The 56,115-nt window shown below is 54.0% G+C and carries 55 protein-coding genes (2 of these 55 cut by a window edge); 33 read left to right on the top strand and 22 right to left on the bottom strand.

The window, feature by feature from the left end:
* From ABLU86_RS05610 to pcaH, 3 genes are all read right to left on the bottom strand, one after another.
* Positions 1-561 carry the 5' portion of a LysR substrate-binding domain-containing protein gene (locus ABLU86_RS05610; protein ID WP_015366376.1) on the bottom strand. The gene continues 363 nt to the left of window position 1, outside the view, so 561 of the gene's 924 nt are visible here — the first part of the coding sequence; its start codon is at positions 559-561; its stop codon lies beyond the left edge, outside the window.
* 176 nt (positions 562-737) lie between these two features.
* Complete coding sequence (gene pcaG, locus ABLU86_RS05615) at positions 738-1,358, bottom strand: protocatechuate 3,4-dioxygenase subunit alpha (RefSeq protein ID WP_015366377.1); 621 nt, start codon at positions 1,356-1,358, stop codon at positions 738-740.
* Complete coding sequence (gene pcaH, locus ABLU86_RS05620; protein ID WP_020078656.1) at positions 1,355-2,095, bottom strand: protocatechuate 3,4-dioxygenase subunit beta; 741 nt, start codon at positions 2,093-2,095, stop codon at positions 1,355-1,357. Before pcaH ends, pcaG begins: the two co-directional genes overlap by 4 nt.
* A 236-nt stretch (positions 2,096-2,331) precedes the next feature.
* On the opposite strand from pcaH, the gene ABLU86_RS05625 reads away from it, so the two are divergent.
* Positions 2,332-3,675 carry a VOC family protein gene (locus ABLU86_RS05625; RefSeq protein WP_015705582.1) on the top strand — a complete coding sequence of 448 codons (1,344 nt, stop codon included), beginning with the start codon at positions 2,332-2,334 and terminating at the stop codon, positions 3,673-3,675.
* Positions 3,676-3,717: 42 nt separating this feature from the next.
* Positions 3,718-5,226, top strand: coding sequence for a carboxylesterase/lipase family protein (locus ABLU86_RS05630; RefSeq protein ID WP_045366217.1), 1,509 nt, complete (start codon positions 3,718-3,720; stop codon positions 5,224-5,226).
* Here ABLU86_RS05630 and ABLU86_RS05635 read toward each other — a convergent pair.
* Positions 5,165-6,061, bottom strand: a complete 897-nt coding sequence (locus ABLU86_RS05635) for a LysR family transcriptional regulator (RefSeq protein ID WP_020078659.1) — start codon at positions 6,059-6,061, stop codon at positions 5,165-5,167. The two genes, ABLU86_RS05630 and ABLU86_RS05635, sit on opposite strands and share 62 nt — an antisense overlap.
* Positions 6,062-6,233: 172 nt before the next feature.
* Between ABLU86_RS05635 and ycaC the strand changes: the two genes are divergently transcribed.
* Positions 6,234-6,857 carry an isochorismate family cysteine hydrolase YcaC gene (gene ycaC, locus ABLU86_RS05640; protein ID WP_015366381.1) on the top strand — a complete coding sequence of 208 codons (624 nt, stop codon included), beginning with the start codon at positions 6,234-6,236 and terminating at the stop codon, positions 6,855-6,857.
* 50 nt (positions 6,858-6,907) lie between these two features.
* Here ycaC and ABLU86_RS05645 read toward each other — a convergent pair whose 3' ends face one another.
* Positions 6,908-8,254, bottom strand: coding sequence for an L-cystine transporter (locus tag ABLU86_RS05645; RefSeq protein WP_015366382.1), 1,347 nt, complete (start codon positions 8,252-8,254; stop codon positions 6,908-6,910).
* A gap of 288 nt (positions 8,255-8,542) precedes the next feature.
* Between ABLU86_RS05645 and ABLU86_RS05650 the strand changes: the two genes are divergently transcribed.
* Both ABLU86_RS05650 and ABLU86_RS05655 read left to right on the top strand, forming a co-directional pair.
* Complete coding sequence (locus tag ABLU86_RS05650; protein ID WP_047054822.1) at positions 8,543-9,712, top strand: pyridoxal phosphate-dependent aminotransferase; 1,170 nt, start codon at positions 8,543-8,545, stop codon at positions 9,710-9,712.
* 11 nt (positions 9,713-9,723) lie between these two features.
* Positions 9,724-10,497: an ABC transporter substrate-binding protein gene (locus tag ABLU86_RS05655; RefSeq protein WP_015366384.1), complete on the top strand. Its 774-nt coding sequence runs from the start codon at positions 9,724-9,726 to the stop codon at positions 10,495-10,497.
* A gap of 41 nt (positions 10,498-10,538) precedes the next feature.
* On the opposite strand, the gene ABLU86_RS05660 is transcribed toward ABLU86_RS05655, so the two are convergent.
* Entirely contained in the window at positions 10,539-11,627 is a 1,089-nt protein-coding gene (locus ABLU86_RS05660) for an NAD(P)-dependent alcohol dehydrogenase (protein ID WP_015366385.1), read from the bottom strand.
* A gap of 50 nt (positions 11,628-11,677) precedes the next feature.
* Here ABLU86_RS05660 and ABLU86_RS05665 point away from each other — a divergent pair, with 50 nt between their 5' ends.
* The 3 genes from ABLU86_RS05665 (at position 11,678) to rimL (ending at position 14,233) form a co-directional block, all read left to right on the top strand.
* A complete protein-coding gene (locus tag ABLU86_RS05665; protein ID WP_123907193.1) occupies positions 11,678-11,971 on the top strand; it encodes a hypothetical protein in 294 nt (97 codons plus the stop codon).
* Positions 11,949-13,604, top strand: a complete 1,656-nt coding sequence (locus ABLU86_RS05670; protein WP_015705576.1) for a glucan biosynthesis protein — start codon at positions 11,949-11,951, stop codon at positions 13,602-13,604. The genes ABLU86_RS05665 and ABLU86_RS05670 overlap by 23 nt, the downstream gene beginning before the upstream one ends.
* Before the next feature lie 68 nt (positions 13,605-13,672).
* The gene (gene rimL / locus ABLU86_RS05675; protein ID WP_015366387.1) at positions 13,673-14,233 is read left to right on the top strand and encodes a 50S ribosomal protein L7/L12-serine acetyltransferase; all 561 of its coding nucleotides are present in this window, start codon (positions 13,673-13,675) and stop codon (positions 14,231-14,233) included.
* 4 nt (positions 14,234-14,237) lie between these two features.
* On the opposite strand, the gene ydcK is transcribed toward rimL, so the two are convergent.
* Positions 14,238-15,218: a YdcK family protein gene (gene ydcK, locus ABLU86_RS05680; protein WP_348795980.1), complete on the bottom strand. Its 981-nt coding sequence runs from the start codon at positions 15,216-15,218 to the stop codon at positions 14,238-14,240.
* A gap of 111 nt (positions 15,219-15,329) precedes the next feature.
* Here ydcK and tehA point away from each other — a divergent pair, with 111 nt between their 5' ends.
* A complete protein-coding gene (gene tehA / locus ABLU86_RS05685) occupies positions 15,330-16,328 on the top strand; it encodes a dicarboxylate transporter/tellurite-resistance protein TehA (protein ID WP_126337852.1) in 999 nt (332 codons plus the stop codon).
* A gap of 2 nt (positions 16,329-16,330) precedes the next feature.
* Positions 16,331-16,927, top strand: coding sequence for a tellurite resistance methyltransferase TehB (tehB, locus tag ABLU86_RS05690; RefSeq protein WP_047049245.1), 597 nt, complete (start codon positions 16,331-16,333; stop codon positions 16,925-16,927).
* Here the strand turns inward: tehB and pepT are convergent.
* Positions 16,924-18,153: a peptidase T gene (gene pepT / locus ABLU86_RS05695; RefSeq protein WP_032711741.1), complete on the bottom strand. Its 1,230-nt coding sequence runs from the start codon at positions 18,151-18,153 to the stop codon at positions 16,924-16,926. The genes tehB and pepT overlap by 4 nt on opposite strands.
* 112 nt (positions 18,154-18,265) lie before the next feature.
* Here pepT and ABLU86_RS05700 point away from each other — a divergent pair, with 112 nt between their 5' ends.
* Complete coding sequence (locus tag ABLU86_RS05700) at positions 18,266-19,858, top strand: ABC transporter substrate-binding protein (RefSeq protein WP_172598229.1); 1,593 nt, start codon at positions 18,266-18,268, stop codon at positions 19,856-19,858.
* Positions 19,859-19,993: 135 nt separating this feature from the next.
* On the top strand, positions 19,994-20,662 hold the full coding sequence (locus ABLU86_RS05705; protein WP_348795981.1) for a DUF3313 domain-containing protein: 669 nt from the start codon (positions 19,994-19,996) through the stop codon (positions 20,660-20,662).
* A gap of 45 nt (positions 20,663-20,707) precedes the next feature.
* Here the strand turns inward: ABLU86_RS05705 and ABLU86_RS05710 are convergent, their stop codons facing one another.
* Positions 20,708-21,604: an EamA family transporter gene (locus ABLU86_RS05710; RefSeq protein ID WP_015366394.1), complete on the bottom strand. Its 897-nt coding sequence runs from the start codon at positions 21,602-21,604 to the stop codon at positions 20,708-20,710.
* Between the two features lie 183 nt (positions 21,605-21,787).
* Between ABLU86_RS05710 and ABLU86_RS05715 the strand changes: the two genes are divergently transcribed.
* Positions 21,788-22,657 carry an AraC family transcriptional regulator gene (locus ABLU86_RS05715; protein ID WP_032711739.1) on the top strand — a complete coding sequence of 290 codons (870 nt, stop codon included), beginning with the start codon at positions 21,788-21,790 and terminating at the stop codon, positions 22,655-22,657.
* On the opposite strand, the gene ABLU86_RS05720 is transcribed toward ABLU86_RS05715, so the two are convergent.
* Positions 22,634-23,806: a benzoate/H(+) symporter BenE family transporter gene (locus ABLU86_RS05720; RefSeq protein WP_257986724.1), complete on the bottom strand. Its 1,173-nt coding sequence runs from the start codon at positions 23,804-23,806 to the stop codon at positions 22,634-22,636. The genes ABLU86_RS05715 and ABLU86_RS05720 overlap by 24 nt on opposite strands.
* Positions 23,807-23,894: 88 nt before the next feature.
* On the opposite strand from ABLU86_RS05720, the gene ABLU86_RS05725 reads away from it, so the two are divergent.
* Both ABLU86_RS05725 and ABLU86_RS05730 read left to right on the top strand, forming a co-directional pair.
* A complete protein-coding gene (locus tag ABLU86_RS05725) occupies positions 23,895-24,440 on the top strand; it encodes an XRE family transcriptional regulator (RefSeq protein ID WP_032708175.1) in 546 nt (181 codons plus the stop codon).
* A gap of 233 nt (positions 24,441-24,673) precedes the next feature.
* Positions 24,674-26,635: a U32 family peptidase gene (locus ABLU86_RS05730; protein WP_047049235.1), complete on the top strand. Its 1,962-nt coding sequence runs from the start codon at positions 24,674-24,676 to the stop codon at positions 26,633-26,635.
* Positions 26,636-26,644: 9 nt separating this feature from the next.
* On the opposite strand, the gene ABLU86_RS05735 is transcribed toward ABLU86_RS05730, so the two are convergent.
* The 4 genes from ABLU86_RS05735 to ABLU86_RS05750 all read right to left on the bottom strand — a co-directional run bounded on the left by ABLU86_RS05735 (position 26,645) and on the right by ABLU86_RS05750 (position 29,573).
* On the bottom strand, positions 26,645-26,881 hold the full coding sequence (locus tag ABLU86_RS05735) for a DUF2554 family protein (protein ID WP_032708172.1): 237 nt from the start codon (positions 26,879-26,881) through the stop codon (positions 26,645-26,647).
* 159 nt (positions 26,882-27,040) lie between these two features.
* The gene (locus ABLU86_RS05740; protein ID WP_015705564.1) at positions 27,041-27,166 is read right to left on the bottom strand and encodes a DUF2474 domain-containing protein; all 126 of its coding nucleotides are present in this window, start codon (positions 27,164-27,166) and stop codon (positions 27,041-27,043) included.
* Positions 27,166-28,176, bottom strand: coding sequence for a cytochrome d ubiquinol oxidase subunit II (cydB, locus tag ABLU86_RS05745; RefSeq protein WP_015705563.1), 1,011 nt, complete (start codon positions 28,174-28,176; stop codon positions 27,166-27,168). Before cydB ends, ABLU86_RS05740 begins: the two co-directional genes overlap by 1 nt.
* Positions 28,176-29,573, bottom strand: a complete 1,398-nt coding sequence (locus ABLU86_RS05750) for a cytochrome ubiquinol oxidase subunit I (protein WP_015705562.1) — start codon at positions 29,571-29,573, stop codon at positions 28,176-28,178. The genes cydB and ABLU86_RS05750 overlap by 1 nt, the downstream gene beginning before the upstream one ends.
* A 969-nt stretch (positions 29,574-30,542) precedes the next feature.
* Between ABLU86_RS05750 and ABLU86_RS05755 the strand changes: the two genes are divergently transcribed.
* The 6 genes from ABLU86_RS05755 to patD all read left to right on the top strand — a co-directional run bounded on the left by ABLU86_RS05755 (position 30,543) and on the right by patD (position 37,623).
* Positions 30,543-31,955 (top strand): PLP-dependent aminotransferase family protein, encoded by a 1,413-nt coding sequence (locus tag ABLU86_RS05755; protein WP_348795982.1) that lies wholly within the window; start codon positions 30,543-30,545, stop codon positions 31,953-31,955.
* Between the two features lie 318 nt (positions 31,956-32,273).
* Positions 32,274-33,419, top strand: a complete 1,146-nt coding sequence (ydcS, locus tag ABLU86_RS05760; protein ID WP_015366405.1) for a putative ABC transporter substrate-binding protein YdcS — start codon at positions 32,274-32,276, stop codon at positions 33,417-33,419.
* A 17-nt stretch (positions 33,420-33,436) separates the two neighbouring features.
* Positions 33,437-34,450 (top strand): ABC transporter ATP-binding protein, encoded by a 1,014-nt coding sequence (locus ABLU86_RS05765; RefSeq protein ID WP_045361030.1) that lies wholly within the window; start codon positions 33,437-33,439, stop codon positions 34,448-34,450.
* A gap of 1 nt (position 34,451) precedes the next feature.
* Entirely contained in the window at positions 34,452-35,381 is a 930-nt protein-coding gene (locus ABLU86_RS05770) for an ABC transporter permease (RefSeq protein WP_015366407.1), read from the top strand.
* Positions 35,371-36,177 (top strand): ABC transporter permease, encoded by an 807-nt coding sequence (locus tag ABLU86_RS05775; RefSeq protein WP_015366408.1) that lies wholly within the window; start codon positions 35,371-35,373, stop codon positions 36,175-36,177. Before ABLU86_RS05770 ends, ABLU86_RS05775 begins: the two co-directional genes overlap by 11 nt.
* 21 nt (positions 36,178-36,198) lie before the next feature.
* On the top strand, positions 36,199-37,623 hold the full coding sequence (patD, locus tag ABLU86_RS05780) for an aminobutyraldehyde dehydrogenase (RefSeq protein ID WP_015366409.1): 1,425 nt from the start codon (positions 36,199-36,201) through the stop codon (positions 37,621-37,623).
* A gap of 240 nt (positions 37,624-37,863) precedes the next feature.
* On the opposite strand, the gene ABLU86_RS05785 is transcribed toward patD, so the two are convergent.
* The gene (locus tag ABLU86_RS05785) at positions 37,864-37,986 is read right to left on the bottom strand and encodes a small membrane protein (protein WP_015366410.1); all 123 of its coding nucleotides are present in this window, start codon (positions 37,984-37,986) and stop codon (positions 37,864-37,866) included.
* 787 nt (positions 37,987-38,773) lie between these two features.
* A complete protein-coding gene (yncL, locus tag ABLU86_RS05790; protein ID WP_015705556.1) occupies positions 38,774-38,866 on the bottom strand; it encodes a stress response membrane protein YncL in 93 nt (30 codons plus the stop codon).
* A gap of 190 nt (positions 38,867-39,056) precedes the next feature.
* Here yncL and ABLU86_RS05795 point away from each other — a divergent pair, with 190 nt between their 5' ends.
* Both ABLU86_RS05795 and ABLU86_RS05800 read left to right on the top strand, forming a co-directional pair.
* Positions 39,057-39,230 (top strand): GhoT/OrtT family toxin, encoded by a 174-nt coding sequence (locus tag ABLU86_RS05795; protein WP_015366412.1) that lies wholly within the window; start codon positions 39,057-39,059, stop codon positions 39,228-39,230.
* 75 nt (positions 39,231-39,305) lie between these two features.
* Entirely contained in the window at positions 39,306-40,055 is a 750-nt protein-coding gene (locus ABLU86_RS05800; RefSeq protein ID WP_348795983.1) for an alpha/beta hydrolase, read from the top strand.
* A 15-nt stretch (positions 40,056-40,070) separates the two neighbouring features.
* Here ABLU86_RS05800 and ABLU86_RS05805 read toward each other — a convergent pair whose 3' ends face one another.
* On the bottom strand, positions 40,071-41,504 hold the full coding sequence (locus tag ABLU86_RS05805; protein WP_348795984.1) for an aldehyde dehydrogenase: 1,434 nt from the start codon (positions 41,502-41,504) through the stop codon (positions 40,071-40,073).
* A 294-nt stretch (positions 41,505-41,798) separates the two neighbouring features.
* Between ABLU86_RS05805 and ABLU86_RS05810 the strand changes: the two genes are divergently transcribed.
* Complete coding sequence (locus tag ABLU86_RS05810) at positions 41,799-43,397, top strand: ABC transporter substrate-binding protein (protein WP_348795985.1); 1,599 nt, start codon at positions 41,799-41,801, stop codon at positions 43,395-43,397.
* A gap of 17 nt (positions 43,398-43,414) precedes the next feature.
* On the top strand, positions 43,415-43,648 hold the full coding sequence (locus ABLU86_RS05815) for a YdcY family protein (RefSeq protein WP_045366186.1): 234 nt from the start codon (positions 43,415-43,417) through the stop codon (positions 43,646-43,648).
* Between the two features lie 8 nt (positions 43,649-43,656).
* Here ABLU86_RS05815 and ABLU86_RS05820 read toward each other — a convergent pair whose 3' ends face one another.
* A complete protein-coding gene (locus ABLU86_RS05820; protein WP_032708166.1) occupies positions 43,657-44,106 on the bottom strand; it encodes a DMT family transporter in 450 nt (149 codons plus the stop codon).
* Positions 44,103-44,621 (bottom strand): GNAT family N-acetyltransferase, encoded by a 519-nt coding sequence (locus ABLU86_RS05825; protein ID WP_047049220.1) that lies wholly within the window; start codon positions 44,619-44,621, stop codon positions 44,103-44,105. The genes ABLU86_RS05820 and ABLU86_RS05825 overlap by 4 nt, the downstream gene beginning before the upstream one ends.
* 159 nt (positions 44,622-44,780) lie before the next feature.
* Between ABLU86_RS05825 and ABLU86_RS05830 the strand changes: the two genes are divergently transcribed.
* From ABLU86_RS05830 to ABLU86_RS05840, 3 genes are all read left to right on the top strand, one after another.
* On the top strand, positions 44,781-45,356 hold the full coding sequence (locus ABLU86_RS05830) for an XRE family transcriptional regulator (protein WP_048228791.1): 576 nt from the start codon (positions 44,781-44,783) through the stop codon (positions 45,354-45,356).
* 65 nt (positions 45,357-45,421) lie between these two features.
* Positions 45,422-46,459 (top strand): NADP-dependent oxidoreductase, encoded by a 1,038-nt coding sequence (locus ABLU86_RS05835; RefSeq protein ID WP_015705549.1) that lies wholly within the window; start codon positions 45,422-45,424, stop codon positions 46,457-46,459.
* 150 nt (positions 46,460-46,609) lie between these two features.
* Positions 46,610-46,903: a DUF406 domain-containing protein gene (locus tag ABLU86_RS05840; protein WP_015705548.1), complete on the top strand. Its 294-nt coding sequence runs from the start codon at positions 46,610-46,612 to the stop codon at positions 46,901-46,903.
* 72 nt (positions 46,904-46,975) lie between these two features.
* Here the strand turns inward: ABLU86_RS05840 and pqqU are convergent, their stop codons facing one another.
* Positions 46,976-49,087: a TonB-dependent receptor PqqU gene (gene pqqU / locus ABLU86_RS05845; protein WP_227393923.1), complete on the bottom strand. Its 2,112-nt coding sequence runs from the start codon at positions 49,085-49,087 to the stop codon at positions 46,976-46,978.
* Between the two features lie 264 nt (positions 49,088-49,351).
* Between pqqU and ABLU86_RS05850 the strand changes: the two genes are divergently transcribed.
* Positions 49,352-50,413 carry a YncE family protein gene (locus ABLU86_RS05850; RefSeq protein ID WP_015705546.1) on the top strand — a complete coding sequence of 354 codons (1,062 nt, stop codon included), beginning with the start codon at positions 49,352-49,354 and terminating at the stop codon, positions 50,411-50,413.
* Between the two features lie 140 nt (positions 50,414-50,553).
* Positions 50,554-50,775, top strand: coding sequence for a YgdI/YgdR family lipoprotein (locus ABLU86_RS05855; protein ID WP_015366425.1), 222 nt, complete (start codon positions 50,554-50,556; stop codon positions 50,773-50,775).
* 51 nt (positions 50,776-50,826) lie between these two features.
* Here the strand turns inward: ABLU86_RS05855 and ansP are convergent, their stop codons facing one another.
* Both ansP and ABLU86_RS05865 read right to left on the bottom strand, forming a co-directional pair.
* The gene (gene ansP, locus ABLU86_RS05860; protein ID WP_015366426.1) at positions 50,827-52,284 is read right to left on the bottom strand and encodes an L-asparagine permease; all 1,458 of its coding nucleotides are present in this window, start codon (positions 52,282-52,284) and stop codon (positions 50,827-50,829) included.
* A 187-nt stretch (positions 52,285-52,471) separates the two neighbouring features.
* Positions 52,472-53,359, bottom strand: a complete 888-nt coding sequence (locus ABLU86_RS05865; protein ID WP_348795986.1) for a LysR family transcriptional regulator — start codon at positions 53,357-53,359, stop codon at positions 52,472-52,474.
* 138 nt (positions 53,360-53,497) lie between these two features.
* Between ABLU86_RS05865 and ABLU86_RS05870 the strand changes: the two genes are divergently transcribed.
* The 3 genes from ABLU86_RS05870 to ABLU86_RS05880 form a co-directional block, all read left to right on the top strand.
* Positions 53,498-54,058 (top strand): adenylate kinase, encoded by a 561-nt coding sequence (locus tag ABLU86_RS05870; protein WP_015366428.1) that lies wholly within the window; start codon positions 53,498-53,500, stop codon positions 54,056-54,058.
* 91 nt (positions 54,059-54,149) lie between these two features.
* Positions 54,150-55,151, top strand: a complete 1,002-nt coding sequence (locus ABLU86_RS05875) for an MsnO8 family LLM class oxidoreductase (RefSeq protein ID WP_015366429.1) — start codon at positions 54,150-54,152, stop codon at positions 55,149-55,151.
* Positions 55,148-56,115: the 5' portion of an amidohydrolase gene (locus ABLU86_RS05880; protein WP_015366430.1), read on the top strand. It continues 154 nt past the right edge of the window; 968 of the gene's 1,122 nt are visible here — the first part of the coding sequence; the start codon lies at positions 55,148-55,150; the stop codon falls past the right edge of the window. Before ABLU86_RS05875 ends, ABLU86_RS05880 begins: the two co-directional genes overlap by 4 nt.

Here is a 56,115-nt window from a genome sequence, read left to right on the forward strand (position 1 = left end):
CAGCGGGTGGCCGGGGCGGACGACCAGCTTTAGCGATTCAAGAAACAGCAGTTCATAGTTGAGGCCGCTCATCAGTTCTGGATCAGACATGCGCCCGATACCAATATCGACATCGCCGGATTTTAGCCCCGCCAGCAGCATGGTGTTATTCATGGTGGCGACCTGTAAGGTGATGTCTTTTTGCTGTTTATGAAATTGACCAATCACCGTAGGTAAAATACCGAGCGCCGCGGTTGGCAGGGCGCCAATCCGCACCACATCGCTATTCATGCCTTCTTTACGATTGAGAGCCTGGCCTGCGGTATTGAGGGCATCCAGTACCTTAACCGCGTGGGTAAGAAACTGTTCGCCTACCAGCGTCAACTGCGCGCCAAGCCGCCCGCGCTCAAAGAGACGGGTACCGGTCAACTGCTCCAGCTCGTTGAGCGTTTTTGATAGCGCAGGTTGGCTAAGATTCAGGGTTTCTGCCGCCCGCCCCAGGGTTCCCTGCTGTGCGACGGCGACGAAAGTATGTAAATGGCGCAAGCGAATGCGCTGACTGAAGAGACCATTTTTTTCCATAATCGATGTTAAAAACAGAGCTGTCTCGGTAGCAAGCGAAGTTGTTTAATTTTGATAACTAGTTAGCAAAATATTATTAACATTTGATCTTATTGTCTTACAAGTCATTTCTGTCAGGCGCGATAAAAAGCCCCGCACTCGGCGGGGCTGGAAAAAAGGGATGTTTTGGTGGGAAATTAAATATCGAAGAACACGGTCTCTTTATCGCCCTGTAAATAAATATCAAAGCGGTAGACGACTTCATCTCCACGCACTTCACGTTGCGCGATAAGCGTCTGGCGGCGAACTTCCCATTCAATCAGATTCAATACCGGATCCTGTTCATTTGCCGCCTGCTCATCAGCAAAATACATCCGCGTATTCAGGCCGATGTTGATACCCCGCGCTACCACCCACAGATTGAGGTGCGGCGCCATCATGCGTCCGTCACGGCCGACGACCGCGCCGGGTTTGATGGTTTGAAAGCGCCAGACGCCGGATGCAAAGTCTGAACACGTGCGCCCCCAGCCGCGGAAGTTTGGGTCCAGAGTCTTACTCTGCTGACGGTCGTCGGGATGGTTATAACGCCCGTCGGCGTTAGCCTGCCAGAGTTCCAGCAGCACGTCGCGTACCGGCGTTCCGGAACCATCGAAAACCCGGCCTTCAATCGTAATACGTTGGCCTTTGGTTTCCGCGCTCACTAAGTTGGGGCCGAAGTTTTTTTCGAAAATATGAAACCCTGCAGCGTCCGGCGCCAGACCAATATGCACATAAGGCCCGGCAGTCTGCGAGGCGGTTTCAGCTAAATAGTCTTTCATTGGGCGGCCCCCTGAGTACGATTTTCGAACAGCGTGGCGCGATGGCCGCGCAGCACAAGATCAAAACGATAGGCCAGGCTGTCGAGCGGCACGGCGGCGTGGGTGTCCAGCTCGGCAATCAGGGTACGCACGGCATCATCGTTATTGATGGTTCTGACAATCGGACACTGTTTAATAAGCGGATCGCCTTCAAAGTACATTTGGGTAATCAGCCGCTGCGCCCAGGCATCGCCGGAGAGCGAAAAGTGAATATGCGCCGGGCGCCAGTCGCTAACCTGATTACGCCACGGATAGGGGCCGGGTTTGATTGTGCGAAAACAGTAATAACCGTTTTCATCGGTCAGCACCCGTCCACAGCCGCCGAAGTTGGGGTCAATCGGTGCCAGATACTGGTCTTTCTTATGACGGTAGCGGCCGCCGGCATTGGCCTGCCACACTTCCACCAGCGTATTTTTCATTGGTCGGCCAAAGCCGTCGCGCACGTAACCGTGAACAATAATTCGCTCGCCAATCGGCAGGCCGTCTTTGGCGTAGTTGAGGATGAGATCGTTATCCAGCGGGCCAAGGTCGTCGCTGCTGAACACCGGACCGGTAATTTCAGAAAGTGAATTTTGCAGGGAGATGAGGGCATTACGCGGCGAGCGCAGCACACTAGTTTTATATCCCGGCGCCAGCGCCGGCGGATGGCTATTGTAATCGCGATGTACAACCTCGCGCGGTGACCATTTATTATTCATAGGGTACTCCATCAATCGGAAGAGAGGCATGTTGTTGTAATGTCGCCAGAAACAGTCTCTGTAAATGCTTTGTTAATTTAAAGTGAAATTAAATCTAATCTTTCATAACCCTTGGTTATGATTTGTGCAGGCGAAACGCGGTAGCAGGTTATCCGCATCACAGTTTGTAAATTCTTCCCGCCACTCTTAACGCGCTTTCCTACACTCCAGGAAGTATTCACTGGAGGTAAGACATCATGGCGAACACCATCACGGCTGATGAGATTCGGGAGAACTTTTCACAGGCTATGTCGGCAATGTACCAGCAGGAAGTTCCGCAATATGGAACCCTCCTGGAGTTGGTGGCGGATGTGAATCTGGCGGTCCTGGAACATAACCCGAAATTACATGAACAATTGGCTAATGCCGACGAGCTGGCACGGCTGAACGTTGAGCGCCACGGCGCGATCCGCGTGGGAACGGCGGAAGAACTGGCGACCCTGCGTCGCATGTTTGCCATTATGGGGATGTATCCCGTTAGCTATTACGATCTGTCGCAGGCTGGGGTACCGGTTCACTCCACCGCATTTCGCCCGGTCGATGACGCGGCGCTGGCGCGTAACCCGTTTCGCGTTTTCACCTCATTGCTGCGCCTTGAACTGATCGGCAACGAGGCGCTGCGCCAGCGAGCGGCGGATATTCTCGCCCGTCGCGATATATTTACGCCTCGCTGCCGTGAACTCATTGCGTTACACGAAGATCGAGGAGAATTCACGGCTGCAGAAGCGCGTGAATTCGTCACCGAAGCGTTGGAAACTTTCCGTTGGCACCGTCATGCCACCGTTGACGAGCAAACCTATCACGCGCTGCATAATGAGCACCGGTTGATTGCCGATGTGGTCTGTTTCCCCGGTTGCCACATTAACCATCTGACGCCGCGCACTCTTGATATCGATCGAGTTCAGGCGCTAATGCCGCAATGTGGTATCGAACCGAAAGCGCTCATTGAGGGGCCGCCGCGCCGCGAGGTGCCGATTTTACTGCGGCAAACCAGTTTTAAAGCGCTGGAAGAACCGGTGATGTTTGCTGGTGAACATAAAGGCACACACAGCGCGCGCTTTGGCGAAATTGAGCAACGCGGCGTCGCGTTGACGCCGAAAGGACGAGCGCTCTATGACCGCTTACTGAATGAGGCCGGGGTCGGTAAAGACAACCTTAACCATCAGCGCCATTTGCAGGAGGTCTTTAGCGAATTTCCTGACAGCGAATTTCTGCTGCGTCAGCAGGGGCTGGCGTGGTTTCGCTATCGCCTGACGCCTGCGGGGGAAGCGCATCGCCATGCTTTTGGCCCCGGCGACGATCCGCAACCGCTGATCGAGCGTGGTTGGGTAGTCGCGCAGCCGATTGTTTATGAAGATTTTTTACCGGTGAGCGCGGCGGGGATCTTCCAATCGAATCTGGGCAACGAAACGCAGGCCCGCAGTCACGGTAACGCCAGCCGTGAAGCTTTTGAAGCGGCGTTAGGCTGCGAGGTCCTCGATGAGTTCGAGTTATACCAACAGGCGGAGGAGCGGAGTAAACGCCGTTGCGGTCTGCTCTAAAATCGGTACTCTGCATGGCATAACTTGCAAAAGGACGTTGTTATGCAGAATTCATCTACGCCGCTGGTAAAAACGCGGCAGGGCACGTTATCCGGCACCCGTGAACAGGGGATCCATATCTGGCGCGGTATTCCTTACGCGCAGCCGCCGGTGGGCGAGCTGCGTTGGCGTTCCCCGCAGCCTCCAGAGCGCTGGCAGGGCGTGCGTCAGGCCGATACCTTTTCCGCCGCCAGCTGGCAGGATATCGAATATTGTCGTGAACTGGGCGGCGGCGATCCTGGCCGTTTTTCCGAAGACTGTCTCTATCTCAACGTGTGGGCGCCCGCCGCCCGTTCGCAGCCGCTCCCGGTGATGGTCTGGCTGCACGGCGGCGGCTACACCATCGGCGCCGGCAGTCTGCCGCCCTACGACGGTAGCGCGTTGGCCAGCCGCGAGGTGGTGGTGGTCACCGTGAACTATCGTCTTGGACACCTCGGCTTTTTCGCCCATCCAGCGTTGGAAGGCGAAGAGGGCGAACGGTTGTATAATTTTGCACTGCTCGATCAGATAGCCGCGCTGCGCTGGGTGCAGGATAATATCCACGCCTTCGGCGGCGATGCCGCCAATGTCACCTTGTTCGGCGAATCCGCGGGGGCGCGCAGCGTCCTGTCGTTAATGGCGTCGCCGAAAGCGAAGGGATTGTTCCATAAAGCGATCGTGCAAAGCGGTTATACCTTACCGGATTTACCGCGGGAAAAGGCGCTGGCCAAGGGAAAGCTGCTGGCGGAACATTTTTCTCTTGCCGATGCCAGTGCGGAACAGCTGCGGGCAATCCCCGCTGATGCCTTTTGGGCGCTGACTGCGCCGCTGAATATCGGCCCGGCGCCGATTGTCGGCGATGCGGTGCTGCCGGAGCCCATGCTCGATACGTTCTTTAAGGGACGTCAGCATGCGATGCCGGTGATGATTGGCTCCAATAGCGATGAGGCCAGCGTGATGGCGGTATTTGGCGTCGATATTGCCGGTCAGATTCAAAAACTGCGTCGCGAACGCCGTTTTGGCCTTGGGCTGATTAAACTACTGTATCCCGGCGTTAAAGGCGATGAGGCGTTAGGGCGGGAAGTGTGTCGCGATATGGCGTTCACGACTTTGGGGTATGTTGTCATGCAGGCGCAGCAGCGTCTCGGGCAACCATGCTGGCGCTACTGGTTTGATTATGTGGCCGAAGCGGAACATGAAACTTATCTCCATGGCGCCTGGCATGGCAACGAAGTGGTTTACGTTTTTGACAACCTGACCCGCGCCGAGCCGGTATGTCAGTATGCCAGTGAGGCGGATCAAGCCTTCGCCGCGCAGGTCGCCGACTACTGGGCTAATTTTGCCCGCCAGGCGGGCAATCAGTGCAGTGAGTTAACCGGCCCGGTACGCTGGCCTGCCTGCCAGCGCGGACGGGACCGTTTATTGCGTATCGGCCTCAACAAGCGCGCGGGCTTTAAAGTCGAGAACCGCTTTATGCGCGCGCGGCTGGCGCTGTTTCGTCGGGTGATGAAGCATCATGTGACGCTGGATTAACCAGCGCGGCGCGAAAGCGCGCCAGCCCGTCGGCCTTGCTTTGCGAGCGGCGAACAACCAGCCGGTAGCTGGCGCCGGTTTTGACGCTAAGCGAGAAGGGGCGACATAGTCGCCCGGTTCGCAGATCCCCGGCAACCAGTGTTTCGTCCGCCATGGCCACGCCGAGCCCCTGCATCGCGGCGGTGATCGCCAGATCCATGGTGTCGAAATATTGGTTTTTATGCATTTTTAGCGCAGTTTCATGCGGGAAGTGCGCAAGCCACAGCAGCCAGTCGGTTTTATCGCGCGTCGGATGGAGAAATGTGACGCCTGATAGCTGGGGATCGCATGGCGTATCGGGACTGGTCACCGGCGTGAGGGCTTCTTCAAACAGCAGATCGCCGGCGCTCTGATGGGTGCCAAAGATAATCGCCGCATCGTAGGGTTCAGTCTTAAAGTTGACGTTATGCTCGGTGGTGGTGGTCAACGCCACCTGCAGTTCCGGATAACGTCGTTCTATCTCCAGTAGTTTCGGCACCAGCCAGCGGATCGCGCAGGTAGGCGCTTTCAGGCGCACGACAGTTTGCTGCTGGCGCGCCTGCTCGGCCACCGTTATCAGGCGGCCGAATGCCGACTGTAGCTCCGGATAAAGCGCGCTGCCCTGTGGTGACAGTCGCAGGCCCCGGGCGTGGCGTTCAAATAGCGGGAAGCCGAACCAGCTCTCCAGCGCGGCGATCTGCCGGCTGACCGCCCCCTGCGTCAGGCATAGCTCCTGTGCGGCATGGGTTAGGTTGAGATGCCTCGCGGTTATCAGAAACGTTTCTACGGTATGAAAAGGCAGGGCGCTACGCGACATGTTGGCTCCAGCTATGCATTTTGATCATGGGCAGTATGCCACGCCTCGTTGCGAAATTGGGACGATGCGTTCCGTTTTTGCCATCTAATCGTCATCCGCTGCTTACACTATTATTAATCTCGTTGATACAACGTTTCTCACCGATTAGTTGATGTGTATAAAAGGAGCCACCATGTCTAAACCTTACGTTCGTCTGGATAAAAATGATGCGGCAGTATTACTGGTTGACCATCAGACCGGCCTGCTCTCACTGGTTCGTGATATCGAGCCGGATAAATTCAAGAACAACGTCCTTGCCCTCAGCGATCTGGCTAAATACTTTAAACTACCGACTATTCTGACCACCAGTTTTGAGAATGGCCCTAACGGCCCGCTGGTGCCGGAACTAAAAGAACAGTTCCCCGACGCCCCTTATATCGCTCGTCCCGGCAATATTAACGCCTGGGATAACGAAGATTTCGTTAACGCGGTAAAAGCCACCGGTAAGAAACAGCTGATTATTGCCGGTGTCGTCACTGAAGTGTGCGTGGCCTTCCCGGCGCTGTCGGCGATTGAAGAGGGATTCGACGTCTTTGTGGTGACCGACGCGTCCGGTACCTTTAACCCGATCACTCGTGATGCGGCGTGGGATCGTATGTCGCAAGCGGGCGTGCAGTTAATGTCGTGGTTTGGCGTGGCCTGTGAGCTGCACCGCGACTGGCGCAACGATATTGAAGGATTGGGAACCCTGTTCTCCAACCATATTCCGGATTACCGTAACCTGATGACCAGTTTTAACCTGCTGAGCAAGAAATAAACAGCTGGCGGCCAGTTTTCAGGCCTGGCCGCCGTTTCAATCAGACGGGATTATTCACTTATCGAGGCGACATGGTGCGACTTGGCACTTTGATGTTTCAATAGCCGCGATGCCAGTACGCCCGACATCATCGACCCATTCACATTCAGCGCGGTACGCGCCATATCGACAATTGGCTCGATGGCGATAAAAATGCCGACCAGCGCCACCGGGAAGTTGAGCGTAGACAGGACAATCAACGCCGCAAATGTCCCACCGCCGCCGACGCCTGCGACGCCAATTGAGCCCAGCGCGATAGCAGGAAGTAAGCTGGCTAAAAACGAGAAGGACAGTGGGTCGATACCCAGCGTTGGCGCAATCATGGCCACCATGATAGCCGGATAGATCCCGGCGCAGCCGTTTTGCCCCATACTGGAACCAAAAGAGGCGGCGATATTGGCGATGGTATTCGGCACGCCGAATTTTTCCTGTGCGGTAATGGCTAATGGAATCGAAGCCGCGCTGCTGCGGGAAACAAAAGCGAAGGTAAGCACCGGCCACACCGTTTTAAAGTAGCGCAGAGGATTTTGACCGCTAATAGTCAGCAGAATCGCATGCACGATAAACATCATGGCGACCGCCAGATAACAGGCGGCGATAAAGCCAAGCAGGCTGGTGAATTGCGCTAGCTGATAGGTCGAAAAGACTTTTGCCATTAATGCGAGGACGCCGTATGGCGTCAGCGCTATCACGATACGCACCATCTTCATCACCCAAATTTGAATCGCGTTAATCCCACTACTTAATTTTTGACCTTCCTCCGGCGCCTCTTTTTTCACCTTCAATAATGCGACTCCGGCCAGCAGGGTGAAAATGACGATGCCGATAACCGATACGCTGCGCGCGCCGGTCAGGTCGAGAAAAATATTTGTCGGGATCAGCGAAGTGACCAATTGGGGTAACGAAACGGCTGCGGTTTTGCTGACGTCTTCGGCGGTCAGCGTCGATTGCATATGGCTAAAAGCGCTGGCGTTAAGGCCGAGTAAATCAGCGGTAAACAGTCCGACCCAGCCTGCCACCATCACCAGGCATAGCATGCAGGCAACAATGGTTAAGGACATTCGGCCAATACCGGCACTATTTTCGAGTTTATTAATCGCTGACAGAATTGAAATGAAAATCAGCGGAACCGCGACAAGTTTCAGCAAATTAACATAGCCGTTGCCGACGATACTGTACCAATCAATGACCGTTTTTCGCGGTTCGTTGGCAATGAAATGGAGTGATAATCCGAGAAGGGCGCCGAGAAAGATGGCGATAAAAACGCTTTTTGATAACGAGTGGCTTTTTTGCTCGAGTTTAAAAAGTCCCCATGATGCGATTAAAAATAACGCGATATACGCTGGCGTAATAAACATAAGATTTGCCTCTTGCCCCATTCAGCACCTGAAATGCCGGAAAGAGATATATTCTAAATTTCTCTAAGACGGTGAGTAGCCTTAGAACCGCTGGGGATTATAAAGAATTGAATAGCATAAGGCATACAAAAATTGTGGTTTATGTCCTGAGTGTTAGCCCTGTCATATTTCAGCAGGAGCCCTGGGAGCCATGATCGAAATGCATAGCTCTTATGATAACAATTCGCTTGTCGCCTGAAGGCGCTTTAGTTTGAATGGATATGCAAATAAAACGAGAAAGGATTAATCATGGCTCTTAGTGCTTCGGTCACCACCCGCTCGAAATTGCCGGATGTCGGCACCACGATTTTTACCGTTATCGGTCAGCTCTCCGCGCAGCATAACGCGATTAATCTTTCTCAGGGCGCGCCTAACTTTGCCTGCGACCCACAGCTGGTGGCCGGCGTGACGCAGGCGATGACCGCCGGACATAACCAATACGCGCCGATGACCGGCCTGCGGGCCTTAAAGGAGCGTATTGCTGATAAAATCGCCACGTTGTACGGCACGCAATATGATGTCGATAGTGAAGTGTTGGTCACCGCCAGCGCCAGCCAGGGGATCTATTCCGCCATTGGCGGGCTGGTACATGCTGGCGACGAGGTGATTTACTTTGAGCCATCGTTTGATAGCTATGCGCCGATCGTGCGTCTGCAAGGCGCGACCCCGGTGGCGATTAAGCTCACCGTGCCGGATTTCGCTATTAACTGGGACGAGGTACGCGCCGCGATTACCCCGCGGACGCGGATGATCATCATTAATACGCCACATAACCCAAGCGGCCAGGTATTATCCGCCGATGACCTTAATCAACTGGCGATGCTAACCCGCCATACCGATATCGTGGTTTTGTCCGACGAAGTCTACGAGCACGTAGTCTTCGACGGCGAAAAGCATCACGGCATGGCGACCCATCCGCAGTTGGCGGAACGCAGCGTGATTATCTCTTCCTTCGGCAAGACCTACCATGTGACCGGCTGGCGCGTTGGCTACTGCGTTGCACCAGCAGCGCTAATGGATGAGATCTGCAAGGTACATCAGTTCCTCATGTTTTCTGCCGATACGCCGATGCAGTACGCTTTTGCAGAGCATATGCAGAACCCGGCTTCATGGCTGTCGCTGGCCGCTTTTTATCAGCAAAAGCGTGATTTGCTCCAGCAACTGCTGCAAGACTCGCCGTTCCGCTTATTGCCGAGCGCCGGCTCTTTCTTCATGCTGGCGGACTATCGCCATTTCAGCGATGAGCATGACAGCGAGATGGTTAAGCGGCTGATTACCGAATACGGCGTCGCCACGATTCCGCTATCGGCATTTTATACCGATGGTACTGATAACAAACTGATTCGGCTCTCTTTTGCCAAAGATGAAGCCACATTGCGGGCTGGCGCGCAGGCGCTGTGCCGCGTTAAGCCGCGTTAAGGAGCCAGACGATGAAAATAAAAGCCCTAACTCTAGCTTTGGGAATGCTGTGTACCGTATCAAGCTTTGCCGCCAGCGAGTTGCGCTACGGCGTGGAAGCGGAATATCCGCCGTTCGAAAGCCGCAACCCGGCAGGTGAGCTGCAGGGTTTTGATATTGATCTCGGCAACGCGATTTGTCAGGCCGCGCAGTTGAAATGCAGCTGGGTCGAAACCTCCTTTGATGCGCTCATTCCGGGACTGGTGGCGAAGAAATTTGATGCGATTAACTCGGCGATGAACATTACCGAGCAACGTCGCAAGAGTATTGATTTCACCCAGCCGATCTACCGTATTCCTTCACAGCTGGTGGGCAAGGCCGACAGCGGTATGCAGGCGACGCCGGAAGGGCTGAAGGGCAAAACCATCGGCGTGCTACAGGGCTCGATTCAGGAGACCTTTGCCAAAGAACACTGGGAAAAACACGGCGTCACGGTAGTTTCCTACAAAGACCAGAACATGGCGTGGGCCGATCTGCTTAACGGCCGTATCGACGCCTCGCTGGTGATGTCTGCCGCCGGTCAGGCCGGATTCCTCAGTAAGCCGCAGGGTAAGGGATTCGGCTTTATCGGTAAGCCGGTGGCTGATGATACGATTCTGGGCAGCGGTATTGGCTACGGCTTGCGCAAGGGCGATGAGGCGACCAAAAAACAGCTCGACGCGGCAATTGATAAAGTGCGCGCTGACGGCACTATCACCCGTCTGGCGGCAAAGTACTTCCCCGGTATCGATGTCAGTGTGAAATAATCTTTATTTGCGGCTCTTTGCTGCGCAAAGAGCCGCCCGCATTACATCAGCACCACCGGTTTGATGACTTTACCGGAAGCTGAATCTGCGAAAGCCTGATTAATCTCTTCGAGCGGATAGAACTCGATAAGCTTATCAATGGGGAATTTCCCTTGTTTATAAAACTGTACCAGCTGTGGGATAAACAGCTGCGGTACGGCGTCGCCTTCAATTACCCCTATCAATGATTTACCTTCCGCCATCAGATCGTTTTGCACATTAAAGGTGATATCGCCGGTAAAGCCGACGACCGCCACCGTGCCTAACGGCTTAATCGCGTGGATCGCCTGCAGAACGATGGCGGCGACGCCGGTCGTTTCGATGGCGTAGTGCGCCCCTTTACCGGTCAGTTGGCGAATAACCGCAACGCTATCTTCCTGTTTGCCATTGATCACGTGGGTTGCGCCGAGTTCACGTGCCAGCTCAAGGCGGTTCGCATGAATATCGACGGCGATGATTTGGCTACAGCCGGTGAGCTTTGCAGCCATAATGGCGCTTAAACCAACCGCGCCGCAGCCGAATACCACTAACGATTCCCCGGCCACCGGTTTTAGTCGATTTAACACCGTGCCGCTCCCGGTTTGAATTCCGCAACCCAGCGGACCAAGAAGCGAAAGTTCGACATCACGGTCGACAACAATAGCATTCGTCGCTTTGGTGACCACATACTGACTAAACGAAGATTGGCCGAAGAAGACGGATAATTCTTGATCATCCAGACGATAAGGGGTGGTGCCATCGTCTAAGCGTCCACCAAAGTTTAAGTCATTGAAACTTTCGCACGCGGAAGGATGGTTGGTGAGGCAGTTTTCACAGTGATGGCAGGCGGCGTAGCTCAGTACCACATGATCGCCAATTTCGACCCCACGAACGGCATCACCGACGTTAACCACGATACCTGCGCCTTCGTGGCCCAGGATGGCGGGCATCGGCAGGATCCCGGCGTTATCGCGGATTACCGCGTCGGTATGACAAACGCCTGTAGCGACAATTTTTACCATCACTTCGTCTTTTTTAGGTGCGCTAACCTGAATATCTTTAATGCTAAATGGTTGTTGATAACCCAACGTCACGGCGGCTTTTACTTTCATTAGATACTCCTGACATTTTTCCCTGGAGAGTAGAGATTACACCTGGCGTGATGAAAATTTATCCTGTTCGTGCTGAAAATAAACAAAGCGGGGGTAAAAACGCTGAGGTCTCGGGTCGCGCCTGTTCGCCAAAACAGCTCAGCGATAGCGATCGCTGGGTGGTTATTCAGTCTGTTCCGGTGGACATCTTTTTTTTCATGCTTTTCGCCTGCCAACAATTGGATTATCAATCATTTTTGTCTAGAGTGAGCGGAATTCACGACGCAGATGTTTGCAACGTTGCGTATCCGTCGAACTCTCAAAAAGGACGCTTTTCCAGGCATGAACCGCAGACGTTTTCTTAAATCATCCATGGCTGTTGCCGCCGTATGCGGAACGTCAGGAGTCGCCTCGTTATTCACTAAAGCGGCTTTCGCCGCGGATTCTGCTATCGCCGATGGCCAGACGCGCCGCTTTGACTTTTCCGTCCTGCAGGCGATGGCTCATGACTTAGCCCGCCAGCCGTGGGGCGGCGCGCCGCGTGACCTGCCGCCGACGCTGGCGAATCTGACCCCTCAGGCCTATAACAGCATCCAGTATGATGCGGCGCATTCGCTGTGGAATAACGTTGAAGAGCGCAAGCTGGATATCCAGTTTTTCCATGTTGGTATGGGCTTCCGCCGCCGGGTGCGCATGTTCTCGCTGGACGCGCAGTCTCAGCAGGCGCGGGAGATACACTTCCGTCCGGAGCTGTTCCAGTACAACGACGCCGGCGTTGATACCAAACAGCTGGAAGGGCAGACCGATCTCGGTTTCGCCGGTTTCCGTGTGTTTAAGGCGCCGGAACTGGCGCGCCGCGATATTGTCGCCTTTCTGGGCGCCAGCTACTTCCGCGCGGTCGACAGCACTTACCAGTACGGCCTGTCGGCGCGCGGTCTGGCCGTTGACACCTTTACCGATACCCCGGAAGAGTTCCCGGATTTCACGTCATTCTGGTTTGAAACCGTCAAACCTGGCGCGACGGTGTTCACCGTCTACGCGCTACTCGATAGCCCGAGCGTCACCGGCGCCTATAAGTTCACCGTGAATTGCCAGCAAACGCAGGTGATCATGGATGTCGAAAATCATCTCTATGCGCGCAAGGACATTAAGCAGTTGGGCATTGCGCCAATGACCAGCATGTTCAGCTGCGGTAACAACGAACGCCGGATGTGCGATACCATCCATCCGCAAATCCACGATTCTGACCGCCTGTCGATGTGGCGCGGCAACGGCGAGTGGATTTGCCGTCCGCTGAATAATCCGCAAAAGCTGCAGTTCAACGCGTTCCAGGATAAAAACCCGAAGGGGTTTGGCCTGCTGCAGCTGGATCGCGATTTCAGTCATTATCAGGATGTGATGGGCTGGTATAACAAGCGCCCGAGCCTGTGGGTGGAGCCACGTAATCAGTGGGGAAAAGGGGCCGTTAGCCTGATGGAAATCCCGACTACCGGCGAAACGTTGGACAATATCGTCTGCTTCTGGCAGCCGGAAAAACCGGTAAAAGCGGGTGATCAACTGGACTTTAGCTACCGCTTGTACTGGAGCGCGCAGCCGCCGGTACGCTCTCCGCTGGCGCGAGTGCTGGCGACACGCACCGGAATGGGCGGCTTCCCGGAAGGATGGGCGCCGGGTGAACACTACCCGGACAAATGGGCGCGCCGCTTTGCTATCGATTTTGTTGGCGGCGACCTGAAAGCCGCGGCGCCGAAAGGCATTGAGCCGGTGATTACACTCTCCAGCGGCGAGGCTAAGCAGGTAGAGATCCTCTACGTCGAGCCTTTTGACGGCTATCGTATTCTTTTTGACTGGTATCCGACTTCAGATTCCACCGATCCGGTGGAAATGCGCATGTTCCTGCGCTGCCGTGGCGACGCTATCAGCGAAACCTGGCTATATCAGTACTTCCCGCCTGCGGCGGATCGGCGTAACTACGTTGATGACCGGATTATGAAATAACCCAGGTCGTTGAAATCCGCCCGCGGCGCGCTTCTGCGGGCGTTGTTGTTTATCAGTGAGATATCGTCATGACTGCCGAAAACAGCCCCATCATCGAAACTATCCCGGTCAACGAACAGCTGGAGCTGCGTGCGGTTGACGAACGTTACGTCAGCGAACTCCATCAATTGGTGCTCAAAAACCGTGACTGGCTGCAGCATGCTTTAAGCTGGCCTGCGGAGGTGTTGAGTGAAGATGAAACCCGGCGCCACGTGCAGGGAAACGTGATGCTGCACCAGCGCGGTTATGCAAAAATGTTCCTGCTGTTTTTACAGGGGCAGATGATCGGCGTCCTGTCATTTAACCAGATTGAACCGTTGAACAAGACGGCCTATATCGGTTACTGGATCGATCAAAGCCATCAGGGGCAGGGACTGTTGTCGCAGGCGTTACAGGCGTTTATCCATCATTATGCGCAAACGGGCGCCGTTCGCCGTTTCGTTATTAAATGCCGGGTCGCCAACCAGCGCAGTAATCAGGTGGCGCTGCGTAATGGTTTCCAACTGGAAGGTTGTCTGAAGCAGGCCGAGTTTTTAAATGGCGCATATGACGATCAGAATATCTACGCGCGGATTATTGACCCGCAATAAGCTGCTATAGCGAACCCAGCAGCGGCGTACGGGTGATATGCTCGTCGCCGCTCACGATTTTGCGCCCGCGAAGATGAATTCTGTCACCCTCCAGCGCTTCGATACAGGCGTTACCGCAGATTTCTACCTGTTGTTCGATAATCACATCGCCTCGAATCGTCGCATGTCCTTCGATAAGTATCTCGTCATCCAGCAGAATGGGGCCGCCGATAAGATGGGCGTGCCCGCCGACCATGACACGATGTTTTAACAGGCAGTTGCCCTCGACCACGGCGTTTTCGCCCACTTGTGAACTGTAGCGCAGGGTCGGGATCTGATCCTCGCCGCGCCCGGCGACCAGCCGCGCGCGATCGTAGACCCGGGCGTTGTCACAGATCCATACATCGTTATTTTCATTACCTTCGATACGTGCGTGATCGAACACTTCGGCACGGTGTTCAACAAAAGCATGCTCAACCACGGCATCGCCGTAGATTTGCGCCTGGTGAACAATCCGAGAGGCGCTGACCGTGGCGCGCTGATATATTTGCAGCACTTTGTCGGTATCAGAAGTGAGTCCCTGAGCGGCAATCACCAGACAGTGGGGGAGAATACGCGCCTGGTCGGCGATTCGGCAGACGCCACGGATTTGCGATTGTTTTATAGTGACGTTGTCACTTATCCTGGCGCCGTGACTTACCTCAACATTATCAAGCCAGGCGTTGTCGTTAATTGTCGCCCCGTGGCTTATCACGCAGGTGCCGGTCAGACGGGCGTTGTCGTCAACGCGCGCGCCAGCGAAGACGACGCTATTGGCATCATATATCCAGCAGTCGCCGCCCTGGCTTAACGCGGCTTCATCATCAAGCCAGCCGCCTTCGCTACCGGCCTTAACGTCCGAGAAATCAGTCAGCGCCACGATTTGCCGCAGAGTTACGCTATGTTTAATTCCGTCTTCTTCAAAGTGATACAGGCGGACGTGGTCGCTCAGACGATATTTCTTCATCAGCATTTCTCTTTACTGTTGGTTAACATAAACATAGCAAAAATCTCCGTAGCGCGTTTTATAAGGTTCCTTTAAAATGCAACTTAAAATTAAATTGAAACTTTAAATAAAATGAATAAACACGTAACGGGCGGCCAGGTGCTGAATCTACCGGCTGGCTATTTTGGTATGGTGCTGGGGATAATCGGCATGGGCTTCGCCTGGCGTTATGCCAGTACCATCTGGCCGGTGAGCAGTATTATTGGCGATGCGCTGGTGGTGCTGGCGACAACTATCTGGGCGCTATTAATGATAGCGTTTATTGCGCGGGCTATTCGTTTCCCGTGGAGCGTGCGGCAGGAGATGCGTCATCCGGTGGCCAGCAGTTTTGTCAGCCTGATCCCGGCGACAACGCTATTGGTGTCGATCGCTTTTGCTGGCTGGCATCGCCCGTTGTCGCTGGCGTTATTTGCTGCGGGGGTTACGCTGCAGCTTTGCTATGCGGCCTGGCAGAGCGCCGGGTTGTGGCGGGGTAAACATCCGGGAGAGGCGACGACGCCCGGTTTATATCTGCCGACCGTCGCCAACAATTTTATCAGCGCCATGGCCTGCGGCGCGCTGGGATTTAATGATGCCGGACTGGCGTTTCTCGGCGCTGGCGTCTTTTCCTGGCTCAGCCTGGAGCCGGTTATCCTGCAGCGGCTGCGCAGCAACGGCGAGCTACCGGCGGCGTTGCGGACGTCGCTGGGCATCCAGCTGGCGCCGGCGCTGGTGGCCTGTAGCGCGTGGCTCAGCGTCAATGGCGGCGACGGTGATACGTTTGCCAAAATGCTATTTGGTTATGGGCTGTTGCAGTTGCTATTTATGCTGCGCCTGATGCCGTGGTATCTGCAGCAGCCGTTTAATGCGTCATTCTGGAGCTTCTCGTTCGGGATTTCCGCACTGGCGACCACCGGCCTGCATCTGGGTCACGGCCAGCCGCACGGATTTTTCCATACTCTGGCGATCCCCTTATTTATTTTTAGTAACCTGATTATCGGCCTGCTGCTGCTGCGTACCTTTCTTCTGCTGGTGCGGGGTAAACTGTTAATTCGCGTAGACCGTGCCACTTTATTGCCAAACAAGGATTAATCATGACGACTCGTGACGAAAACTACTTTACTGAAAAATATGGCCTGACACGCACCCACTCAGAAGTGGTGTCTGCCTCCTCCCAGATGCAGCCGGGACAGACGCTCGACCTTGGTTGCGGCAATGGACGAAACAGTCTGTATCTGGCGGCTAAAGGTTACAACGTCACCGCGTGGGATAAAAATCCCATGAGTATCGATAATCTGGAGAACATTCGTCAGGCCGAAGGGCTGGAGAACTTGCAGACTGCGATAAAAGATCTGAATACGCTGAGCTTTGATGGCGAGTATGATTTTATTCTTTCTACCGTGGTGATGATGTTCCTGGAAGCCAAAACCATCCCTGGTCTGATCGCCAACATGCAGCGCTGCACTAAGCCTGGCGGCTATAACCTGATTGTTGCCGCAATGGATACCGAAGATTACCCTTGTACCGTGGGCTTCCCGTTCGCCTTCAAACCTGAAGAACTGCGTGACTATTATGCTGGCTGGCAGTTCCTCAAGTACAACGAAGACGTCGGCGAACTGCACCGCACCGACGCCAGCGGAAACCGCATCAAGCTACGCTTCGCCACGATGCTGGCGCGTAAACCGGCTTAATCCGCCGCCAGCAGGCAGAGTTGCAGGGCGGTAAGATAGGAGGCCTCAAAGGCGCGCAGCGGCAAAAATTCGAATTTCGAATGGAAATTGTGCGCGCCGGTGAAGAAGTTCGGCGTCAGCAGACCCTTTGCCGAGAGCGCTGCGCCGTCGGTACCGCCGCGCATTGGCGTGGGTTTTGGCGTTATACCGAGGCTTTCCATCGCGGTGAACATCAGGTCAATAGCCCGGCGGTCTTCGCCAATGGCGTTACTGATATTGCTGTAAGTATCGCTGATAGTGAATTCAACCCTGGCAGTAGGGTACTGGGCGGCGATTTTCTCTGCCGCTTCGCCAATCTGTTGTTTACGGCGGTTAAAGCTGTCCAGATCGAAATCGCGAATGTTGGCCTGCAACCTTGTGCTGTTCTGATCGCCATGAATACCGTTAAACCATACGTAGCCTTCGCGCCCGGCGGTGTGCTCCGGCGTCTGCTGGCGGTCGAAATAGCTCATGAAGTCGGTAGCCATTAACAGCGGATTGACCAATACGCCTTTGGCGGACATCGGGTGTGCGGTTACGCCGGTAAACCGTATCTCCGCAGAGGCGGCGTTAAAGTTTTCATAAACGATCTCGCCGAGTTCGCAGCAGTCGATGGTCCAGGCAAAATCGACGGCAAAACGCGATAAATCCAGCGCTTTTGCCCCGCGAAGGCCAACTTCTTCGTCCGGGACGAACGCCACGACGATATCACCATGCTTATGTTCGGCGGTCAGGTTTTCCAGCAGCGTCATAACAACGGTCACCGCTGCTTTGTTATCGGCGCCCAGTACGCTGGTGCCGTCGCTGAAAATAATCTCTTCATCACGATAGGCCAGGATTTCCGGATGCTCGTCAACCCGCAGCCAGATTTGCTGTTCCGGGTTAAGGCAGAGATCTTCGCCAGTAAATCGCAGGATTTGTGGATGAATATCCGGCGACAGTCCGACATCAACGGTATCAATATGCGTGATAAAGCCGATCCGCGGCGCACCGGGGACGGTGCCTTTTTTTACCGCCGTCACGGTCGCATGCTCGTCGATCACGATATCGTCAAGGCCAAACTGACGTAGCTCGTCGGCTAACGCCTGCGCCATCTGATGTTGTCCGGGCGTTGTGGGTAACGTGGTTGCTCGTGGATCGCTTTGGCTGGTGATAGCCAGATAGCGAAAGAAGCGCTGGGTTAATTGTCTGGTTAAGGGCGAGGCCATAGTGATTCCTTCTTAATTTATTATTTCGGGTGTTTGCAATCTGGCTTTAGTGTTATCTATGGGCAATAAAACAAAAAGCTATTCATTAGTCAAAAAATGAAAAGGGAAACGCATGCAACGCACATCTACTTCAATAGCTCTGACGATAGCGGCATTAGCGGTGAGTTCTGCCGTGAATGCGAAAACACTGGTTTATTGCTCTGAAGGCTCGCCGGAAAACTTTAATCCGCAGCTTTATACTTCCGGGACCAGCGTCGATGCCAGCGCGGTACCGATATATAACCGGCTGGTGGACTTTAAAGTTGGCACCACGGAATTGCAGCCCAGCCTGGCGGAAAGCTGGGAGGTGAGCGAAGATGGTAAAGTTTATACTTTTCACTTACGCAAAGGCGTTAAATTCCAAAGTAATAAATATTTTAAACCGACCCGTGATTTTAATGCTGATGACGTTATTTTTTCGTTTATGCGGCAAAAAGATCCGAATAACCCCTATCATAATGTCTCTAATGGCAACTACTCCAATTTTGAAAGCCTGGAGTTTGGTTCGTTAATTACCGCAATTGATAAACCGGATGAATATACAGTGCGTTTTACCCTCGCGCACCCCGAGGCGCCTTTTGTTGCTGACCTCGGTTGGTATTTTGCTTCAATCCTCTCTGCGGAATATGCCGATGCAATGCTGAAAGCCGGTACCCCGCAGCGTGTTGATATGGATCCCATCGGCACCGGGCCTTTCAAGCTGGCGCAATACCAAAAAGATTCGCGGATCTTGTTTACCGCATTTCCTGATTACTGGCAGGGAAAAGCGAAAATCGATCGTTTAGTATTCAGTATCACGCCTGATGCCTCGGTGCGTTACGCTAAGCTCGAGAAAAATGAGTGTCAGGTCATGCCATTCCCCAATCCCGCCGATTTACCGCGGATGAAAAAGAACCCGCAGATCAATCTGATGAGCAAAGCCGGGCTTAATACCGGTTTCCTCGCCTTCAACACGCAGAAAGCGCCGCTGGATAATGTGAAGGTGCGCCAGGCGTTGGCGATGGCGATCAACAAACCGGCAATTATCGATGCGGTGTTCCACGGTACCGGTACGGTAGCGAAAAACCTGCTGCCGCCTGGCGTCTGGAGTGCCGATGCCGACCTGCAGGACTACAGCTGGGACCAGGAAAAAGCCAAAGCGCTGCTGCGCGAATCCGGAGTGAAGAGTCCCATCACCATCGACCTGTGGGCGATGCCGGTTCAGCGTCCCTATAACCCGAATGCGAAACGGATGGCGGAAATGATCCAGGCTGATTGGGCTAAAATCGGCGTGCAGACCAAAATCACCACCTATGAATGGGGCGAATACCTTAAGCGGGTGAAAGACGGCGAGCATCAGGCGGCGTTAATGGGCTGGACTACCGCGACCGGGGACCCGGATAACTTCTTTGGCCCATTATTTACCTGCCAGTCGGCCAACGGCGGTTCTAATTCGGCCAAATGGTGCTATGCGCCGTTTGATAAAATTATCGCCGAAGCTAAAACCATCACCGACCGGCCGCAACGAGAAGCTTTGTATAAACAGGCGCAGCAGATGATGCACGATCAAATGCCGGCCGTGATGATTGCGCATTCAACTATTTTTGAACCGGTGAGTAAATCGGTGACCGGGTATGAAATCGACCCGTTTGGGAAGCATATTTTTTATCAGGTGGACGTAAAATAAACATCGTAAATAAATCCGCCGCGTTGGCGGATTTATTTTTTGCAAGGAGTTGACGGACCACCATTTTTGTCACAAAACTAAGCGTGAAATTTTGTTATAAACCTTGCCGACAAACTGCATTTACAGGGATTATCCATGCGTACAAAAATGTTATTTAAAGTAGCCGCTCTGGCCGGGCTACTGGCATTAACTGGTTGTGCATCCAAACTGGCGCAACCGGAGCAGTATTCCGGGTTTTTAAAAGATTATTCTAAGTTAAAAGAGACCACTTCGGCTTCCGGCAAACCAGAACTGCGCTGGATCTCCCCGGACTACAATCCGAGCAACTATGACAACGTCGTCTACCATCCAATCACCTACTACCCGGTGCCGAAACCAACGACCCAGGTAGGGGAGAAAGCGCTGCAGGACATCCTCAATTACACCAACAAGCAGATGAAACAGGCCATCAGCGAACGTAAGCCGTTGGCGACCACGGCTGGCCCGCGCAGCCTGATTTTCCGCGGCGCAATCACCGGTGTTGATACCAGTAAAGAAGGGCTGCAGTTCTATGAAGTGATCCCGGTGGCGATGATTGTCGCGGGTACCCAGGCGGCAACCGGCCATCGCACGATGGACACGAATCTCTACTTCGAAGGCGAACTGATCGACGCGAAGACCAATAAGCCGGTTATTAAGGTAGTGCGTAAGGGCGAAGGTAAAACGCTGTCTAATGAGAGCACGCCGCTGACCGCTGATACGTTGAAGCAGGTGATTGATGATATGGCGATCGATGCGGTGAAATTCGATCCGTCGCAGAAGTAATTGATGCGTTAAGCCCGTCTTGCGAGTTGCCTGACGGGCTTATTATTAAGCCAGCCGGCGGCGCATAAACAGCTGTTCGGGGCGGGCGAACATCACCAGATTTCCTACCAGTATTAACGCCAGACCTATCACCGCATTGCTATGCCAGACGTAACCTTCGTAGAAGGTGGAGATAGTTAATGCCACCAGTGGGAAAAGCAGCGTGCTATAGGCCGCTTTGCTGGCCCCGATACGGCCTACCAGAGTGAAATAAGCGCCGAACGCGATCACCGAACCGAACAACGCCAGATACAGCAGGGCGCCCATATAACTCCAGGTCCACTGCGGCGTAAAGTTATCGCCGCGCAGCAGCGCGATCGCGCCCATGACCAGGGTGCCGTAAAACATGGCCCAGCTATTAGTGGTCAATGTCTCAAGCCCGCGGCGTTGGTGGCGAATACTCAGCATGTTGCCCAATGAAAAACCGTACGTTCCCAAGGCGCTCAGGCCGATTCCCCACAGCAGCGACGCGTTCAGACCATTGGCGAGGAGATCGTCCCAGAAGAGGGTGACAATTCCTGCAAGCCCCAGCGCCGCAGCCAGCCAAAAGCGGCCCGGCGGCTGCTGGCGGAAGAAAATAAAACTGTTGATCGCGTTAAATAAGACCGCCATCGAAAAGATGACCGACTCAAGGCCGGTATTGATATGCGCCGCGGCGGTATAAAAACACCAGAAGTTAAAGCAAAAGACGCAGCAGCCTTGCAGCATGCAAAAGAGATGATCGCGCATCGCCAGCGGGCGCAGGCGGCGGGTCATCAGCAAAATTGTCAGCATGGTGACGCTGGCGACGGCAAAACGCCAGAAAATCGATACCGGCGCGGCGACGGGGCCCTGTTGTAAAAAGATTGCAATCCATGTGGTACCCCAGATAACCACCACCAGCCCGTAGAGTAATGCGTTCAAAATGTCTCTCCTTTAAAATGCCTGGCGTAAGTGTGCGATTTTTCCAGGCAAAGCGCTGTCACCGTTTTGTTGCTGACTTGCAAAATCTTGCGCTTATTTTTCACAAGCTCATGGTCAATGCTGGTAAGCGGTGATGACAATTCATAGACTAGAGGTCTGCGGATTAAAAACGATGTGAAGGCTATGGCATACGGGACGTTCGAAACATTACAACAACAAAATGCGGTGCTGCGGGGGACCGTGGAACTCAATTCCGGGATCCAGCTTGCCGCGTGGTACAACGACCTTGACCGGATCACGGTGCGCAGCGACCACCACACGTTGAGCCTGTATGTCGCCGATGGTTACGAAAGCTACCAAAAAACACCGTACGGCTGGAAGAATGGCGGCGGGCCGGACCGTTTTTGTCTGATGCCAAAGGGCGATGAAAGCACCTGGGATATTCGCGGCGATCTCTCTTTCGTTCATCTCTATTGCACCGATGAGCACCTGCGTCGCGTCGGCGAGCAAATTTGGGATCGCAGCCCGGCGTCTTTCACCTTGCAGGAAAAAACCTTTGCCAGCGATGACAAAATTACCGCGGTGTATCGCCAGTTTCTGCTTGATAACGACTGGCGCCAGCAGGCTAATCAACTGCTATTAAGCTCGGCCAGTACGCTGCTGTTAACGCATCTGATTCAAAACTATTCGAACGTCCAGTGGCGCCTGCCGACGGTTACCGGTGGCCTGGCGCCGCATCTTTTGCGTAATCTGTTGGCGTGGATTGAGGAGCACCTCGAGCAGCCGCTTACGCTTGCCGATCTTGCCGCACAGGCGTCGCTTAGCGAGTACCATTTTGCGCGGATGTTCCGCCAGTCAATGAATATGGCGCCGCACCAGTATGTGATGCAGCGGCGGATGATTAAGGCGCAAAATCTGATTTGCCACACCCAACAGCCGTTGACCGAGATAGCGCTGGCCTGCGGATTTAGCTCCGCCAGCCACTTTAGTCACCGGGTTAAGAGCGCCACGGGTCTTACGCCAAGCCAGCTACGTGCGGCGCAGCGTGGTTAACAGCATATAGCTGATACCGCCGAGGACCAGCCCCCAAAAGGCCGAGCCGACTCCTGCCAGAGAGACGCCGCTGGCGGTGACTAAAAAGGTTACCACTGCGGCATCGCGCTCGTTTTCTTGCCCCAGCGCTTGATAGAGGCTGCCGCTAATGGTTCCTAACAATGCCAGCCCCGCCAGCATCTGGATCCACACCGGCGGTAGCGCCGCCATAAGCGCGGTTATCGAACCGCCAAATAGCCCCGCCAACAGATAAAACACACCGGCCGCCGCTGCGGCGAGCCAGCGCTTATCCGCATCCGGATGCGCATCCGGGCTTTGACAGATCGCGGCGGTAATGGCGGCGATGCACACGGAATAGACGCCAAATGGTGAGAATAACAACGCCAGCGCGCCGGTAAATACGATAAGCGGCGAGACCGGAACCCGATAGCCTGATGCCTGAATGGTCGCCAGCCCCGGCGCATTCTGTGACGCCATGGTGACAAGGAAAAACGGTACACCGACGCTGAGCAGTAGCGAAGGGGTGAACTGCGGCGTAATCCACTGCGGAGCAACAAAAACCATATCGTTTGCCACTGGCGACAGCGCGCCGGTTAGCAGGGCGATGATCCCGCCTGCCGCTAACGCCGCAACGACCGCAAAACGTGGGTAGAGCGCTTTGCATAACAGCCAGGCGGCGAACATCCCGCCGCATAGCGGGAGATTATCCTGCAAACTGCCAAATGCCTGCAGACCAAAACGCAACAGGATCCCCGCCAGCATTGCCGCCGCCAGCGAATGCGGAATGATCTTCATGAGGCGGGCAAACAGTCCCGTCACGCCGCATAGCAGGATCAGCGCGTTGGCGAAAACAAATATTCCCACCGCCTGCGCTAGCGTCGCTCCCTGTAATCCACTGACCAGTAAAGCCGCGCCTGGAGTTGACCATGCGGTGAGGATGGGGACTTTACGCCATAGCGTTAATACCAGCGTGCTGACGCCCATCGCCAGGCCAAGGGCGGTCATCCAACCGGCTATTTGCCCGGCATCGGCGCCAGCGGCGGCGGCCGCTTGCCAGATAATGGCGGCAGAACTGGCATAGCCTACCAGCACGGCGACAAATCCCGCGAGCAGCGTGGGGATGGGAAGGGTAAAGGAGCGCATGAACACCTCTTGTGCGTTATAACATACGACGAAGGTAGCATTGTGCGTTATAGCGTACAACTGGTAATATCAAGAAAATGATGAGGAGCCATCCATGAATATTGCGCAACATCTGGCAACGACGCTGAAAAGCCTGCGTCAGCAGCGCGGCTGGAGTTTGTCGCGGCTGGCGGAAGAAACCGGGGTATCGAAAGCGATGCTCGGGCAAATTGAACGTAATGAATCCAGTCCAACGGTCGCGACGTTGTGGAAGATAGCCACCGGCCTTAATGTGGCGTTTTCGACGTTCATCGTTGCCGATGAGACGGCTGCGCCCGCCGCCTTCGACCCGCAGCAGCAGGCGATGGTAGTGACGCCGATTTTTCCCTGGGATCCTGAGCTACGTTTTGACCATTTTTCAATTACCCTTGCCCCGGGGGCGTTAAGCGAATCGACGCCGCACGAGACCGGCGTCATTGAACATGTCGTGGTCATTAGCGGTTCGCTGGATTTATGTCTGCAGGGGCAATGGCAGACGTTGCAGGCGGGAGAAGGGCGGCGCTTTGCCGGCGACCTGACGCACGCTTACCGCAATAGCGGCGCGCAGACGGCGCACTTTCATTCACTGATTCATTATCCAAAAGAAAAAGCCGCGGACTAATCCGCGGCCAATCAAGATGACTGAGACTAAAATTCACAACGTGACGAGGAAAATCCGGAATACGCAGCCACTGTAACCTTGCCGGGTTTTCATGAGAAATAGCTTTTTCTTCAATGCTTTGCCGATTTCTGCAAATTCGCTGTGCGGGCGCGGCGGAAAATGTTTTCGTCTACGCCCAGTTCTGACTACAATAGCCGCCATTTCGACCCCCTATAACGGATAACGACGAGCGTATGCGCCTGCAAAACCATCATCTTGAACTTCTTAGTCCTGCCCGCGATGCCGGGATCGCCCGTGAAGCGATTTTACACGGCGCCGACGCGGTCTATATCGGCGGGCCGGGCTTCGGCGCGCGCCATAATGCCAGCAATAGCCTGAGCGATATCGCCAACCTGGTGCCGTTTGCGCATCGCTTTGGCGCTAAGGTGTTTGTGACGCTGAATACCATTCTTCATGATGATGAACTGGAACCGGCGCAACGTCTGATTACCGATCTGTACGAGACCGGCGTTGATGCATTGATCGTGCAGGATATGGGGATAATGGAGCTGGATCTGCCGCCGATTGAGCTGCATGCGAGCACCCAGTGCGATATCCGCAGCGTTGAGAAAGCGAAGTTTCTCTCTGATGCGGGCTTCAGCCAGATTGTTCTGGCCCGCGAACTCAACCTCGATCAAATTAAAGCGATCTACGATAATACCGACGCGACTATCGAGTTCTTTATTCACGGCGCCTTATGCGTAGCCTATTCCGGTCAGTGCTATATTTCTCACGCGCAAACCGGACGTAGCGCCAACCGCGGCGACTGCTCTCAGGCTTGCCGCCTGCCTTACACCCTGAAAGACGATCAGGGGCGCGTTGTGGCCTATGAAAAACATCTGTTGTCGATGAAAGATAACGATCAGACCGCCAACCTGGCGGCATTGATCGACGCCGGCGTGCGCTCCTTTAAAATTGAAGGGCGCTATAAAGATATGAGTTATGTGAAAAATATCACCGCTCACTATCGTCAGATGCTGGATCGTATTATTGAAGACCGCGGCGATCTCGCGCGTTCTTCCGCCGGGCGCACAGAACACTTCTTCGTGCCGTCGACCGATAAAACGTTCCATCGCGGCAGCACCGACTATTTTGTTAACGCGCGTAAGGGCGATATCGGCGCGTTTGATTCGCCGAAATTTATCGGCCTGCCGGTAGGCGAAGTATTAAAAGTCGGAAAAGATTATCTCGATGTTGAAGTGACTGACGCATTGACGAATGGTGACGGCCTCAATGTGATGATCAAACGTGAAGTTGTCGGCTTCCGCGCCAATATGGTGCAGAAAACGGGGGAAAATCGTTATCGCGTCTGGCCAAACGAAATGCCGGCAGATCTGCATAAAGTGCGTCCGCACGAGGCGCTTAATCGTAACCTCGACCATAACTGGCAGCAGGCGCTTCTGAAAACTTCCAGCGAGCGCCGCATTGCGGTTGATATCGCGCTGAGCGGCTGGCAGGAACAGCTGGTGCTGACCATGACCTGCGAAGACGGCGTCAGCGTCACGCATACACTGGATGGCGAATTCGCCGAAGCGACCCAGGCGGAAAAAGCGCTGGCCAATTTACGTGATGGCGTGGCGAAGCTCGGCCAGACCATTTATTACCCGCGTGATGTGCAGATTAATCTGCCGGCGCTGTTTGTGCCGAACAGTATGCTTAACCAACTGCGCCGTGAAACCGCAGAGATGCTCGATCAGGCGCGCCTCGATGCCTGGCAGCGCGGAACGCGTAAACCGGTCTCCGTACCACCGCCGGTGTATCCGGAAACGCATCTGTCGTTCCTGGCGAACGTTTATAACCACAAAGCGCGCGCTTTCTACCAGCGCTATGGCGTTCAGCTGATCGATGCGGCGTATGAAGCTCATGAAGAGAAAGGCGACGTGCCGGTGATGATCACCAAGCATTGCCTGCGATTCGCCTTCAACCTGTGTCCGAAGCAGGCCAAAGGTTCGATAAAGAGCTGGAAGGCGACGCCGATGCAGCTGATTCACGGTGACGAAGTGTTAACCCTGAAATTTGATTGCCGTCCGTGCGAAATGCACGTGGTGGGTAAAATCAAAAATCATATTCTCAAAATGCCCCATCCGGGCAGCATCGTCGCCTCCGTCAGTCCTGACGAGCTGATGAAAACGCTGCCCAAGCGTAAGGGCGCGTAAGAACCATTCTCACGGCGGGCAGTTATGCGCCTTTGCTTTGCGCGCGTACTGCCGGTGATAATGTTCGCGCAGCGAGCTGGAGGTGTCCTCAGCCCGGCTGCGTAGTTCATCGCAATCAGCCTCGTGCAGTAACCGCTGTTCGAGGCTTTGCACCGGGAAATAATCATGCCCCTGACGCTGGGCGAGCAGATGCCCGGAAAATAACCCACACATCAATACCACTGCCGCTATTCCTCTCCGCCACATATCATTTTCCATATCAATAGATAACGCGGGATTAATATGATTGATTTAATATTGGTTTTTTTATGGCGTTATCAAAGAAGCGCAAGGCTTTGTCAGGCGTGGCTGAAGAAGGATGAAAAAAGCCTGGCGCGATGAGCGCCAGGCTGGAGATGTGTTATATCAGGCACGAAGCCCGGCGGCGTTCATCAGCAGGCGGAAAATCATACTGACGGCGCCCAGTGCCAGCACGCTAGCGCCCCATATGGCTGCCAGCCATAGCAGACGTTTTATCCATGAATGCTCCATCAGTGATATCCCTCGCCAGTTTGAACTTTGCCGCGGAAAACGTAGTAGCTCCAGAAGGTATACCCAAGAATGACGGGAATAATCAGTAACGCGCCAACCAGCATAAAGCCCTGACTTTGCGGCGGCGCCGCGGCCTGCCATAACGAAATCCCTGGCGGAATAATATTCGGCCAAATGCTGATCCCAAGTCCGCTAAACCCAAGGAAGACGAGCCCCAGCGTCAACACGAACGGCAGGGTGTGAGCATCTCGTTGCCCAAGCGTGCGCCATAACCAGACGCTGATGGCGATAACCAATAGCGGCACCGGCAGCAGGTAAAACAGATTCGGCAGACTAAACCAGCGCTCGGCGATCGCCGGCTGGGAGAGCGGCGTCCATAGGCTAATCACGGCTATTATCATCAGTAAGGCCAGCAGCAGAAGGCGTGAAATTCTGCGCATGATATTCTGCAGCGGATTCTCGCTCTTCATTACCAGCCAACTAGCGCCCAGTAACGCGTATGCAACGGTGAGGCCGAAACCGCAGAATAGGGTAAATGGCGTCAGCCAATCCCACATTCCACCGCTAAAGCTGCGACCGCTGACCGGAAAACCATGAATGACCGCGCCGACGACCATGCCCTGGGTGAATGTCGCCAGTAGCGATCCGCCCAGAAAAGCTTTATCCCAGAAAGGACGGTGCGAAGGGGTCGCTTTGAAGCGAAACTCGAAGGCCACACCGCGAAAAATTAGGCCAATCAGCATCAGGGTTAAGGGTACCGACAGCGCGTCGATAATCACCGCATAGGCCAGCGGAAAGGCGCCGAAGAGACCAGCGCCGCCAAGCACCAGCCAGGTTTCATTGCCATCCCATACCGGGGCGACGCTGTTGACCATCACGTCGCGCTCATCGCCGCCGCGTACGGCGGCAAACAGAATGCCGATCCCTAAGTCGAAACCGTCCATGACGATATACATCAGGGTGGCAAACACGATGATAACAAACCAAATAACCGATAAATCAATACCCATTAGCGGGACTCCTTGTGCTGAAAACCATCCGTCGCGGCAGAAAGCGGACGCGCCGGCGTACCTGATGGCACAGGCGTCTGCTCTTGCGGACCTTTGCGGATCAGGCGCAGCATATAGCTATAGCCAACGCCGAATACCGAGCTGTAGACGGCAATAAATGCCAGCAGGCTAATGGTCATATGCAGATCACCGTGAGCTGATACGGCCTCGGAGGTGCGCTGTATACCGTAAACGACCCATGGCTGGCGTCCGACTTCGGTGGTCACCCATCCAGCAAGAATCGCAATCAGGCCAGAAGGTCCCATCCATAACGCGAAGCGCAGGAAAGGTTTTGAGGTATACAGACGCTGCCGATAGCGCAGCCATAGGGCAATGACGCCGAGCAGAATCATTAACATTCCCAGACCGGCCATCAGACGAAATGACCAGAACACAACGGTTGAGTTGGGGCGATCTTCTGGAGCGAACTCCTTCAGCGCCGGTACCTGTTTATCGAGGCTGTGAGTCAGGATCAGGCTGCCGAGGGCAGGGATCTCCAGCCCATAGCGGGTACGTTCTTGTTGCATGTCCGGCCAGCCGAACAGCAGCAGTGGCGTCGGTTCGCCCGGCGGATTTTCCCAGTGGCCTTCGATGGCGGCAATTTTCGCCGGTTGATGTTTCAGGGTGTTTAGCCCATGCATATCGCCGATCATTGCCTGAATGGGGGCGACAAGCAGCGTCATCCATAGCGCCATAGAGAACATGGCGCGGATGGCTGGGGTTTGATTGCCACGAAGCAAATGCCATGCGGCTGATGCGCCTACGAACAATGCGCTGCTAAGAAACGCCGCGACGGACATATGGAATAAGCGGTAAGGGAAAGAGGGGTTAAAGATAACGGCGAACCAGTCAACGGGTACGACCTGACCATTAACGATTTCGAACCCTTGTGGCGTTTGCATCCAGCTGTTTGAGGCAAGGATCCAGAACGTAGAGATGATGGTGCCCAGCGCTACCATACAGGTGGCGAAAAAATGCAGGCCGGGGCCGACACGGTTCCAGCCGAATAACATCACGCCAAGGAAACCGGCCTCCAGGAAGAAGGCGGTGAGGACTTCATAGGTCAGTAGCGGGCCGGTAATACTGCCGGCAAATTGTGAGAAACCGCTCCAGTTGGTGCCGAACTGGTAGGCCATCACCAGTCCGGAGACGACACCCATACCAAAGTTGACGGCAAAGATTTTCGACCAGAAATGATATAGCGAGCGCCAGACTGGATTTTTTGTTTTTAACCATAATCCCTCAAGCACCGCCAGGTAGCTGGCAAGACCGATGGTGATCGCGGGAAAGATGATATGAAATGAGACGGTAAAGGCGAATTGGATCCGCGCCAGATGAAATGCATCAAGACCGAACATGCTGGACTCCACAACAAAATTGATTCAACGCAATTTTAGGGGGAGGGGGATGGTGAAAGCAGAGGCAGAAATGATGTTTTTTATGATAACAGTTACTCACTGTTATTCTTTTTATACATATTTCATATTTATGAAATTAGTATTTATGTCATCATGAATAATGAATTGCTGGTTGTGATCTTTTTTTAATGCTACTTCACATGTTTTTTTACGATTTTCCTTAGTGCTTCTCCTGCTTTCTATTAATTACTCTGGTAGATTGGAAATGTTTGGTGTTTAATGCAAACGCGAGGTTCAAGTATTTACATTTTATATGTGAATTCTTTATTTATTGTTTTTTGATATATTTAGTGAGTGGAGATAAGGGAGGCGACTTGTCACAGAACGGACTGCGAAGTTTGTGTATCACATTGGCGCTAATGAGTATCTTTTGGCTGGTTGTGTTTGGCGGACTCTATCTTGTTTTTTGAATTCAACGGTTACATCCAGAAGAGATTGAATTCCCCAGTGTGTGATTAATTTGTTTGATATCAGTTCCTTGCTGTTTTTTATGCCGGGTGCATTTTTCAATGGACAATGGTTTAGGTGCGTTAAATTATGTCAAAAAGACTGGCGAGGAATGAATTTATCTTATTGTGAATTTTCCTTAGTGGAGGAGTTGTTGATTCATAATTAAATATCAAGGCGTGTTTACGTTGGTGCCAGTTGGGATCTCAACGATAGACCATGACGTATGGTTCATAAATCAAATGAATATTGGTGATTATGAAGCGTTTATCAATGTAACCTAAATGCGAACATTATATTAACCCTGGTAGGGTTTGATGGTATTTCAGTAGTAAAGTTAACGCGCGAATATTATTCCTGCACTGGTTCAAGAAGCACATTGTTGTATATCAGTTATTAGAACCTGCCATTTTTAGTCAACTGTTATAAGATATGAGTCTCGATTGTTAAATGGATGCGGTAATGAAAAAGTATCAGCAGCTTGCGCAACAATTAACCGACCAGATCGCCCTCGGCGTTTGGCAACCCGGCGATCGGCTGCCCTCCTTACGCGAACAGGTTGTCAGCAGCGGAATGAGCTTTATGACCGTCAGCCATGCCTACCAGTTACTGGAAAGCCAGGGACGTATTATCGCTCGTCCGCAATCGGGTTATTACGTTGCGCCGCAGCCGGTGAAGCAGCGTCAACCTGATCCCCCGGCGCAGGTGACGCGCAATGAATCCGTTGATATCAACACCTATATTTTCGACGTCCTGCAGGCCAGCCGTCAGGCGTCGATGCTGCCTTTTGCTTCCGCCTTTCCCGACCCGCGGCTGTTTCCTCTACAGCAGCTAAACCGTTCTTTGGCGCAGGTGAGTAAAACCGCCACCGCCATGAGCGTGATCGAGAACCTGCCGCCTGGCAACGATGAGCTTCGTCATGCGATTGCCCGGCGTTATGCGTTGCAGGGAATGAACGTGTCGCCGGATGAGATCGTCATCACCGCCGGGGCGTTGGAGGCGTTGAACCTCAGCCTGCAGGCGGTGACTGAGCCCGGCGACTGGGTCGTCGTAGAAAATCCGTGCTTTTACGGCGCGCTGCAGGCACTCGAACGATTGCGGCTTAAGGCGCTATCGGTGGCCAGCGATGTGAAAGAGGGGATCGATCTGGCCGCGTTGGAACAGGCATTACAAAATTATCAGGTTAAAGCCTGTTGGCTAATGACCAATAGCCAGAACCCGCTCGGATTTACGCTGACGGCAGAAAAAAAAGCGCAACTGGTGGCGCTATTGACGCGCTATAACGTGATGCTGATTGAAGATGACGTTTACAGTGAGTTGTACTTTGGACGGGAAAAACCGCTACCCGCAAAGTACTGGGATCGTGATGAGATGACGCTGCACTGCAGCTCATTTTCCAAATGCCTGGTTCCAGGTTTTCGTATCGGCTGGGTCGCCGCTGGCCGACATGCCCGCCGTATTCAGCAACTGCAGCTGATGAGTACGCTATCGACCAGCTCGCCGATGCAACTGGCGCTGGTGGATTATCTGTCTACCAAACGCTACGACGCACATTTACGCCGGTTGCGGCGTCAGCTTGCCGAGCGAAAACAGCTGGCCTGGCAAGCGCTACTGCGTTTTTTACCCGCCGAGGTCAAAATTCACCATAGCGACAGCGGTTATTTCCAGTGGCTTGAGTTGCCCGCCGGCGTCGATGCTGGCGAACTCAGTGCTCTGGCGTTACGGGATAACATCAGTATTGCGCCGGGTAAAATGTTTTCTACCACCGCTAACTGGACCTCATTCTTCCGTTTTAATACCGCATGGGGCTGGGGAGAAAAAGAGGAGCAGGGAGTCAAACGGCTCGGCGAACTTATACGTCAACTTTTGCCTTAGTTTATTCATCGCTGTTTTTTAATTGCCGGTTTATTTTTCCCGGCAATTAATTTCCGGCATTCTCGTATACATTAATCAGGGTTAAATACCCGTTAACACCGGGCTGTCATAGGGAATATGCATACTCAACTCTTTGCCATAACTCCTTGTCTATAATCCATATTATCGAATCGTGGCGGCGATTTTTGCGGAATGCGCCCCGGGTCACAACCTGAGTAAATTTCCCCAGAGCCCCGCAGGCCGCCGTCTACCCTTATTAAGGGAGATATTTTTACGGCACGGCTGCCGCTACCTTTATTCTGACAGGAGTAAGTTCAAATGAGCAAAAAATTTGCCCGTGGCAGCCTGTGCGTGCTGAGTATGGTTTTTGTTACTGCGCAAGCCGCAGAACCGCCGACATCGCTGGATAAAGGTGAAGGTCGGCTCGATATTATTGCCTGGCCGGGTTATATCGAACGCGGCCAGACGGATAAGAATTATGACTGGGTAAGTCAATTCGAAAAAGAGAGCGGCTGCCAGGTTAATGTGAAAACTGCCGCCACCTCCGATGAAATGGTCAGTTTGATGGCGAAGGGCGGCTACGATCTGGTCACCGCATCCGGCGACGCCTCGTTGCGCCTGATTATGGGCAAGCGTGTACAGGCGATTAATACCGCGCTGATCCCCAACTGGAAAACGCTTGACCCGCGAGTTGCTAAAGGCGCGTGGTTTAACGTCGGCGATAAAGTGTACGGCACGCCCTATCAGTGGGGGCCGAACCTGCTGATGTACAACACCAAAACCTTCCCGACGCCGCCGGATAGCTGGAAAGTGGTTTTCGTCAAACAGGATTTACCGGACGGAAAAAGTAACCAGGGGCGCGTTCAGGCCTATGATGGACCGATTTATATCGCCGACGCGGCGCTCTTTGTCAAAGCAACGCAGCCGCAGTTAGGAATTAACGATCCCTATGAACTCACTGAAACACAGTATCAGGCGGTGTTAAAGGTTCTGCAGGATCAGCATCCGCTGGTTCACCGCTACTGGCACGATGCGACCGTTCAGATGAGCGACTTCAAAAACGAAGGGGTGGTTGCTTCCGGCTCCTGGCCATATCAGGCCAATGGCCTTAAAGGTGAAGGGCAGCCCGTTGCTACCGTCTTCCCGAAAGAAGGCGTGACCGGCTGGTCTGATACCACGATGTTACATAGTGAGGCGAAGCATCCGGTATGCGCTTATAAGTGGATGAACTGGTCGCTGACGCCGAAAGTACAGGGCGATGTCGCCGCCTGGTTTGGATCGCTGCCAGTCGTGCCGCAGGGCTGTAAGGCGAGCACGCTACTGGGAGACAAAGGCTGCGAAACTAACGGCTACAACCAATTCGACAAGATTGCGTTCTGGAAAACGCCAATTGCCCAAGGCGGCAAATATGTCCCTTATAGCCGTTGGACTCAGGACTATATCGCGATTATGGGTGGCCGCTAAGCGCCTGGAGACTGAACATGACGTACGCGGTAGAGTTTAATGACGTTTCGCGTCTGTACGGTGACGTGCGCGCGGTGGATGGCGTGAGCATCGCCATTCGCGATGGTGAATTTTTCTCTATGCTGGGGCCGTCCGGCTCCGGCAAAACTACCTGCCTGCGCTTAATCGCAGGCTTCGAACAGCTATCCGGCGGTTCGATTCGTATTTTTGGCCAGCCTGCCAGCGAATTACCGCCATGGCAGCGCGACGTGAACACGGTTTTTCAGGATTACGCGCTATTCCCTCATATGTCGATTATCGACAATGTCGCCTACGGGCTGATGGTGAAAGGGGTGGGCAAAAAAGAACGCCATCTTCGCGCCCAGCAAGCATTAGAGAAAGTAGCGCTTGGCTTTGTTCACGCGCGTAAACCTTCACAGCTTTCCGGCGGCCAGCGGCAGCGGGTCGCCATTGCCCGCGCGTTGGTTAATCAACCGCGGGTGCTGCTCTTAGATGAACCGTTGGGAGCGTTGGATTTAAAACTACGTGAACAGATGCAGGTGGAGTTAAAAAAACTTCAGCAATCGCTGGGTATCACTTTCATTTTTGTTACCCACGATCAGGGTGAAGCGCTATCGATGTCCGATCGCGTGGCGGTGTTTAATAATGGTCGCATTGAACAGGTCGACTCGCCGCACGATCTCTATTTACGTCCTAAAACCGCCTTTGTCGCCGGATTCGTCGGCACCGCGAACGTTTTTACCTCTGAAATTTCTCAGAGGCTATGTGGCTTGTCCGGCGCCTGGTCGTTGCGCCCGGAACATATCCGCCTGAATAGCGGCGGTGATATCCAGGTACAGGGGACCGTCCAGGCGGTACAGTTTCAGGGCGCGTCTACGCGTATTGAACTGAAACTCGCTGCGGGCGATAAGTTGTTAGTCAGCCAGACCAACGTCGATGGCGGGGCGGCGGTTGGCACACCGCAGTTGGGGCAGCAGGTATCAGCCGGCTGGTCGCGTTCGGCGATGGTTTCCCTGGAAAACGGAGGCTGAGATGACGATGGCGCTTGTGCAACCGACGACCGGGCGAGTGTCAGGACTGTTCTGGCGAAAACCCTCATTGGGCCTGTTTTTACTGCTGCTGGGGCCGTTGATGTGGTTTGGCATCGTCTATCTGGGATCGCTCCTGACGCTGTTATGGCAAAGCTTCTATACCTTTGATGACTTTACGATGTCGGTCACCACGGATTTGACGCTCGCTAACCTGAAGGCGCTGTTCAATCCCGCCAACTACGACATCATTATCCGTACCCTGGTGATGGCCATCTGCGTGACTATGGCCAGTGCAATCCTGGCATTGCCGATGGCCTGGTATATGGCGCGTTATACCCGCGGCAAGATGAAAGCTTTCTTTTATATCGCGGTAATGTTGCCGATGTGGGCAAGTTATATCGTCAAGGCCTACGCCTGGACGCTATTGCTGGCGAAAGATGGCGTGGCGCAATGGTTCCTCGGCCACCTTGGTCTGGAGAGCGTGTTAAATATGGTATTGACCATCCCGGCGGTCGGCGGCAATACCTTGTCGACCTCCGGGCTTGGGCGATTCATGGTATTTGTCTATATCTGGCTGCCGTTCATGATCCTGCCGGTGCAGGCGGCGCTGGAACGTCTGCCGCCATCGCTGTTGCAGGCCTCAGCCGATTTAGGCGCCCGCCCGCAACAAACCTTCCGCTACGTGGTATTGCCTTTAGCCATACCGGGCATCGCGGCGGGGTCTATTTTTACCTTTTCCCTCACCCTTGGCGATTTTATTGTCCCGCAACTAGTGGGACCGCCCGGTTTCTTTATCGGCAACATGGTCTATTCGCAGCAGGGTGCGATTGGCAATATGCCGATGGCAGCGGCGTTCACGTTGGTGCCGATTGTTCTGATTGCACTCTATCTGGCGTTTGTGAAGCGCCTGGGAGCGTTTGATGCACTCTGAACGCGCGCCGTTGATTCTTAAAATCGCCACCTGGGGGGGAGTGATATTTCTCCATTTTCCACTGCTGATTATCGCCCTGTATGCCTTTAACACAGAGGATGCCGCTTTTAGCTTCCCGCCGAAGGGGCTGACTTTACGCTGGTTCAGCGAGGCGGCAGCTCGTGCCGATATCATTGAATCGGTGACGTTGTCACTTAAAGTCGCCGCCTTATCCACGGCAATTGCGCTGGTGTTAGGTACGCTCGCCGCCGGGGCGCTGTGGCGGAGCACGTTTTTTGGTAAGAATGCCGTGTCGCTGCTGTTGCTGTTGCCGATTGCGCTTCCCGGCATTATTACCGGTCTGGCGCTATTGACGGCATTCAAAGCCGTCAATCTTGAGCCAGGGTTGCTCACTATCGTAGTGGGTCATGCGACCTTCTGCGTGGTGGTGGTGTTTAACAACGTCATTGCCCGATTTCGCCGGACATCATGGAGTCTGGTGGAAGCATCAATGGATCTTGGCGCAACAGGCTGGCAAACCTTCCGTTACGTGGTGCTGCCCAATCTGGGTTCGGCGCTGCTGGCGGGCGGCATGCTGGCCTTCGCTCTTTCCTTTGATGAAATTATCGTCACTACCTTTACTGCCGGACACGAACGGACGCTCCCGCTGTGGTTGTTAAATCAGCTGGGGCGTCCGCGCGATGTGCCGGTCACCAACGTGGTCGCGCTGTTGGTGATGCTAGTGACGACTGTACCCATCCTGGGGGCCTGGTGGCTAACCCGTGACGGCGAGTATAACGCCGAAAGCGGAAAATAATACACTTTACAGGATCATGCTATGCAACATAACCTTTTGATAAACGGTAAATTAGTGGCGGGTGAAGGCGAAGTACTGCCGGTATTCAATCCTGCCAACGGTGAAGCGATTATTGAGATTGCGGAGGCGACCGAGGCGCAGGTCGATGCCGCCGTCAATGCTGCAGATCGTGCGTTTGTCAGCTGGAGCCAGACAACGCCGAAAACTCGCGCCGAATGTTTACTGAAAATGGCTGACGTTATTACCGAACATGCAGAAACGCTGGCGAAACTGGAGTCCTTAAACTGCGGTAAGCCGCTGCATTGTGTTATCAATGACGAAATGCCGGCGATTGCCGATGTGTTTCGCTTCTTCGCCGGCGCCGCGCGTTGTCTGCCGGGAATGGCGGCAGGAGAGTATCTGGAGGGGCATACTTCGATGATCCGCCGCGATCCAGTCGGCGTAGTGGCCTCGATTGCACCGTGGAACTATCCGTTGATGATGGCGGCCTGGAAGCTGGCGCCCGCGCTGGCGGCTGGTAACTGCGTGGTCATTAAACCTTCGGAAATCACTCCGCTTACGGCATTGAAGTTGGCGGAGCTCGCAAAAGATATTTTCCCGGCCGGGGTCATTAACGTGCTTTTTGGCCGTGGTCCAACCGTTGGCGATCCGCTCACCGGCCACAGTAAAGTACGCATGGTTTCCCTGACCGGCTCGATCGCCACCGGCGCCCATATCATTGGTCATACGGCTTCTTCGATTAAACGTACCCATATGGAGCTGGGTGGTAAAGCGCCGGTTATCGTTTTTGATGATGCCGATATTGATGCCGTCGTTGAAGGCATTCGCACCTTCGGTTTTTATAACGCCGGCCAGGACTGTACTGCCGCCTGTCGTATCTATGCGCAGCAAGGCGTCTACGATCGGCTGGTTGAAAAATTAGGCGCTGCCGTGGCCAGCCTGAAAATGGGGCAACCGGACGATCCGTCTACGGAGCTGGGGCCGGTGAGTTCTCTTGCGCATCTGGAGCGGGTGACAGCAGCGGTCAACGCCGCACGCGCTTTACCGCATATTAAAGTGGTCACCGGCGGCAGTCGCGCTGCGGGTAATGGTTACTATTTCCAGCCCACGCTGTTGGCTGGCGCCCGGCAGCAAGATGCTATCGTACAACGTGAAGTTTTTGGCCCGGTAGTCAGCGTCACGTCGTTTAGCGACGAGGAACAAGTGTTAACCTGGGCTAATGATTCGCAGTATGGTCTGGCCTCCTCGGTATGGACGCAGGATGTTGGTCGCGCTCATCGTCTGAGTGCGCGATTACAGTACGGTTGCACCTGGGTAAACACCCATTTCATGCTGGTTAGCGAAATGCCGCACGGTGGGCAGAAGTTGTCTGGATACGGCAAAGATATGTCGATGTACGGCCTGGAGGATTACACGGTGGTTAGGCATGTGATGGTGAAACATTAAACATTAACGTACCGGCAGAATTATCAGGCTAATAGTTGCAATAGCAACAAATGTTAAAACAGATAAGGGGTAATATGAGAGTATTCTTATACCCCTTCAAGAGCTAAGCCATTGTGAGTGCCGGAGATAAGCGCCGGATGGGGTGTAAACCATTAAGAGTCTGTTCTTAATCATTATGAGATCCCTGCAGATTAATGCGGGGATTTTTTTTGCGAATCGCCTTTTATATCGATGCCACAATTAACGTTTGTCTTTTTTAGAAGGCAAACCCGAATGGCGGCGCTCACGAATATAAGAGAGAAGGCTGTAGATAGCTACCACCAATAAAACTAATGCTATTAATAGCGCTGCTATTCCTGACATAAGCAACCTCAAAATAAGTAAGAGAAAAAGCAAATACGTTATAACGAATAGTCATGAACCTATGCGGAAAACCGTGAATTTGCAAATAATAATTTCTATCACTTAATCGAATAAATAGCACAAATTAACAAATGAAAATGTCGAATCCGCATTACCTATATGGTTGAGGAAGTTGTTTGTTGATTATCTGCACAAGCCAATTTAAGAAAATTCTCACCCCTTAAGTCCATTGTAGCCAAATATGTATAACACCGTACGAGGAGTGTCAGATCATTTTGTTATTGCCAATAATATAAATATCCTTCCGCTGGCAAGAGGTCATAGGGCGGATAGCACTCGATGCTTTCTATACCGGAAGACAATAATTGTAGCGATAATGTTAAATTCACGGCATGGATCGTAGCAGTAGCGGTGACGGGTGTGTATGTGATTTGACTTTGTTGGGGCGCTCATGAGAAAATTTTACATAATTTGTTATTCTGAAGTTGAATTGGTTTGAAAAAGCTAGCATATCTCTTGTTACTCATCGGCGTAAGCGCAATGCTTTACGGTAATCTCCCTGCCCAGCGTATTAGTCGCTGTGAAAGCCAGGGGGCAACTGTGGGCGTTTGCGCAATGGTTGAATGGGATAGCGAAAAGCTAAATTTCTTGCCGCAATATAACCCTGAAAATCATAAGATTATCGCGGTGCTTCAGCAACAAGATGCTGGGGAACGCGCGACAATAAAATCATAAAAAAAAGCAGCCATTGAAGCTGCTTTTTTAGGTTTAGTTGCTGAAAAAATTACTAAAGCCAACCAAAACGAACGGATAACAGGCTAATAAGCGCAAGCGCTGCGCCGACATTAATCAGAATTACGGTTTTGCTGGAAACATCCATAACGCCACCTTTATGAGTAAGCCCCTACATTTATAGTCGGTCGCATAGAGTTGCGCTATCGGACAACACTGAATCGATCGTTATTCCATGGTCTTTGCAGCGGTTTGTTTTGTGAGGTATTGATCTCTGACGTCCTAAGTGGTGCGGGAGATGGCGCGCATTGCGCGACGTCTGACAGGGAAGGAAAAAAATGACTTTATACCAGAAAATGCTGGTTTTTTATGCCGTAATGGGCTGTATCTGCGCGTTGATAAGCTGGTTTTTAACTAAGGAAAGCCGTTGTATTCGCCTGCTGGCTGCGTTGCTGATTGGTGCCACCTGGCCATTCAGCTTCCCTATGGCGCTGCTGGTTTCTCTATTCTGAACAACAGAAATGGCTGGCCTAATTGTCTTGATGGCTGTATATAAATACAGTTAAAAATAATAAGGATGCCATCTGATGAACAGCTTCTATTCGCATTTAGCCGGTGCAACGGTCCGTTGGTTTGATTTCCAAGGCCAGGGGGACCCTATTGTGTTCATTCATGGGTTAGGTTGCGCCTCTTCATACGATTACCCGCCAGTGGTTTCTAACCCTATATTGAATGGGCGCCGGGCCTTACTAATTGATCTTCCAGGCTATGGTTACAGCGATAAACCGCTTCAGTTTGGCTACCGAATTGCTGACCAGGCTGCGGTCGTTGTGGAGTGGCTGAACAAATTACAGGTCAGCCGCTGCATTCTCTACGGCCATAGTATGGGGGGCAGTGTGGCTATTGAGGCAGCGCAGCGGCTGGGCAAACGCGTTGAGGCCTTAATTGTCGCCGAGCCCAATCTCTATGCCGGTGGGGGATTCTATAGCTGTAAAATCGCCGGGCAGACGGAAGATGATTTTATCGCCAACGGCTATCAGTCGATGCTGGCGGAAGAAACGTCCCCATGGAAAGGTTGCCTACAAAACAGCGCACCGTGGGCGTTATGGCGGGGAGCTACCAGCCTGGTAGTAGGCGTTTCTCCCTCGTGGTTTGAGAGTTTTATTCACCTGCAATGCCGCAAGACGCTTATCTACGGTAGTTTATCGCTACCCTCACAGGAAGCGGAAGATGTCGAAACTGCGGGTATCGCATTGGCTGTCATACCACAGGCGGGGCATTCGATGGCATGGGAAAACCCGGCCGCGCTGGCGCGCGTGATTGCCGGGTTGCTCTGAAAGCATTGCGGGAAATCAGAACGGTAATTCGCGCGGGCGAGTTTGCATGGTTATCCAGCGAAGTTCGGTGAATTCAGCGATCCCTGCGCGTCCGCCGAAGCGGCCATAGCCGGACGATTTACAGCCGCCGAAAGGCATCTGTGCTTCATCATGTACGGTAGGGCCGTTAATATGGCAAATACCGGTTTGCAGGTTCTGCGCCACATTCCAGGCGCGAGCGGTATCGCGGCTATAAACCGCTGCCGCCAGGCCGTATTCGCTCTCGTTAGCGACGGCCAGAGCCTCCTCCTCGCCGTTGACACGAATCACCGATTTGACCGGGCCAAAAGATTCTTCATGCCATATTCGCATCTCACGCGTCACGCCATCCAGCAGGGTGGCGCGCATTTGCGTTGATTCCGCCTTTCCACCGCAGAGCAAACGAGCTCCCTTGTTCAGTGCATCATCAATCAACGCGTTGCAGCGTTGTACCGTTTTCATATCGACCACCGGGCCGAGAAGCGTAGAAGGCAGCGCGGCGGCGCGTTGGCTGATTAATGCGACGAACTCATCCGCGATGCTCTCATCGACAATTATGCGTTCGGTGGACATACAAATCTGTCCGGCGTTAGCGAAAGCGCCAAAAATCGCGCCCGCCGCCGCCTGCTGAAGATCGGCATCATCCAGTACCAGTAGAGGCGCTTTGCCACCCAGCTCAAGAATTGCCGGTTTAAGGTATTCTCCACAGGTGCGGGCAATAATGCGCCCAACGGGGGTCGACCCGGTAAAATTCACGCGTCGTACGGCGGGGTGAGCGATCAGCGTTTCCACCAGCGCAGGCGCGTCGGCTGGCGAGCAGGTGAGATAATTCACCACGCCGTCGGGAAAGCCCGCCGCGGCGAGGGCATCGATGACTAAGCTATGCGTCGCGGGCGAGAGTTCCGAGCCCTTGAGAATCACCGTATTGCCGCACGCCAGCGGCGTGGCGATGGCTCTGGTGGCCAGAATCAGCGGTGCGTTCCACGGCGCCATAGCCAATACGATGCCTGCGCCCTGACGCAAGCCCATCGCCAGATTACCCGGCACATCAGAGGGAATCACTTGTCCTTCTATTTGGGTGGTTAGCGCTGCAGCTTCGCGTAAGATATCTGCCGCCAGATGCACGTTAAATCCGGCCCAGTGCGCCGTCGCGCCGGTCTCCGCCGCCATGGTAGCAATAAATTTCGCCTCTCTAAGCTGCATTTGCGCGGCGGCTTTCAGCAACAGCCGGCGACGCTCGGATGGGGCGCTGTCCCGCCATGAAGGGAATGCGGCGGCGGCCTTATCTGCACAGCAACGGGCGTCATTGAGGCTGGCCGCTGCGGCGGTAGAGGCTGTCTCGTTATTTTGCGGATGGCGACGGATAAAAGTGGCGCGGCTTTCGGCATCGTGCCAGCGGCCGCCGCTATATAAGCTGCAGGTTATAGTCATTAGCGTAACCTCATTGGTCTGCGGAGTGTCGAGTCTACCGCCATACCTCATTGCGCAGCGGCGAAAGGGCGGTTATCGCACAACTTTTTTGCAGATTTCTCAGCGGGTCACAACTTAATAAGATAATAATGACGAACAGAAAAGCGAGGACGGACACATCAGAAATAGAAGTGCCGCAAACAGCGCTAACCTTATGAGTTAAAGTGTGAATCTAATAGCGATTCATTATTTGCTGGTTGTATTACGCTGTGCTGTTATTAGTGGGCATATAACAAATTTATAAGGTTTATAACCATGTCTACAGGGAAATCACTACTTGCACTGGCACTAAGCGCACTGCTGCCAGCCGGCACCGCGTTGGCTGCGGCCAACGACACGCTGGTCTACTGTTCGGAAGCCTCGCCGGAATCCTTTAACCCGCAAATCGCCAGCTCCGGTCCTTCCTTCGTTGCCAGCTCGCAGGTGCTCTATAACCGCCTGATTACCTTTGATCCGCTTAAAAACACACCGATTCCGTCGCTGGCGACCGAATGGAAAGTGTCCCCGGATGGTAAAACCTGGACCTTTACGCTGCGTAAGGGCGTGCAGTTCAACAGCAATAAATACTTTAAGCCGACCCGCGATTTCAATGCGGATGATGTGCTGTTCTCGGTGCTGCGCCAGCAGGATCCGCAGCATCCTTATCACAACGTGTCGCAGGGCAATTATGAATATTTCCACGACGTTGGCCTTGATAAGCTGATTAAAGAAGTGAAGAAGATCGATGATTACCACGTTCAGTTTGTGCTGAGCGAGCCCAATGCGGCGTTTCTCGCCGATTGGGGGATGGACTTCGCTTCGATTCTTTCTGCTGAATATGCCGATGCAATGTTGAAAAAAGGGACGCCGGAATACGTTGACAGCTGGCCTATTGGTACCGGCCCCTATGCGCTGCAGCAGTACAAAGTGGATTCACAAATCCGCTATATCGCCAATCCGCATTATTGGGAAGGTGAGGCGCCGACTAAACATCTGATCTTCTCCATCACGCCGAACGTTGAGACTCGTCTGGCTAAGCTGCAGACCAACGAATGCCAGATCATTCCCGCGCCATCGCCGGTACAGTTCCCGGTGATTAAAGGGAATAAAGATCTGGCGTTACACGCGGTGGAGGCGTTGAACGTGGGGTATCTGGCGTTTAATACGCAAAAGAAACCGTTTGATAACGTGCTGGTACGTCAGGCGCTGAACTACGCCACCGACAAGCAGGCGATTGTGAAAGCGGTCTTCCTGGATTCCGGCAACGTGGCGAAATCGCCGATCCCGGCCAATATGCTCGGTTACAAAAAGGATTTGCCGGATTACGACTACAATCCGCAGAAAGCGAAAGCGTTACTTAAGCAGGCCGGGTTGGAGCAGGGCGCAGAAGTGACCCTGTGGTCGATGCCGGTACAGCGCCCGTATAACCCGAACTCGAAGCGTGTCGCCGAAATGATTCAGAACGACTGGAGCAAAGTCGGCATTAAAGCGAAAATCGTCAGCTATGAGTGGGGCGAATACCTTTCCGGTATGCGCAAGGGCGAGCATGATAGCGCGCTGTTTGGCTGGATGTCCGATAACGGCGATCCGGACAACTTCGCTGGTACTCTGCTCAGCTGTGATAATATCAAAACCGGCTCCAACGTAGCGCGCTGGTGCGATAAGTCCTATGACGCGCTGGTGAAAAAAGCGCTTCTGGTGAGCGATCCGCAGGCCCGCGACAAACTCTACCAACATGCTCAGGAAATTTTCTATCAGCAGGCGCCGTGGATCACGCTGGCGACGGGTAAAACTTTCTACGCCACCCGCAGCAATGTCAGTGGCTATAGCGTGAGTCTGATGGGAAGCGATTTTTCCAAAGCTAAGCTGAATTGATCGAAAAGGAGAACAGGATGGCACATCTGGACGATGTCATTGCCAGGGTCGATGACACCATTGCCGGGGGCGTGATTGCCTCTATGAACGAGCTATTGATCGCGTTAAGCGATGATGCTGAGCTGGGCCGTGAAGAGCGTTATACCCAGCAGCAGCGCCTGCGGACAGCGATAGCCCATCACGGGCGGCAACATCATGAAGATCAGGAAGCACGCCGCGAGCAGTTAACCAAAGGCGGCGAGATCCTTTAAGGATGACGTCAGAACTGGCGCCTGGCCACCAGCCAGGCGCCCACCACCAACATCACCGCCCCGCATACTGGCCCGATTAACGCCCGAATTGGTACGCCGTGGGCGCGAATCAAATCAATAACCAATCCGCCAACCAGCTGACTGGCCACCAGTACCGCAATGGTTGTCGCCGCGCCCACGTTTTGATAACCGCTAATGCTGGCGAAGACGAAAAAGGAACCCAGCAGGCCGGGAATGAGGGTCCACCACTTGATGTTCAGCGCCAGTTCCTGAAAGCCTGCCGCGCCGTGGCGCAATAGTAAAATGGTGACAAAAATAACAATTCCCACCAGCGAATTGAGCAACATGGCGATAAGAATCGTCGAGGCGGATTGGGTAATGCGGACCATCAGGGTGTTTTGCAATACCAGACCGACGCCCGCCGCTATCAGGCAGGCAAGGGTGAGCGACTGATTCATGCCTCGCCGTCCGGATCCTGGCGATCGTCGAGCTGTAGCTGCATAAAGGTCAGATCCAGCCAGCGACCGAATTTAGTTCCCACCTGCGGCATCTGCCCAGTGGTGATAAAACCCAGGGTTTCATGCAGATGTAACGAAGCATGGTTGCGGGATTCAATTCCGGCCACCATCACATGTTTACGCAGGCGCCGCGCCTCAGCGATAAGCGCGACTAACAACTTACGGCCAATCCCCTTGCCCTGATGGTCGGGATGGACATATACCGAATGTTCAACGGTATGGCGGAAACCGTCAAAAGCGCGCCAGTCGCCGAACGAGGAGTACCCGGTAATGATGCCGTTTTCTTCACTCACCAGCACTGGATAGCCGGTAATCTGCCGGGCCTCAAACCAGGCAATACGGTTATCGATATCGACGGTTTTGTCATTCCAGATGGCAGCGGTATGCAGTACGGCGTGATTATAGATTTCGGCGATCGCCGCGCAATCGTCTTTACTGGCATGGCGGATGGACATAGCAAGCCTCAAAGTCTATACACTATAGTGGTACGGTATTATTACAATAATGAACGGCAGGCTGTCATCAGTTTTACGATAAATTTTACGTGGAACGTGGCAATATCGGGGATGGCGGACAGTTGTGTAATACGGTAGTGCGCACTATATTGTTACGTCATGAATACTATAGAAGACAATCTCAACCAGCGCATTAGCGCACGCATTCGTATCGAACGCGAGTCCCGCGGCTGGTCGCTGAGCGATCTGGCTGAACGCGCAGGGGCCTCGCGGGCAATGGTGCATAAAATTGAACGTGGCGAAAGTAGCCCCACCGCGGCGATGCTGGGCCGTCTCTCCGGCGCGTTTGGCATCAGTATGTCGACGTTAATTGCGCGTGCAGAGATGCAGGAGGGCAAGCTTTTGCGCTTTGCCAACCAGCCGGTGTGGCGCGATCCACAAAGCCACTATTTGCGCCGTCACGTCTCGCCGCGAAGCGATCTGCCGATCGATTTGGTGCAAATAGAGCTGCCGGCCGGCAGCGATGTACCGATGCCTGCTTCTTCGTATGCGCTGGCGCGACAGCTCATCTGGCTACAGCAGGGTGAGTTAGTTTTTGTTGAAGGGAACACTCGCCATCAGATGCAGGCGGGGGATTGTCTGGAACTGGGGCCGCCCAACGATTGCCGGTTTATTAATGAGACCCGCGAGACTTGCGTCTATCTGGTGGTGCGCCTGAATCAATCCGGCTCATAATGTTAAAGCGCGTTAAGCATAAAACGGCTAGCCTCAGTACAGGCCGTTAACAAGAGGAGTTTGCTATGACCGCTAATCCACAACGCCATCACCGCTGGGTATTGGCTTCACGCCCGCACGGTGAACCTACCGCCGAAAATTTCAGACTGGAAGAGGGGGACCTCCCGACGCCAGGGGCGAATCAGATCCTGTTGCGGACTATTTATTTGTCGCTCGACCCTTATATGCGCGGACGGATGAGCGATGCGCCTTCTTATTCGCCACCAGTGGACATTGGCGCGGTGATGGTCGGGGGGACGGTAAGCCGCGTGGTGAGCTCTAATCACCCTGATTTTAAACCCGGTGAGTGGGTGCTTGGCTATAGCGGCTGGCAGGATTATGCGCTTTCCGATGGTAGCGATCTGGTTAAGCTCGGCGACAATCCTGAGCACCCCTCCTGGGCGCTTGGGGTGTTAGGCATGCCGGGATTTACCGCTTATATGGGGCTGCTGGACATCGGCCAGCCGAAAGCGGGCGAAACGCTGGTGGTGGCGGCGGCAACCGGCCCGGTGGGGGCAACCGTCGGGCAGATCGGCAAACTTAAGGGCTGCCGTACCGTCGGCATTGCCGGCGGCGCCGAGAAATGTCGTTATGCGGTAGAGACTTTAGGCTTCGATGTTTGTCTTGATCACCGCGCTGCGGATTTCAGCCAACAGTTGGCGCAGGCCTGCCCACAGGGCATCGATGTTTACTATGAAAACGTTGGCGGCAAAGTCTTTGATGCGGTCCTGCCGTTGTTGAATACCGCGGCGCGGGTTCCCGTGTGTGGACTGGTTAGCGGCTACAACGCCACCGCGCTGCCGGATGGACCGGATCGGCTGCCGCTGCTGATGGCGACGATCCTTAAAAAACGTATCCGTATGCAGGGCTTTATCATCGGCCAGGATTACGGCCATCGCATTGCCGAGTTTCAGCAGCAAATGGGGCGCTGGGTACAGGAAGGTAAAATCAAATACCGTGAGCAGCAGATTGACGGCCTGGCGCAGGCGCCGCAGGCGCTGATTGGCCTGCTGAAGGGAGAAAACTTCGGCAAAGTGGTGATTAACGTCGCAGCGGAGGAGTAACGTTACCGCCTTCTCTAACGCCCCCGAAGATGCGTGCGGGGGCGGTTTCGTCGCCTCTAAGCAAAAAAATGACTAATCCATACTTTTATTAATGGTTTGCTTTTCCGTGAGCGGCTTTTTATCCTTAAGGAAACTTAAGAGGTTAATGCGATGAAAGATGTAGTTGATAAATGCAGTACCAAAGGCTGCGCCATTGATGTTGGCACCATTATTGATAACGAAGACTGCGTTTACCGGGTCGAGAAACTTTTCCCTACCCGTGAAGAAGCGGAGTCTGCGGTAGCGGCCATTCGCGAACGCGCCGTTGCCGCCGCCAGCGAAACGCCGAGCGTGGATTACACGATTGAGCCGGTGGGTAATGAGGCGAAACTGGACGCGGCGGTGAATTTCTCCTGCCAGGCGGAAAAAATTATTTTCGAATTGTCCTTAAGAAGCGCGTTCTAACAGAATGTGGCGCAATAAAAAGGGATCCCAATTGGGATCCCTTTTTTTATCATTACTCATTGGGCGGCGTCATCATTCGAAACGCCAGGCGAGATTCATACCGATGCCGAAGTTACGGCCCGGCGCCGGTTCGTAATAACGACCATTGGATTCATTGACAATCACCGAGCCAACGTAGGTGCGATCGAACAGGTTATCGACGCGGCCGAACAGATCCATATCCATTTTCCCGTAGCTCCACTTATAGCCGGTGGTCAGGCCAACCACGGTCCACGATGGCGCTTTGGCTGTGTTGGCGTCGTTGGCCATAATGTCGCCCATATAACGGATATCGCTACCCGCGTACCAGCCCTGTTCCGGTTGGTAGCCGAAAGAGGCATAGCCCATATTGCGGGCAATACCCGGAATACGATTGCCGTTGCAGTCTGATGAATCGCAGACGTTTGTGCGATAGGTCGCATCGAGCCAGGTCCATGCTGCTTTTAATTTCCAGCTGTCGCCAAACTGCTGGTCGAGACCGAGTTCCACTCCCTGGCGACGGGTTTTACCGGCGTTTTTATAGCTGGTGCGGCCGCCGCTGCTGGAGTCGACCACAATCTCATTGTCAGTATCGGTCTGGAACAGCGCGGTGGTGAACAGTCCGTTGCCTATCCGCGTTTTGCTGCCGATTTCCACGGTTTCATTTGTGGAGGGTTTAAGATCGAAGTTTAATCCGCTCTGATTGCCGGAACGATACGAGAGTTCATTGATCGTCGGCGTTTCAAAACCGCGTCCGGCGGAAAGATAGATATTCCAGGCATCCGTGACGGCATACTTCAATGAACCAGCTGGTAGCCATTTGTGGTAGCTGGCATCGCCGCTATCATCGCTGTTACCCGGAGTGACGTAATAGTCGTTAGAGTCAAACCAAACGGAGCTGTAGCGGACGCCAGCATCGAATGTGAGCTTGTCCGTCAGCTGCCACTGAGTCTGCAGGTAGGGATCCAGGTTCCACATCAGATTACGTTCATTACGGCGTAGGTTGCCCTGTTCGCCGTATTGCGGCGCGCCGTTCACCAGAACGTAGTTTTCATAACCTTTACGCCGTTCGCTCATGTTTTCGTAATCAAGACCGGTGGTAAAGGTCACCGGCACCAGTAATTCGCCGCGGTGGGTCCAGCGGGTGTCGATCCCCTGGTAATGGCGAGTTAAATCGATGACGCCTCCGGAGTGTGAGGGCTTCAGCTGCGGCGCCATCGGGATTGACTGATACTGGGTAGTTTCGCGCTCGCCGGCATACATCATCACGCTGAGATCGTCCTGCTGGCTAAGCTGGCGCTCATAGCGTAAACCGGCCTGGGTCTGTTTCACCGTTTTACGCGTGTTGTATTGATCGCCGCGCGGCGACTGCTGAGGATTATTACGCCATTCATCATATGTCAATCCGCCCGGGTCGTTTGCTTTGATATCCACGCTATTGAACAGCAGCGTTAATTTACTGACGTCGTTTATACGCACGCCTAATTTGGCGTTGGCGAGATTTTTACGCGCCCCGCTATGGTCGCGTGAACCGTGGGTAGTAAAACGGTTGGTCGACACCGTGTAGTCGACATCACCTGCCTGGGTGCCGTCGCCGACGGCGCCGGTGGCCTTCAGTCCGTAATGCCAGGTGCCGAAGCTGCCGTAGTAGCTGCTGGCCTCGATGGTCGGCGGCTGGCTGCCGGTTTGGGTATTGACGTTAATGACGCCGCCGGAAGAGTTGCCATAGAGCGCGGAAAAAGGTCCGCGTAACACCTCGAGGCTATCGATACTGCCGATATCGATATTCGACGTCTGGCCCTGGCCATCGGGCATGGTGGCCGGGATACCGTCAACGTATAGCCGCAGGCCGCGGACGCCGTAGGTGGAGCGGGAACCAAAACCACGAATCGACAACTGCAAATCCTGAGCATAGTTTTGCCGGTTTTGTACCTGCAAACCGGGTACCGCGCCGAGCGATTCCGAGAGGTTAATTCGCGGGGCGGCCTGACGCATATCATCGCCGTTCACTACGCTGACGGCGGCAGGGGTATCCAGTTCGGAAATCGCGGTAGGCGTCGCCGTAACGACCATGGTTTGTTCGTCGTTCGTGCTGGCGTGCACGTTGGCGACGAGAGGGAGTAATAAAGCGGGGAGCGCGACCGTGCGCATGGCAATAATCTTCATCAAAGCGACTCGCAAAGAGAAACGTACCAAATGGAACATATGTATATATGTTACACCGTTTGTAAATTCTTTGAAAAGAATTAACTAACCGGTCGTTAACTAATAGCAAGTAAAGGTGATTCTTTTCATCAAAAAAGCCAATTAACGCTCCACATTACGATAAATAATGATTACTATTCTCATTTACAAAAGGAGTGAAGTTAACCTTCACGCTGTGGAAGCCATCTCTAACCAGCAATTAATTGTTCTATAAAGGGAATCGTTATGTCATTACGTCAGTTATCCGCGCCGCGTCTGCGTCGTTCTCTGTTATTAACGTCGTTACTGTTGGCAGGCAGCTTCAGCGCCCACGCCGCCGAGGAGCTCCTGCGTAAAGCGGTCGGTAAAGGCGCGTACGAAATGGCGTATAGCCAGCAGGAAAATGCGCTGTGGGTTGCCACCTCGCAAAGCCGCTCGCTGGATAAAGGCGGTATCGTCTATCGTCTGGATCCAACTACGCTCGACATCACCCAGGTTATTCATAACGACCTGAAACCGTTCGGCGCCACCATCAATAACACCACCCAGACGTTGTGGTTTGGCAACACCGTTGATAGCAGCGTGACCGCAATAGATGCCAAAACCAGCGCGGTGAAAGGGCGACTGGTGCTCGATGACCGTAAACGTAGTGATACCGTGCGCCCGCTGCAGCCGCGTGAGCTGGTCGTGAATGAGAAAACCAATACCGTATATATCTCCGGTCTGGGTAAAGAGAGCGTCATTTGGGTGGTGGATGGCGACAAGCTGACGCTGAAAGATACCATTGCCAATACCGGCGCGATGGCCACCGGACTGGCAATCGATGCTAACGCTAAACGTCTTTACACCACCAATGCCGATGGTGAACTACTGACTATCGATACCGATAGCAATAAGATCCTCTCGCGCAAGAAGCTGCAGGATGATGGTAAGGAGCATTTCTACCTGAACCTGAGCCTGGATACAGCCGGTCACCGTGCTTTCATTACCGACAGCAAGCAGCCGGAAGTGCTGGTGGTGGATATTCGTGACGGCAAAGTGCTGCAAAAAATCGCCGCGCCGGAATCCCTGGCGGTACTGTTTAACCCAGCACGCAACGAAGTCTACGTCACCCATCGCAAAGCGGGTGAAGTCAGCGTGATTGATGCTAAGACCTATAAGGTCGTTAAAACCTTTAAAACGCCGACTTTCCCGAATAGCCTGGCGCTGTCCGCCGATGGAAAAACGCTGTTTGTTAGCGTGAAGCAGGAGTCAACTCGTCAGAAAGAGGCCACCGCGCCGGACGACGTTATCCGCATTGCCCTGTAATCTTTCAAGGAGGGGGAGCCCCCTCCTTACTCCGGGTCTCATCCTCTGTTACAAACCGCTATTAGCCTGATTACTATAAAGGTTATACACTTACTTTTTCCCGCGCGCGGCGGGAGAGTGGTAATCATTCTGGAGAAATTATGAAAAAGCCATATATGGTGATCTGTGCGGCGGCAATGCTGGCGCTTCTGGCTGGCTGCAGCTCTAATTACGTCATGACGACAAAAAGCGGGCAAACTATCGTGACCCACGGTAAACCGCAGTTGGATAAAGAAACCGGCATGACCAGCTATATCGATGAGTCTGGCAACAAACGCGAAATCAATAGCAGCGACGTTGCTCAGCTGGTGGAAGATAATTAATTTTGCGGTGACGGTTTGCCCGCTGAGGGGCAAACCGTTATGGAGAGGCGCTTAGCGTTTTTCAACGCCCGGCGCCGTGCTGTGAACATCAGCCACGCGTTTACGTACGCCGAACCAGCCAGCAATGAGCAGCACCGCCAGCAGCGGAATGGAACCGATGGTATAGGTGCCGTTCGGGTAGTCAAAAGCCATCAACACCAGAACGCTCAGCAAGAACAACAGCGTTAGCCATGAAGTAAATGGCGCGCCCGGCATTTTAAAGCTTACATCCGCCGCTTTTCCTTCCTTGATAGCCTTACGCAGACGCATCTGGCAGATCACGATAAAGCCCCATGAGGCGATAATCCCCAATGATGCGACGTTAAGTACGATCTCAAATACCTGCGACGGTACCAGATAGTTGAGGAAGACCCCCACCACGTAGACCGCCAGCGTCGCGAGGATCCCGGCGTAAGGGACGTGATGACGGCTCATCTTTGACATAAACTTCGGCGCTGAGCCTCCCATCGACATCGAACGCAGAATTCGCCCGGTGCAGTACAGGCCTGAGTTCAGGCTGGAGAGGGCGGCAGTTAACACGACGATGTTCATCACGCTGCCGATGTACGGTACGCCGAGCTTCGAGAAGAAGGTGACAAACGGGCTTTGCCCTGCCTGATAGGCATTCCACGGCAGCAGCAGCACCAACAGCACCACGGAACCGACGTAGAACAAACCGATACGCCAGATCACGCTGTTAATCGCTTTCGGTACCATGGTTTCCGGGTCTTTACATTCGCCTGCCGCGGTACCCACCAACTCGATGGAAGCGAAGGCGAAGACGACGCCCTGAACCAGTACCAGAGCCGGCAACAGACCGTGCGGGAAGAAACCGCCGTTGTCGGTAATCAGATGGAAGCCGGTGGCATTGCCATCCAGCGGTTTGCCGGTACCGAGGAAAATCGTGCCGACAACCAGGAACGCGACGATAGCCAGTACTTTCACCAACGCGAACCAGAACTCCATCTCAGCGAACCATTTCACGCCGATCATATTCATGGTGCCGACGATCGCCAGCGCGCCAAGGGCGAAGACCCACTGCGGAACATCGCCGAAAGCGCCCCAATAGTGCATATACAAGGCGACGGCGGTGATATCGACGATACCGGTCATTGCCCAGTTGACGAAATACATCCAGCCGGCAACGTAGGCGGCTTTTTCACCGAGAAATTCGCGAGCGTAAGAGACGAAACTACCGCTGGAGGGGCGATGGAGAACCAGTTCGCCGAGGGCGCGAAGGATGAAGAAGGAGAAGATACCGCAAACCAGATAAACCAGCGCCAGCGCCGGGCCTGCCATTTGTAAACGCGCCCCGGCGCCGAGAAACAGACCGGTCCCGATGGCGCCGCCAATGGCGATCATCTGTACCTGACGGTTGCCCATTGCTTTGTGGTAACCCGATTCGTGCGAGTTGAGCCAGTGGCGTTTCGCGGCATGATGTTCCGCCGCGTCAGTGTGTTTGTTATTCATTGATGTACCCATTTTCCTGTCAATGTCCATGAGTGGTTGTCGTATCGCGCAGCGGCGATACATCGTGCTGGCTTTCTCACTATTCTGTCGTAGAGATAAATCATGCACGGCGCTGCATCCTACACGTAACGTGATAGTGACGCACGTAAAACATTTCACAACAGCACTTACTTAAATATCAATGAGTTCAATGACGCAACGCGTCGACGAGTAGCGCAAACGCAGCGGTATGCTGACGACGGCTGGGATAATACAGATGATAACCAGGGAAGGTGGGGGTCCAGGCATCGAGTACCCGTACTAAACGACCGGTAACCAGCGCCTCCTCGACGCAATCATCCGGCACATAGGCCAGGCCGAGACCAGATTCAGCGGCATCAATGCGTTGCGGTAAGCTATTCAGCGTCAGTTGACCCTCTACATAAACCTGAAAGCCTTTACCGTCATCGGTGAATTCCCAGGCGTAAATCCCGCCGCGGGTTGGTAGCCGCATATTAATACAGCGGTGCTGATCCAGTTGATAAGGCGTCTGCGGGGTGCCGTAGCGTTGTAGATAGTCGGGCGAGCCCACGACGACCATGCGCATGTCCGGGGCGATGCGCACCGCAATCATATCCTTTGCCACCTGATCGCCGAGACGAACGCCGGCGTCAAAACGGCCATCGACGATATCGGCCAGGCCGTTATTGACGGTAATTTCGATATTGATATCCGGATAACGCAACATAAATGGCTTTAATGCCGGCCACAACACCGCGCTGACGGCGTGTTCACCGGCGTTAAGGCGAATATTACCCGCCGGAAGGGCGCGGCTATCCCTCAAGGCGCCGAGCTCGCGTTCAATTTCCGTGAGATGCGGACGTAAATTCTGGAACAATTTTTCACCCGCTTCGGTGGGGGCGACGCTGCGGGTGGTACGGGTCAGCAGACGAACATCAAGCCGGGCTTCGAGGTTGCGCATCGCATGGCTCAGCGCAGATTGCGATACCCCAAGTTGGGCAGCGGCGCGGGTGAAACTGCGTTCGCGGGCGACTACCATAAACGACAGGAGATCGTTGAAGTTATCCTTTAACATGCTGTTACCGTATTTAATTTAGCGAATTCATGGCAGGAAATTGAGTCTAAACGCGGTAGACGGCTTTCGCCACAAGGATCTACGCAGCTGAAGAGAGTATATGCTGACTATCGGGAGAAAAAGGGGCTTGAAATCATCATGAAAATCAATGTGGTAGGCACTAGCGGCGTAGGGAAGTCGACACTTGCGCAACGCCTGGCGGCAGCGCTTTCTTTGCCCTACATCGAACTGGATAGGCTCTACTGGCGGCCAGAGTGGGAGGGGGCGCCGGATGAAGAGTTTTTCGCCAGCATCGCGCAGGCCACGGCCTCTGCTGGCTGGGTTCTTGATGGCAACTATAATCGCAGTCGCGCAGTCAAATGGCGTGATATTGATCTGGTGGTATGGGTAGATTATAGCTTTGTTCGCACACTATATCAGGCCATTCGCCGTGCGCTGAGTCGCGCCTGGCACCAGCAGGAGCTATGGCCGGGTACCGGTAATCGCGAAACCTTTCGTCGCACCTTCTGCAATCGTGATTCGATAATTTTGTGGACCATGAAAACGTGGCGCTCTAATCGTCAGCGCTATTTAGCGGATATGCATTCTGCGCAGTATGGTCATATCCGTTTCGTCCGTTTACGTAATCAGCGACAAACAGAGCGCTTTATTGCTGAAATTGTCCATCAGCAGGCAATGGCTGGCAGGGTGCATATCTAATTTCCGGCAGAGTACATGTGAATAAATTGTTTCTCAGTACGCGCTGCAGATTCTAATAATGCAGGCATGTTAATTAAAACGAGCCTGCGAAATGTCTTATCGAATCAGTATCCTGGATAAAAGCCCCCTTGCTCCCGGTGAAACGGCCGCTCAGGCGCTGGCGCGTACGTTAACGCTTGCGCAACAGGCAGAACGCTGGGGATATCATCGTTTCTGGATTGCCGAGCATCACAACGCGGAACAGCTGGCGAGCCCGTCGCCGGAGCTATTGATTGCCTGGATCCTCGGGCAAACCAGGCAGATCCGCGTCGGCTCCGGCGGCGTGATGCTGCAGCACTATAGCCCCTACAAAGTCGCCGAGAATTTTAATCTGCTGGCAAGCCTTGCCCCAGGGCGTGTCGATCTCGGCGTTGGCAAAGCGCCAGGCGGTTTGCCGCTTGCCACTCGCGCATTACAGCAGGGCATTCATCAGCACGAAAAGGGCAGTTTTGCTGAGCAACTTACCCAGCTTGATAACTGGCTAACGTTGACCGAAAACCAGGGCGAGGAGAGCCTGCGCGCGACCCCCATTCCACCGCGCCGTGCGGACGGTTTCCTGCTCGGCGCCAGCGTCGACAGCGCCCGTCTGGCGGCCAGTCTGGACTGGAACTTTGTTTTTGCTGCGCATCTCAATGGCGATAAAAACTTGTTGCAGGAGGTGCTGACGAACTGGCGCGAATTGAGCCGCCGCGAGGTGATCGTGGCCGTACAGGTTATCGTTGCGCAAGACGCCGCCAGCGCGGCCGATCTGGCGAAGCAGGTAGAGGTCTGGGGCGTCGAGCTGGCAAACGGTCAGCGGGTGACGGTGGGTAGTGAATCTCAGGCGGCAGCTTTTGCCCGTCAGGCAGGTAGCCCGCCGACGCGCATTGAGCGCCGCGAGTCCTCGCTGTTGTTCGGTACCGCAGAAGAGGTTAAAGCACAACTCGATGCCCTTCAGGCGCAGTGGGGCATTGATGAGTTTATTATTGATACCCCTATTGCCGAAGGGCGTGCGCGGCTGGCGTCGTTGGGATTGCTGGCGCAGGCGCATCTTGGCGCGGAGGTAACGCCATGAATTTCGAGCAACAGTTGATTAGCTGGCGGCGCGAACTGCATCAGAATCCGGAACTCTCATTACAGGAAGTGGCAACCACCGCGCGTATCCGCGACTGGTTGCAAAGCGGCGGCCTGCCGTTACTGCCTTACGAGTTAACCACCGGCGCGGTGACGGAAGTGGGCAGCGGCGATAAAATCATCGCCCTGCGCGCCGATATTGACGCGCTACCGATAGAAGAGGCCACCGGACTGCCGTACCGCTCGCAAAATCCCGGCGTCATGCATGCCTGCGGTCACGATATACATACCAGCGTGATGCTTGGCGCGGCGTTGCTGTTAAAGGAACGAGAAGCGCAACTGCCGGGGCGGGTGCGGATCCTGTTCCAGCCAGCGGAAGAGAGTTTCGGCGGCGCAAAAACGTTGATCCGCGCCGGGGCGCTTGACGGCGTATCGGCAATCTTCGGCATGCACAATGAGCCCAATTTACCCGTTGGCGAGTTTGCCACCCGCGGCGGCCCGTTTTATGCCAACGTCGATCGCTTCGTATTCAAAGTAACCGGCAAGGGGGCGCATGCCGCCCGGCCGCATGAAGGCAAAGATGCCATCCTGCTAGCGAGCCAACTGGTGACGCTGCTACAGAGCGTCGCCAGCCGCGAAGTGAATACCCTGGATTCGGTGGTGCTCAGCGTGACGCGGATCCAGGGGGGAAATACCTGGAACGTCTTGCCGGAAAGCGTAGAGCTCGAGGGAACGCTGCGCACCCACAGTAGCGAGGTGCAGCAGCGGGTTAAGGCGAGAGTCAGCGAAATCGCCGCCGGCTTCGCCAGCGCCTTCGGCGCGCAAATCGATGTCTTCTGGTACGCCGGGCCAACGGCGCTGGTCAACGATGAACAATGGGCGGCGTTCGCCAGCGCGGCGGCCGACCGCTTCGGCTACCGCACGCATCACGCCGATTTGCATCTGGGCGGCGAAGACTTTGCCGT

Origin of the sequence: Klebsiella sp. JN_Kp121 (assembly GCF_040062145.1) — a bacterium.
Lineage (GTDB): Bacteria > Pseudomonadota > Gammaproteobacteria > Enterobacterales > Enterobacteriaceae > Klebsiella > Klebsiella aerogenes.

Excerpts from the sequence above, each read along its gene's own strand:
- ABLU86_RS05660 (WP_015366385.1), bottom strand. The coding sequence starts at position 11,627 with ATGAAAGTAAAAGCCGCCGTGACGTTGGGTTATCAACAACCATTTAGC.
- rimL (WP_015366387.1), top strand. The coding sequence starts at position 13,673 with ATGACTGCCGAAAACAGCCCCATCATCGAAACTATCCCGGTCAACGAA.
- tehA (WP_126337852.1), top strand. The coding sequence starts at position 15,330 with ATGAATAAACACGTAACGGGCGGCCAGGTGCTGAATCTACCGGCTGGC.
- ydcS (WP_015366405.1), top strand. The coding sequence starts at position 32,274 with ATGAGCAAAAAATTTGCCCGTGGCAGCCTGTGCGTGCTGAGTATGGTT.
- ABLU86_RS05795 (WP_015366412.1), top strand. The coding sequence starts at position 39,057 with ATGACTTTATACCAGAAAATGCTGGTTTTTTATGCCGTAATGGGCTGT.
- ABLU86_RS05840 (WP_015705548.1), top strand. The coding sequence starts at position 46,610 with ATGAAAGATGTAGTTGATAAATGCAGTACCAAAGGCTGCGCCATTGAT.
- ABLU86_RS05700 (WP_172598229.1), top strand. The coding sequence starts at position 18,266 with ATGCAACGCACATCTACTTCAATAGCTCTGACGATAGCGGCATTAGCG.
- ABLU86_RS05785 (WP_015366410.1), bottom strand. The coding sequence starts at position 37,986 with ATGTCAGGAATAGCAGCGCTATTAATAGCATTAGTTTTATTGGTGGTA.
- pcaH (WP_020078656.1), bottom strand. The coding sequence starts at position 2,095 with ATGAATAATAAATGGTCACCGCGCGAGGTTGTACATCGCGATTACAAT.
- ABLU86_RS05655 (WP_015366384.1), top strand. The coding sequence starts at position 9,724 with ATGAAAATAAAAGCCCTAACTCTAGCTTTGGGAATGCTGTGTACCGTA.
- ABLU86_RS05800 (WP_348795983.1), top strand. The coding sequence starts at position 39,306 with ATGAACAGCTTCTATTCGCATTTAGCCGGTGCAACGGTCCGTTGGTTT.
- ABLU86_RS05870 (WP_015366428.1), top strand. The coding sequence starts at position 53,498 with ATGAAAATCAATGTGGTAGGCACTAGCGGCGTAGGGAAGTCGACACTT.
- pqqU (WP_227393923.1), bottom strand. The coding sequence starts at position 49,087 with ATGAAGATTATTGCCATGCGCACGGTCGCGCTCCCCGCTTTATTACTC.
- pepT (WP_032711741.1), bottom strand. The coding sequence starts at position 18,153 with ATGGCCTCGCCCTTAACCAGACAATTAACCCAGCGCTTCTTTCGCTAT.
- ABLU86_RS05645 (WP_015366382.1), bottom strand. The coding sequence starts at position 8,254 with ATGTTTATTACGCCAGCGTATATCGCGTTATTTTTAATCGCATCATGG.
- ABLU86_RS05765 (WP_045361030.1), top strand. The coding sequence starts at position 33,437 with ATGACGTACGCGGTAGAGTTTAATGACGTTTCGCGTCTGTACGGTGAC.
- ABLU86_RS05725 (WP_032708175.1), top strand. The coding sequence starts at position 23,895 with ATGAATATTGCGCAACATCTGGCAACGACGCTGAAAAGCCTGCGTCAG.
- ABLU86_RS05770 (WP_015366407.1), top strand. The coding sequence starts at position 34,452 with ATGACGATGGCGCTTGTGCAACCGACGACCGGGCGAGTGTCAGGACTG.
- ABLU86_RS05835 (WP_015705549.1), top strand. The coding sequence starts at position 45,422 with ATGACCGCTAATCCACAACGCCATCACCGCTGGGTATTGGCTTCACGC.
- ycaC (WP_015366381.1), top strand. The coding sequence starts at position 6,234 with ATGTCTAAACCTTACGTTCGTCTGGATAAAAATGATGCGGCAGTATTA.
- cydB (WP_015705563.1), bottom strand. The coding sequence starts at position 28,176 with ATGGGTATTGATTTATCGGTTATTTGGTTTGTTATCATCGTGTTTGCC.
- ABLU86_RS05855 (WP_015366425.1), top strand. The coding sequence starts at position 50,554 with ATGAAAAAGCCATATATGGTGATCTGTGCGGCGGCAATGCTGGCGCTT.
- ABLU86_RS05830 (WP_048228791.1), top strand. The coding sequence starts at position 44,781 with ATGAATACTATAGAAGACAATCTCAACCAGCGCATTAGCGCACGCATT.
- ABLU86_RS05820 (WP_032708166.1), bottom strand. The coding sequence starts at position 44,106 with ATGAATCAGTCGCTCACCCTTGCCTGCCTGATAGCGGCGGGCGTCGGT.
- patD (WP_015366409.1), top strand. The coding sequence starts at position 36,199 with ATGCAACATAACCTTTTGATAAACGGTAAATTAGTGGCGGGTGAAGGC.
- tehB (WP_047049245.1), top strand. The coding sequence starts at position 16,331 with ATGACGACTCGTGACGAAAACTACTTTACTGAAAAATATGGCCTGACA.
- ABLU86_RS05635 (WP_020078659.1), bottom strand. The coding sequence starts at position 6,061 with ATGTCGCGTAGCGCCCTGCCTTTTCATACCGTAGAAACGTTTCTGATA.
- ABLU86_RS05650 (WP_047054822.1), top strand. The coding sequence starts at position 8,543 with ATGGCTCTTAGTGCTTCGGTCACCACCCGCTCGAAATTGCCGGATGTC.
- ABLU86_RS05730 (WP_047049235.1), top strand. The coding sequence starts at position 24,674 with ATGCGCCTGCAAAACCATCATCTTGAACTTCTTAGTCCTGCCCGCGAT.
- ABLU86_RS05810 (WP_348795985.1), top strand. The coding sequence starts at position 41,799 with ATGTCTACAGGGAAATCACTACTTGCACTGGCACTAAGCGCACTGCTG.
- ABLU86_RS05805 (WP_348795984.1), bottom strand. The coding sequence starts at position 41,504 with ATGACTATAACCTGCAGCTTATATAGCGGCGGCCGCTGGCACGATGCC.
- ABLU86_RS05740 (WP_015705564.1), bottom strand. The coding sequence starts at position 27,166 with ATGGAGCATTCATGGATAAAACGTCTGCTATGGCTGGCAGCCATATGG.
- ABLU86_RS05705 (WP_348795981.1), top strand. The coding sequence starts at position 19,994 with ATGCGTACAAAAATGTTATTTAAAGTAGCCGCTCTGGCCGGGCTACTG.
- yncL (WP_015705556.1), bottom strand. The coding sequence starts at position 38,866 with ATGGATGTTTCCAGCAAAACCGTAATTCTGATTAATGTCGGCGCAGCG.
- ABLU86_RS05715 (WP_032711739.1), top strand. The coding sequence starts at position 21,788 with ATGGCATACGGGACGTTCGAAACATTACAACAACAAAATGCGGTGCTG.
- ABLU86_RS05815 (WP_045366186.1), top strand. The coding sequence starts at position 43,415 with ATGGCACATCTGGACGATGTCATTGCCAGGGTCGATGACACCATTGCC.
- ABLU86_RS05825 (WP_047049220.1), bottom strand. The coding sequence starts at position 44,621 with ATGTCCATCCGCCATGCCAGTAAAGACGATTGCGCGGCGATCGCCGAA.
- pcaG (WP_015366377.1), bottom strand. The coding sequence starts at position 1,358 with ATGAAAGACTATTTAGCTGAAACCGCCTCGCAGACTGCCGGGCCTTAT.
- ABLU86_RS05665 (WP_123907193.1), top strand. The coding sequence starts at position 11,678 with ATGAAAATTTATCCTGTTCGTGCTGAAAATAAACAAAGCGGGGGTAAA.
- ydcK (WP_348795980.1), bottom strand. The coding sequence starts at position 15,218 with ATGAAGAAATATCGTCTGAGCGACCACGTCCGCCTGTATCACTTTGAA.
- ABLU86_RS05630 (WP_045366217.1), top strand. The coding sequence starts at position 3,718 with ATGCAGAATTCATCTACGCCGCTGGTAAAAACGCGGCAGGGCACGTTA.
- ABLU86_RS05755 (WP_348795982.1), top strand. The coding sequence starts at position 30,543 with ATGAAAAAGTATCAGCAGCTTGCGCAACAATTAACCGACCAGATCGCC.
- ABLU86_RS05775 (WP_015366408.1), top strand. The coding sequence starts at position 35,371 with ATGCACTCTGAACGCGCGCCGTTGATTCTTAAAATCGCCACCTGGGGG.
- ABLU86_RS05850 (WP_015705546.1), top strand. The coding sequence starts at position 49,352 with ATGTCATTACGTCAGTTATCCGCGCCGCGTCTGCGTCGTTCTCTGTTA.
- ABLU86_RS05750 (WP_015705562.1), bottom strand. The coding sequence starts at position 29,573 with ATGTTCGGTCTTGATGCATTTCATCTGGCGCGGATCCAATTCGCCTTT.
- ABLU86_RS05625 (WP_015705582.1), top strand. The coding sequence starts at position 2,332 with ATGGCGAACACCATCACGGCTGATGAGATTCGGGAGAACTTTTCACAG.
- ABLU86_RS05670 (WP_015705576.1), top strand. The coding sequence starts at position 11,949 with ATGAACCGCAGACGTTTTCTTAAATCATCCATGGCTGTTGCCGCCGTA.
- ABLU86_RS05875 (WP_015366429.1), top strand. The coding sequence starts at position 54,150 with ATGTCTTATCGAATCAGTATCCTGGATAAAAGCCCCCTTGCTCCCGGT.
- ansP (WP_015366426.1), bottom strand. The coding sequence starts at position 52,284 with ATGAATAACAAACACACTGACGCGGCGGAACATCATGCCGCGAAACGC.
- ABLU86_RS05865 (WP_348795986.1), bottom strand. The coding sequence starts at position 53,359 with ATGTTAAAGGATAACTTCAACGATCTCCTGTCGTTTATGGTAGTCGCC.
- ABLU86_RS05735 (WP_032708172.1), bottom strand. The coding sequence starts at position 26,881 with ATGTGGCGGAGAGGAATAGCGGCAGTGGTATTGATGTGTGGGTTATTT.